At 40.0% G+C, this 56,754-nt stretch carries 63 protein-coding genes, 3 tRNA genes, 1 other RNA gene and 1 riboswitch; of the genes, 28 read left to right on the plus strand and 39 right to left on the minus strand.

Annotated features, from left to right (window positions below; all coding sequences use genetic code 11):
- Together rnpB and rsmI are read right to left on the minus strand one after the other, a co-directional pair.
- Positions 1–343: RNase P RNA component class A (gene rnpB, locus CXF76_RS10425), an RNA gene on the minus strand; the annotation flags it as partial.
- A 41-nt stretch (positions 344–384) separates the two neighbouring features.
- Complete coding sequence (rsmI, locus tag CXF76_RS10430; protein WP_010554279.1) at positions 385–1,242, minus strand: 16S rRNA (cytidine(1402)-2'-O)-methyltransferase; 858 nt, start codon at positions 1,240–1,242, stop codon at positions 385–387.
- Between the two features lie 61 nt (positions 1,243–1,303).
- Here rsmI and CXF76_RS10435 point away from each other — a divergent pair, with 61 nt between their 5' ends.
- Genes CXF76_RS10435 through dolP form a run of 4 tightly spaced genes read left to right on the plus strand, consistent with a single transcriptional unit; the run spans position 1,304 to position 4,757 of the window.
- Positions 1,304–3,181, plus strand: coding sequence for a penicillin-binding protein activator (locus CXF76_RS10435; protein WP_101163626.1), 1,878 nt, complete (start codon positions 1,304–1,306; stop codon positions 3,179–3,181).
- 19 nt (positions 3,182–3,200) lie between these two features.
- A complete protein-coding gene (locus CXF76_RS10440; RefSeq protein WP_101163627.1) occupies positions 3,201–3,572 on the plus strand; it encodes a YraN family protein in 372 nt (123 codons plus the stop codon).
- Between the two features lie 32 nt (positions 3,573–3,604).
- Positions 3,605–4,198: an SIS domain-containing protein gene (locus tag CXF76_RS10445; protein ID WP_002957968.1), complete on the plus strand. Its 594-nt coding sequence runs from the start codon at positions 3,605–3,607 to the stop codon at positions 4,196–4,198.
- Positions 4,191–4,757 carry a division/outer membrane stress-associated lipid-binding lipoprotein gene (dolP, locus tag CXF76_RS10450; protein WP_007582867.1) on the plus strand — a complete coding sequence of 189 codons (567 nt, stop codon included), beginning with the start codon at positions 4,191–4,193 and terminating at the stop codon, positions 4,755–4,757. Before CXF76_RS10445 ends, dolP begins: the two co-directional genes overlap by 8 nt.
- Positions 4,758–4,816: 59 nt before the next feature.
- Here dolP and CXF76_RS10455 read toward each other — a convergent pair whose 3' ends face one another.
- The 8 genes from CXF76_RS10455 to zapE all read right to left on the minus strand — a co-directional run bounded on the left by CXF76_RS10455 (position 4,817) and on the right by zapE (position 11,346).
- Positions 4,817–5,254: a ClpXP protease specificity-enhancing factor gene (locus CXF76_RS10455; RefSeq protein ID WP_007580339.1), complete on the minus strand. Its 438-nt coding sequence runs from the start codon at positions 5,252–5,254 to the stop codon at positions 4,817–4,819.
- A complete protein-coding gene (sspA, locus tag CXF76_RS10460) occupies positions 5,254–5,880 on the minus strand; it encodes a stringent starvation protein SspA (RefSeq protein ID WP_002957965.1) in 627 nt (208 codons plus the stop codon). The genes CXF76_RS10455 and sspA overlap by 1 nt, the downstream gene beginning before the upstream one ends.
- A gap of 80 nt (positions 5,881–5,960) precedes the next feature.
- The gene (locus tag CXF76_RS10465) at positions 5,961–6,710 is read right to left on the minus strand and encodes a cytochrome c1 (protein WP_007580337.1); all 750 of its coding nucleotides are present in this window, start codon (positions 6,708–6,710) and stop codon (positions 5,961–5,963) included.
- Complete coding sequence (locus tag CXF76_RS10470; protein WP_007580335.1) at positions 6,707–7,972, minus strand: cytochrome b; 1,266 nt, start codon at positions 7,970–7,972, stop codon at positions 6,707–6,709. The genes CXF76_RS10465 and CXF76_RS10470 overlap by 4 nt, the downstream gene beginning before the upstream one ends.
- The gene (gene petA, locus CXF76_RS10475; protein WP_007580333.1) at positions 7,972–8,562 is read right to left on the minus strand and encodes a ubiquinol-cytochrome c reductase iron-sulfur subunit; all 591 of its coding nucleotides are present in this window, start codon (positions 8,560–8,562) and stop codon (positions 7,972–7,974) included. Before petA ends, CXF76_RS10470 begins: the two co-directional genes overlap by 1 nt.
- 580 nt (positions 8,563–9,142) lie before the next feature.
- Positions 9,143–9,535 carry a 30S ribosomal protein S9 gene (rpsI, locus tag CXF76_RS10480; RefSeq protein ID WP_024590200.1) on the minus strand — a complete coding sequence of 131 codons (393 nt, stop codon included), beginning with the start codon at positions 9,533–9,535 and terminating at the stop codon, positions 9,143–9,145.
- A gap of 8 nt (positions 9,536–9,543) precedes the next feature.
- Positions 9,544–9,972: a 50S ribosomal protein L13 gene (gene rplM, locus CXF76_RS10485; RefSeq protein ID WP_007378318.1), complete on the minus strand. Its 429-nt coding sequence runs from the start codon at positions 9,970–9,972 to the stop codon at positions 9,544–9,546.
- A gap of 285 nt (positions 9,973–10,257) precedes the next feature.
- A complete protein-coding gene (gene zapE / locus CXF76_RS10490; protein WP_101163628.1) occupies positions 10,258–11,346 on the minus strand; it encodes a cell division protein ZapE in 1,089 nt (362 codons plus the stop codon).
- A gap of 134 nt (positions 11,347–11,480) precedes the next feature.
- Between zapE and CXF76_RS10495 the strand changes: the two genes are divergently transcribed.
- From CXF76_RS10495 to CXF76_RS10505, 3 genes are all read left to right on the plus strand, one after another.
- A complete protein-coding gene (locus tag CXF76_RS10495) occupies positions 11,481–11,924 on the plus strand; it encodes a YhcB family protein (protein ID WP_007580324.1) in 444 nt (147 codons plus the stop codon).
- Positions 11,925–12,055: 131 nt separating this feature from the next.
- A complete protein-coding gene (locus CXF76_RS10500) occupies positions 12,056–13,408 on the plus strand; it encodes a Do family serine endopeptidase (protein WP_010554276.1) in 1,353 nt (450 codons plus the stop codon).
- A 102-nt stretch (positions 13,409–13,510) separates the two neighbouring features.
- Entirely contained in the window at positions 13,511–14,593 is a 1,083-nt protein-coding gene (locus CXF76_RS10505) for a trypsin-like peptidase domain-containing protein (RefSeq protein WP_007580320.1), read from the plus strand.
- A gap of 100 nt (positions 14,594–14,693) precedes the next feature.
- Here the strand turns inward: CXF76_RS10505 and murA are convergent, their stop codons facing one another.
- Genes murA through CXF76_RS10540 form a run of 7 tightly spaced genes read right to left on the minus strand, consistent with a single transcriptional unit; the run spans position 14,694 to position 19,358 of the window.
- Positions 14,694–15,953, minus strand: a complete 1,260-nt coding sequence (gene murA / locus CXF76_RS10510) for a UDP-N-acetylglucosamine 1-carboxyvinyltransferase (RefSeq protein WP_007580318.1) — start codon at positions 15,951–15,953, stop codon at positions 14,694–14,696.
- A gap of 13 nt (positions 15,954–15,966) precedes the next feature.
- Entirely contained in the window at positions 15,967–16,224 is a 258-nt protein-coding gene (locus CXF76_RS10515) for a BolA family protein (protein ID WP_002957953.1), read from the minus strand.
- 5 nt (positions 16,225–16,229) lie between these two features.
- Positions 16,230–16,523: an STAS domain-containing protein gene (locus tag CXF76_RS10520; RefSeq protein ID WP_010554274.1), complete on the minus strand. Its 294-nt coding sequence runs from the start codon at positions 16,521–16,523 to the stop codon at positions 16,230–16,232.
- Positions 16,516–17,196 carry an MlaC/ttg2D family ABC transporter substrate-binding protein gene (locus CXF76_RS10525; RefSeq protein ID WP_101163629.1) on the minus strand — a complete coding sequence of 227 codons (681 nt, stop codon included), beginning with the start codon at positions 17,194–17,196 and terminating at the stop codon, positions 16,516–16,518. Before CXF76_RS10525 ends, CXF76_RS10520 begins: the two co-directional genes overlap by 8 nt.
- Before the next feature lie 5 nt (positions 17,197–17,201).
- A complete protein-coding gene (gene mlaD / locus CXF76_RS10530; RefSeq protein ID WP_002957950.1) occupies positions 17,202–17,750 on the minus strand; it encodes an outer membrane lipid asymmetry maintenance protein MlaD in 549 nt (182 codons plus the stop codon).
- 13 nt (positions 17,751–17,763) lie between these two features.
- Positions 17,764–18,543, minus strand: coding sequence for a lipid asymmetry maintenance ABC transporter permease subunit MlaE (mlaE, locus tag CXF76_RS10535; protein ID WP_002957949.1), 780 nt, complete (start codon positions 18,541–18,543; stop codon positions 17,764–17,766).
- Entirely contained in the window at positions 18,543–19,358 is an 816-nt protein-coding gene (locus CXF76_RS10540; RefSeq protein ID WP_101163663.1) for an ATP-binding cassette domain-containing protein, read from the minus strand. The genes mlaE and CXF76_RS10540 overlap by 1 nt, the downstream gene beginning before the upstream one ends.
- Positions 19,359–19,613: 255 nt before the next feature.
- On the opposite strand from CXF76_RS10540, the gene CXF76_RS10545 reads away from it, so the two are divergent.
- The 13 genes from CXF76_RS10545 (at position 19,614) to CXF76_RS10605 (ending at position 29,532) form a co-directional block, all read left to right on the plus strand.
- On the plus strand, positions 19,614–20,582 hold the full coding sequence (locus CXF76_RS10545; RefSeq protein WP_024607453.1) for a calcium/sodium antiporter: 969 nt from the start codon (positions 19,614–19,616) through the stop codon (positions 20,580–20,582).
- A gap of 3 nt (positions 20,583–20,585) precedes the next feature.
- Positions 20,586–21,557, plus strand: coding sequence for a KpsF/GutQ family sugar-phosphate isomerase (locus CXF76_RS10550; protein ID WP_024607452.1), 972 nt, complete (start codon positions 20,586–20,588; stop codon positions 21,555–21,557).
- Entirely contained in the window at positions 21,558–22,109 is a 552-nt protein-coding gene (kdsC, locus tag CXF76_RS10555; RefSeq protein WP_007580311.1) for a 3-deoxy-manno-octulosonate-8-phosphatase KdsC, read from the plus strand.
- Positions 22,106–22,660, plus strand: coding sequence for an LPS export ABC transporter periplasmic protein LptC (gene lptC / locus CXF76_RS10560; protein ID WP_007580308.1), 555 nt, complete (start codon positions 22,106–22,108; stop codon positions 22,658–22,660). The genes kdsC and lptC overlap by 4 nt, the downstream gene beginning before the upstream one ends.
- Positions 22,650–23,195, plus strand: coding sequence for a lipopolysaccharide transport periplasmic protein LptA (lptA, locus tag CXF76_RS10565; RefSeq protein WP_007580307.1), 546 nt, complete (start codon positions 22,650–22,652; stop codon positions 23,193–23,195). Before lptC ends, lptA begins: the two co-directional genes overlap by 11 nt.
- Positions 23,192–23,917 (plus strand): LPS export ABC transporter ATP-binding protein, encoded by a 726-nt coding sequence (gene lptB / locus CXF76_RS10570; protein WP_007580304.1) that lies wholly within the window; start codon positions 23,192–23,194, stop codon positions 23,915–23,917. The genes lptA and lptB overlap by 4 nt, the downstream gene beginning before the upstream one ends.
- A 69-nt stretch (positions 23,918–23,986) precedes the next feature.
- Complete coding sequence (locus CXF76_RS10575; RefSeq protein WP_007580303.1) at positions 23,987–25,486, plus strand: RNA polymerase factor sigma-54; 1,500 nt, start codon at positions 23,987–23,989, stop codon at positions 25,484–25,486.
- A 25-nt stretch (positions 25,487–25,511) separates the two neighbouring features.
- Positions 25,512–25,799, plus strand: coding sequence for a ribosome hibernation promoting factor (gene hpf, locus CXF76_RS10580; protein WP_007580301.1), 288 nt, complete (start codon positions 25,512–25,514; stop codon positions 25,797–25,799).
- Positions 25,800–25,803: 4 nt separating this feature from the next.
- Positions 25,804–26,256 carry a PTS IIA-like nitrogen regulatory protein PtsN gene (gene ptsN / locus CXF76_RS10585; RefSeq protein ID WP_101163664.1) on the plus strand — a complete coding sequence of 151 codons (453 nt, stop codon included), beginning with the start codon at positions 25,804–25,806 and terminating at the stop codon, positions 26,254–26,256.
- A gap of 18 nt (positions 26,257–26,274) precedes the next feature.
- Positions 26,275–27,120: an RNase adapter RapZ gene (rapZ, locus tag CXF76_RS10590; protein WP_024590189.1), complete on the plus strand. Its 846-nt coding sequence runs from the start codon at positions 26,275–26,277 to the stop codon at positions 27,118–27,120.
- Positions 27,121–27,162: 42 nt separating this feature from the next.
- Positions 27,163–27,435: an HPr family phosphocarrier protein gene (locus CXF76_RS10595; protein WP_002957937.1), complete on the plus strand. Its 273-nt coding sequence runs from the start codon at positions 27,163–27,165 to the stop codon at positions 27,433–27,435.
- A 130-nt stretch (positions 27,436–27,565) separates the two neighbouring features.
- The gene (gene mgtE / locus CXF76_RS10600; RefSeq protein ID WP_010554268.1) at positions 27,566–28,924 is read left to right on the plus strand and encodes a magnesium transporter; all 1,359 of its coding nucleotides are present in this window, start codon (positions 27,566–27,568) and stop codon (positions 28,922–28,924) included.
- A gap of 56 nt (positions 28,925–28,980) precedes the next feature.
- A complete protein-coding gene (locus tag CXF76_RS10605; RefSeq protein ID WP_024590188.1) occupies positions 28,981–29,532 on the plus strand; it encodes a protein disulfide oxidoreductase in 552 nt (183 codons plus the stop codon).
- A gap of 192 nt (positions 29,533–29,724) precedes the next feature.
- Here the strand turns inward: CXF76_RS10605 and CXF76_RS10610 are convergent, their stop codons facing one another.
- Together CXF76_RS10610 and CXF76_RS10615 are read right to left on the minus strand one after the other, a co-directional pair.
- Positions 29,725–31,902: a YgiQ family radical SAM protein gene (locus CXF76_RS10610; protein WP_007580292.1), complete on the minus strand. Its 2,178-nt coding sequence runs from the start codon at positions 31,900–31,902 to the stop codon at positions 29,725–29,727.
- A gap of 130 nt (positions 31,903–32,032) precedes the next feature.
- Entirely contained in the window at positions 32,033–34,222 is a 2,190-nt protein-coding gene (locus CXF76_RS10615; protein ID WP_101163630.1) for a bifunctional diguanylate cyclase/phosphodiesterase, read from the minus strand.
- 111 nt (positions 34,223–34,333) lie between these two features.
- Between CXF76_RS10615 and CXF76_RS10620 the strand changes: the two genes are divergently transcribed.
- Both CXF76_RS10620 and CXF76_RS10625 read left to right on the plus strand, forming a co-directional pair.
- On the plus strand, positions 34,334–34,915 hold the full coding sequence (locus tag CXF76_RS10620; RefSeq protein WP_007580289.1) for an SRPBCC family protein: 582 nt from the start codon (positions 34,334–34,336) through the stop codon (positions 34,913–34,915).
- Complete coding sequence (locus CXF76_RS10625) at positions 34,884–35,771, plus strand: TIGR03899 family protein (protein ID WP_024594005.1); 888 nt, start codon at positions 34,884–34,886, stop codon at positions 35,769–35,771. Before CXF76_RS10620 ends, CXF76_RS10625 begins: the two co-directional genes overlap by 32 nt.
- Before the next feature lie 33 nt (positions 35,772–35,804).
- On the opposite strand, the gene CXF76_RS10630 is transcribed toward CXF76_RS10625, so the two are convergent.
- The 8 genes from CXF76_RS10630 to CXF76_RS10670 all read right to left on the minus strand — a co-directional run bounded on the left by CXF76_RS10630 (position 35,805) and on the right by CXF76_RS10670 (position 41,480).
- Entirely contained in the window at positions 35,805–36,575 is a 771-nt protein-coding gene (locus CXF76_RS10630; protein WP_007580285.1) for a TIGR04219 family outer membrane beta-barrel protein, read from the minus strand.
- Between the two features lie 3 nt (positions 36,576–36,578).
- On the minus strand, positions 36,579–37,565 hold the full coding sequence (locus CXF76_RS10635) for a DUF2333 family protein (RefSeq protein ID WP_007580283.1): 987 nt from the start codon (positions 37,563–37,565) through the stop codon (positions 36,579–36,581).
- An 8-nt stretch (positions 37,566–37,573) separates the two neighbouring features.
- Positions 37,574–38,083 (minus strand): copper chaperone PCu(A)C, encoded by a 510-nt coding sequence (locus tag CXF76_RS10640; RefSeq protein ID WP_024590184.1) that lies wholly within the window; start codon positions 38,081–38,083, stop codon positions 37,574–37,576.
- Between the two features lie 79 nt (positions 38,084–38,162).
- Positions 38,163–38,489 carry a hypothetical protein gene (locus CXF76_RS10645; protein ID WP_010554260.1) on the minus strand — a complete coding sequence of 109 codons (327 nt, stop codon included), beginning with the start codon at positions 38,487–38,489 and terminating at the stop codon, positions 38,163–38,165.
- A gap of 173 nt (positions 38,490–38,662) precedes the next feature.
- Positions 38,663–38,869: a PspC domain-containing protein gene (locus CXF76_RS10650; RefSeq protein ID WP_101163631.1), complete on the minus strand. Its 207-nt coding sequence runs from the start codon at positions 38,867–38,869 to the stop codon at positions 38,663–38,665.
- A 9-nt stretch (positions 38,870–38,878) separates the two neighbouring features.
- Positions 38,879–39,559, minus strand: coding sequence for a PspA/IM30 family protein (locus CXF76_RS10655; RefSeq protein WP_101163632.1), 681 nt, complete (start codon positions 39,557–39,559; stop codon positions 38,879–38,881).
- 244 nt (positions 39,560–39,803) lie between these two features.
- A complete protein-coding gene (gene dusA, locus CXF76_RS10660; RefSeq protein ID WP_024589770.1) occupies positions 39,804–40,736 on the minus strand; it encodes a tRNA dihydrouridine(20/20a) synthase DusA in 933 nt (310 codons plus the stop codon).
- A 123-nt stretch (positions 40,737–40,859) separates the two neighbouring features.
- Positions 40,860–41,480: a MarC family protein gene (locus CXF76_RS10670; RefSeq protein WP_024589771.1), complete on the minus strand. Its 621-nt coding sequence runs from the start codon at positions 41,478–41,480 to the stop codon at positions 40,860–40,862.
- Positions 41,481–41,575: 95 nt separating this feature from the next.
- Between CXF76_RS10670 and CXF76_RS10675 the strand changes: the two genes are divergently transcribed.
- The 3 genes from CXF76_RS10675 to CXF76_RS10685 all read left to right on the plus strand — a co-directional run bounded on the left by CXF76_RS10675 (position 41,576) and on the right by CXF76_RS10685 (position 42,981).
- Positions 41,576–42,013 (plus strand): transcriptional repressor, encoded by a 438-nt coding sequence (locus tag CXF76_RS10675; protein WP_007580267.1) that lies wholly within the window; start codon positions 41,576–41,578, stop codon positions 42,011–42,013.
- A gap of 75 nt (positions 42,014–42,088) precedes the next feature.
- Entirely contained in the window at positions 42,089–42,556 is a 468-nt protein-coding gene (locus CXF76_RS10680) for a chemotaxis protein CheX (RefSeq protein WP_007580265.1), read from the plus strand.
- Positions 42,553–42,981, plus strand: a complete 429-nt coding sequence (locus tag CXF76_RS10685) for a secondary thiamine-phosphate synthase enzyme YjbQ (protein ID WP_024589772.1) — start codon at positions 42,553–42,555, stop codon at positions 42,979–42,981. The genes CXF76_RS10680 and CXF76_RS10685 overlap by 4 nt, the downstream gene beginning before the upstream one ends.
- A 231-nt stretch (positions 42,982–43,212) precedes the next feature.
- On the opposite strand, the gene CXF76_RS10690 is transcribed toward CXF76_RS10685, so the two are convergent.
- From CXF76_RS10690 to orn, 4 genes are all read right to left on the minus strand, one after another.
- Positions 43,213–43,288 (minus strand) — tRNA-Gly (locus CXF76_RS10690).
- A 43-nt stretch (positions 43,289–43,331) separates the two neighbouring features.
- Positions 43,332–43,407, minus strand: a tRNA-Gly gene (locus tag CXF76_RS10695).
- A 96-nt stretch (positions 43,408–43,503) separates the two neighbouring features.
- Positions 43,504–43,579: transfer RNA gene (locus tag CXF76_RS10700), tRNA-Gly, on the minus strand.
- A gap of 261 nt (positions 43,580–43,840) precedes the next feature.
- Complete coding sequence (orn, locus tag CXF76_RS10705) at positions 43,841–44,386, minus strand: oligoribonuclease (RefSeq protein WP_007585019.1); 546 nt, start codon at positions 44,384–44,386, stop codon at positions 43,841–43,843.
- A 121-nt stretch (positions 44,387–44,507) separates the two neighbouring features.
- On the opposite strand from orn, the gene rsgA reads away from it, so the two are divergent.
- Both rsgA and asd read left to right on the plus strand, forming a co-directional pair.
- Positions 44,508–45,566: a small ribosomal subunit biogenesis GTPase RsgA gene (gene rsgA / locus CXF76_RS10710; RefSeq protein ID WP_010554253.1), complete on the plus strand. Its 1,059-nt coding sequence runs from the start codon at positions 44,508–44,510 to the stop codon at positions 45,564–45,566.
- Between the two features lie 15 nt (positions 45,567–45,581).
- Positions 45,582–46,448, plus strand: a complete 867-nt coding sequence (asd, locus tag CXF76_RS10715; RefSeq protein ID WP_024608018.1) for an archaetidylserine decarboxylase — start codon at positions 45,582–45,584, stop codon at positions 46,446–46,448.
- 386 nt (positions 46,449–46,834) lie between these two features.
- Here asd and CXF76_RS10725 read toward each other — a convergent pair whose 3' ends face one another.
- From CXF76_RS10725 to CXF76_RS10760, 8 genes are all read right to left on the minus strand, one after another.
- Positions 46,835–47,584 (minus strand): HesA/MoeB/ThiF family protein, encoded by a 750-nt coding sequence (locus tag CXF76_RS10725; RefSeq protein ID WP_101163634.1) that lies wholly within the window; start codon positions 47,582–47,584, stop codon positions 46,835–46,837.
- 35 nt (positions 47,585–47,619) lie between these two features.
- The gene (thiE, locus tag CXF76_RS10730) at positions 47,620–49,155 is read right to left on the minus strand and encodes a thiamine phosphate synthase (protein WP_101163635.1); all 1,536 of its coding nucleotides are present in this window, start codon (positions 49,153–49,155) and stop codon (positions 47,620–47,622) included.
- Between the two features lie 10 nt (positions 49,156–49,165).
- Positions 49,166–49,957: a thiazole synthase gene (locus CXF76_RS10735; RefSeq protein ID WP_101163636.1), complete on the minus strand. Its 792-nt coding sequence runs from the start codon at positions 49,955–49,957 to the stop codon at positions 49,166–49,168.
- Between the two features lie 5 nt (positions 49,958–49,962).
- Positions 49,963–50,157 carry a sulfur carrier protein ThiS gene (gene thiS / locus CXF76_RS10740; RefSeq protein WP_002960781.1) on the minus strand — a complete coding sequence of 65 codons (195 nt, stop codon included), beginning with the start codon at positions 50,155–50,157 and terminating at the stop codon, positions 49,963–49,965.
- A gap of 7 nt (positions 50,158–50,164) precedes the next feature.
- Entirely contained in the window at positions 50,165–51,175 is a 1,011-nt protein-coding gene (locus CXF76_RS10745) for an FAD-dependent oxidoreductase (protein ID WP_024589779.1), read from the minus strand.
- A gap of 117 nt (positions 51,176–51,292) precedes the next feature.
- Entirely contained in the window at positions 51,293–53,245 is a 1,953-nt protein-coding gene (thiC, locus tag CXF76_RS10750; RefSeq protein WP_101163637.1) for a phosphomethylpyrimidine synthase ThiC, read from the minus strand.
- A gap of 143 nt (positions 53,246–53,388) precedes the next feature.
- Positions 53,389–53,503: riboswitch (TPP riboswitch) on the minus strand.
- Positions 53,504–53,610: 107 nt separating this feature from the next.
- Positions 53,611–54,009, minus strand: a complete 399-nt coding sequence (locus CXF76_RS10755; protein ID WP_306344991.1) for an META domain-containing protein — start codon at positions 54,007–54,009, stop codon at positions 53,611–53,613.
- Positions 54,010–54,135: 126 nt separating this feature from the next.
- Entirely contained in the window at positions 54,136–54,534 is a 399-nt protein-coding gene (locus CXF76_RS10760) for an acyl-CoA thioesterase (protein WP_101163638.1), read from the minus strand.
- A gap of 84 nt (positions 54,535–54,618) precedes the next feature.
- Between CXF76_RS10760 and CXF76_RS10765 the strand changes: the two genes are divergently transcribed.
- A complete protein-coding gene (locus tag CXF76_RS10765; RefSeq protein ID WP_180961370.1) occupies positions 54,619–56,736 on the plus strand; it encodes a TonB-dependent receptor in 2,118 nt (705 codons plus the stop codon).
- The last annotated feature ends 18 nt before the right edge of the window (positions 56,737–56,754 follow it).

The raw sequence follows: 56,754 nt of genomic DNA on the forward strand, positions 1-56,754 counted from the left end.
GGTTTTGTCCTTTCCGAAGAAAGTGATAATCATTCGTCTAGGCCATAAATCGCTCTATGGCTCAAGCAACCTACCCGGTTCCAACGTGGGCCACGCCATAAGGAACCCTATTTGGTCTTGCTCCGAGTGGAGTTTACCTTGCAACCGACTATTACTAGCGGCCCGGTGCGCTCTTACCGCACCCTTTCACCCTTACCAATCCGAAAATTGGCGGTCTCCTCTCTGCTGCACTTGTCGTGGGCTCACGCCCCCCAGCCGTTAGCTGGCACTCTGCCCTATGGAGCCCGGACTTTCCTCCCCCTGATCATTTTCGTCACAGGCAGCGATCATCTTGGCTGACTCGGCGCGCAGTATACATGAGGCTAATACCAAGCGCAGTAAAATTTACTCTTTTTCTTCAATAATTGTTTTGTATAAAGCGTTTTTCTTCATTCCAAAGTATTCAGCAACAACGCCACAGGCTTTTTTCATTGGCATTTCGCTTTCAAGCAGTGCCAGCATTTTGCGCGCTTCAGGCGGAACATCGTCTATTTGCTTTGGTTTGCCCGGAAGCATAAGCACTATTTCGCCGCGCTGCTTGGTAGGATCATCAGTTAAAAACTGTTTAAGCTCACTTACACTACCATTAAAAAATGTTTCAAAGGTTTTGGTTAGCTCTTTAGCAAACACAACTTGCTGCTCATCACCTAGGGCTAGTGCTAAATCATCAAGGCTTGCCATAATACGGTGCGTACTTTCGTACATTATACTGGTGATACCTGAGTTAACAGCTTCGGTGAAAAAGTCTTGGCGAGCTTTGCTTTTGGCTGGCGTAAAACCAATAAACTGAAAGCGGTCGGTTGGTAAACCTGAACAACATACGGCTGTAATTGCAGCACATGCACCTGGAACAGGTGTAACATGAGCACCTTGTTCACGACATAGATTTACAACAGCGTAGCCTGGATCACTAATTAGTGGTGTACCAGCGTCAGATACTAAAGCAATATTTAAACCTTGATTAAGTTGATCAATAATTTGTTGTGCTTTTTGCTTTTCGTTGTGGTCGTGTAATGCAAACGTTTTTGCCTTAATTCCAAAGTGGCTAAGTAGCTTGCCGGTATGGCGAGTGTCTTCAGCAGCTATTAAGTCAACTTGCGATAATGTCGCAATGGCACGGTGACTTAAGTCGTCATAATTGCCAATTGGGGTGGCAACAATGTAAAGAGTGCCAATTTTCTGTGAATTCTCCTCATTTAACATTGAGGTCTCCTGCGTCAGTCAGTAATATAAGCAAATCGCGTTAACGTATTGGGAAATCATTGTGCGACTTAAACTAGTTAGTCTATTAATTATATTGTCAGGGTTATCGGCGTGTAGCACAACCGAAAAACCAACTAAAAACAGCGATAACGTAAGTAACCGCACTAATGCACTGCAAAATCAGGCAACCAGTGCGCAATCTATCTATCAATTGGCGCAAAACCGCCAAGGTGCCGATAAAATACAGTTATTGTATAGCGCCCGTGATGCAGCAATTAGTGAGCAAAACTGGCCTTTATTAGAGATAATTGGGAATGAGCTTGAATTAACCGCAAGTGTTGATCAAATCCAGAACCGCCTTTATATTGCATTTGCACAAAAACAACAGAATAAAAATGATCAAGCTTTGGTTATTTTACAGTCGCTAGACGGACAACTGACTCAACCTGAGCATTTTGCTTGGCATCAGTTTTTAACGGCCAGCATTTACGCATCGCAAAATTTTCCTAAAAAAGCTGCACCCTACTTTTTTAGAGCCTCTGAAACAGCAACAAAAAATAATATAGAAATCCCTCAACTTAATCAAAATTTGTGGGATAACTTAAAGCAACTTTCTTCTTACGCGCTTGAACGCTTTAACCGTGGTTCGGTTATTCAGCAAGGGTGGGCTAACCTAGCGTTATATCATCAAGTATATGCTAGTAGTGGCGTAGAGTTAGATCAAGCGATCAACAATTGGCGCAGACGCTATATTGGGCATCCGGCTTTTACTGTATTACCTGAACAAGATGAAATGCTTACTGAACTTGCTCCTATCAATATAGAGCGCTTAGTTGTGTTATTTCCACAATCGGGCCCTAACGAACGTTTAGGTGATGCCCTTAAAGCTGGCGTATTAGCTGCACTTGATACGCAAAATATCAACGACACTATTTTTATTGATGAAAACCTAAGTACAGAAGAAATTGCAGCGCAACTTGAAGAAATAAAGCCTGACTTTGTAATTGGTCCTCTACTTAAAGCAAATATTGATAAACTTGCCAATGCACAAACTCTTATTGATACTCCGGTACTACATTTAAACACCTTTGATGGTGAGCGAATTTCGCTTCAGCATTATTACTTTGCACTAAACCCTGAGCACGAAGTACAACAAGCCTTAGAACACTTTTTAACTAAGGGCTATCAAAAACCTATGTTGCTTGCACCAAATAACGCAAATGGCCAACGCTTGGTTGATTACTTTAACTTACAGTGGCAACGCTATAGCGAAACCAAGCCGCAAATAGGTTTTTATAACGATAAAAAAGATATGCCTAATACAATTACCAGCTTGTTAGAAGTTGATAAATCAAAAGAGCGCATAAAAACGATTAAAGCACTATTTAAACAGGAAGTAGAAAACGAAACCCGTTCGCGTAGTGATATAGACGTTATTTATATTTTGGGTGATGCAATAGAAACACGCTTAATTAAACCCTACCTCGATGTAAACGTAAGTACATTTGCAGATCGTATTCCACTTTATGCCAGCTCTAAAAGTCATAGTAAACAAATTGACAGTACTGACAAAGGCGACTTAGACGGCCTATACTTCACTGAATTGCCGTGGATGCTCGATTCGCAAATTAAACAACATAACTTACGCCAGCAGTATGATTCGTTATGGCCAGAGCAAGTAGATATTAGCCAGCGCTTATTTGCAATGGCGTACGATGCTGTATCAATATTACATGACATCAGGCAGTTAAGCGTAATGCCAGGCAATCAATATAGTGGTTTAAGCGGTAAGTTATCTGTTAATACTAGCGGCCATATAGAACGCATGCTCGACTGGGCTCAATATACAAACCGTCGCATTAAGCCTGTGCAATTAGAAACACAACGCCCTGTACCTTTGTTTATGCAATCAGCGGGTGACATACAAACTATCAATTAAACTTAATTAAGGGGGCGGCATGTCGTGGTTTAAAGAGCTGTGGCACAATAGTCGCGAAAAAGGCCAGTATTATGAGCTTGAAGCGCAAAAATACTTAGTTACTCAAGGGCTAACACCCATTGAGCGTAATTATTACTGCCCCTTTGGTGAGCTTGATGTCATTATGAAAGAAGGCGGTACCCTTGTATTCGTTGAGGTTAAGTTTCGCAAAAATAATGCTCGTGGCGGTGCCAACTATGCGCTTAGTCCACAAAAACAAGCTCGATTAAAACGTAGTATTTATCATTACTTAGCAGCTAAAAATTTAACTAACCAAGCTCTAAGAATTGATTATGTAGCCATTACAGGAGAAGCATCTCCTAATATTAATTGGCTTAAAAATGTATTTTAAACGCAAATACAAAGATAAATTATTGGTAGGCTATGCAAGACACAATTAAAGAAATTTTTACAGAAAGCATTCAAGTTCAAATCGCTGCTGGTGAAGTGCTACCTAGTGCGCTTGAGTCAGCTGCATTTACTATTGCACAAAGTCTGATCAACGGAAATAAACTCATTTGCTGCGGTACTGCAAATTGCCACATGCTCGCTCAGCATATGGCGGGTGTGTTGGTTAATCATTATGAAACCGAACGTCCCTGCTTACCTGCAATTGCTCTATCGCAAGAAAACGTTAATCTGGGGCAAAGTACTCAAGTAGACGATCACGATACATTTGCTCGCCAAGTCCGCGCTTTTGCCCAACAAGGTGATTTATTGCTTGTACTGGCTATAAACGGTAACGAAAAGCATGTTATTTCTGCCGTGGAAGCTGCACTAACTAAAGATATGAAGGTCATAGTTATGGTTGGTGATGATGGTGGCGAGTTGGTAGGCCTACTTGGCCCTAACGATGTTGAAATTAGATCGCCATCTAAACGCCCTAGCCGCATTATCGAATCTCATTTAGTTAACTTACATTGTTTAAGCGAACTTGTTGATTTAACGCTTTTCCCTCAGGATGAAAATTATGTTTAAACGCTCTCTTATTGTTTTAGGTACTGTTGTATTACTGCAAGGCTGCGCAGCCGCTGTTGTTGCAGGTACAGCCAGTGCAGTAACTGCAGCGAACGACCGCCGTACTATTGGCTCTCAAATTGACGATAACAATATTGAAATAAAAGCCAGTATTGCACTTAGCGAAGTAGAACGTCTTGAAAAGTTTGCCAATATAAGCGCTGTAAGCGTTAACGGTATTGTTTTACTTGTTGGCCAAGTATCTAACGAAGAAATGAGAAACGAAGCGCAGCGCACCATTGAGGGCGTTTCAGGTATTCGTAAAATACATAACCAAATTCGTATTGGCTCAAATACTGGCATTACTACACAAACTCACGACTCTTGGCTAACTTCTAAAGTCAAAGCCCAGCTACTAACAGCAAAAGACATTAGCAGTAATAACATTAAAGTAGTGACAGAAAATGCTGAAGTTTTTTTAATGGGCTTAGTATCTGACTCTGAGTCAACTCAAGCTGTAAATATTGCCCGCAATGTTTCTGGCGTAGAGCGTGTAATTAAAGTATTTGAATACTTGTAAACACAAAATACAGACATAAAAAAACCGCTTATTCAGCGGTTTTTTTTGGCATTTACTTATTATTTAATAACGCGTAAATGAGAGCCTTTTTTCTTCTCAGGCTTTTCTGGTGGTGTTTCATCAATAAACTCAGCTGATGAATCAACACTTTCAAGCTCTGGCACAAAATCGTCTTCGTCCTCTAAAAACTCATCTGCGGTAAAGACTGTTCCTTCGCCATTTTCACGCGCGTATATTGCAAGCACAGCACCTAGAGGTACATACACTTGCATTGGCTGACCACCAAAGCGCGCACTGAAGCTAAGTTGGGTTAAGTCTAACGAAAACTGTGTGACCGCTGATGGACTTATGTTTAAAACAATTTGTCCGTCTTGAACAAATTGTGTTGGCACTTGTACATTTGCAAATCCAGCGTCTACCACTAAATGCGGTGTACACTCGTTATCGACTATCCAATCAAAAAAAGCACGTAATAAATAAGGACGATTAGGCGTCATTATAAACGGATCTCACGCTCAGCTTCAGTTAAAGAGGCTTGGAATGACTCACGTTCAAATAAACGGATCATGTACTCTTTAAGCTCTTTAGAACCTGCACCATTAAGCTCAATACCAAACTCTGGTAAACGCCATAATAGTGGAGCTAAATAACAGTCTACTAAGCTAAACTCTTCACTCATAAAGTAAGGTGCTTCGCTAAAAATAGGTGCTACAGCAAGCAATGCTTCTGTTAGCTCTTTACGAGCTTGAGCAGCGTCTGACGTGTTGTTACTGATTTTGTCAGCTAGGCTGTACCAATCAGTATCAATACGATGCATCATTAAGCGGCTACGACCACGCATTACCGGGTAAACAGGCATTAGTGGAGGATGAGGAAAACGTTCATCAAGGTATTCCATGATGATGTTTGCCTGGTATAAACCAAGCTCACGGTCAATCAGTGTTGGCACTGTACCGTAAGGGTTAATTTCGTGAAGTGCTTCTGGCAAGTTATCTTTTTCAGCCAAATGAATATCTACACTTACACCTTTTTCCGCAAGTACAATACGTACTTGGTGGCTATACATACAGTTAGCACCAGAAAAAAGGGTCATTACAGGGCGCTTATTGGCAGCTACGGCCATGCCTATACCTCCATTAAATAACTAAAACAGCAAAAGGGGCTTAAGCCCCTATTGCAAAATTACCTTTAAAAATGTTCAACCTAATGAACATCTCTCCAGTATTCTTTCTTAAGCATAAATGCCAAGATAAACAGGATAATTAAAAATCCTATTACCTTAATACCTAGCGCTTCCGATTCAAGACGTGAAGGTTCACCCACGTACTCAAGGAAATTTGTTAAATCACGAGCCGCTTGGTCGTATTCATCTATGCTTAATTCGCCCGTACCATCTGTTTCAGTAGCAATAACTTTAGTCACAGTGTGACCATGCTCTTGTACTTCTTTAGTGATAGGTGTTGGTAAACCTTGTAGTTCTTGAAGAACGTGAGGCATACCTACCGATGGGAAAACAATGTTGTTAACCCCAAACGGACGAGATTCATCTTTATAAAACGATTTTAAGTACGTGTAAATATAATCTGGTGATTTTACACGAGCAATTAGAGTTAAATCCGGCGGAGCCGCACCAAACCATTTTGCTGCATCGTCTTTTGTAATCGCGTTAGTAATATGACTACCTACTTTAGAGCCGTCAAAAATCAACTGCTCTAAACCAACCTCTGTTGGGATACCGATATCACGAAAAGTACGTTCATAACGTTGATACTGCATTTGGTGACAACCAAGACAGTAGTTCATGAACAACTTTGCACCGCGTTGTAAAGATGGTTGATCAGTAAGGTCGTTGTTCGCTTCCATTAAAGGAACCGATGGACCCGCTGCCATAACCATGTTCGGCAACAAGTTTACTGATAAAGCAAATAAACCAATAATAAGCTTCTTCATCATTTCGTTAACCTCTCTGGCAATGGCTTAGTTTTTTCGTTCTTACTGTATACAAACAACAGTACGAAGAACATAAAGTAAGTCACAGTACAGATTTGAGAAATAATCGTTTTCATATCAGTTTGTGGAGTTGCACCCACCCAACCTAGAAGAACGAAAGTTACAACAAAACCTGCAATGTTCCATTTATGGAAACCACAACGGTAACGAACCGATTTAACTCTACCACGGTCTACCCAAGGTAGTAACGCAAGTACCACAATCGATGCACCCATCGCCGCAACACCGATTAACTTATCAGGGATTGCACGTAAGATTGCATAGAATGGCGTAAAGTACCAAACCGGGAAAATATGCTCAGGTGTTTTAAGTGGGTTAGCTGCCTCGAAGTTTGGACCTTCTAAAAAGAAGCCATTCATCGCTGGCATAAAGAACACAACCCAACAGAACAATATTAAGAAACCAACCACACCCACAATATCTTTAACTGTGTAGTAAGGGTGGAATGGTATCGCATCAACAATATCTTTCTTGTCAGTGTAATACTCATGAAATTTAAATTTAGGCTTATCTTCTTCAGCTACTGAGCCTTTCTTACGTTTAATCTCAATACCTTCAGGGTTATTTGAACCCACTTCATGTAGAGCAACAATGTGTAAGAAAACTAAGATTACGATAACCAATGGTAGTGCAATTACATGTAATGCAAAGAAGCGGTTAAGCGTTGCACCTGATATTACATAGTCACCACGGATCCAAAGTGTTAAGTCATCACCAATAACCGGAATAGCCCCGAATAAGGAGATGATTACCTGTGCACCCCAGAACGACATTTGCCCCCATGGTAATAAATACCCCATGAATGCTTCAGCCATTAGCGCTAAGAAAATAAACATACCAAATAACCACAGTAACTCACGTGGTTTTTGATAAGAACCGTAGATCATGCCACGGAACATATGCATATATACAACGATGAAAAACGCTGATGCACCGGTTGAGTGCAAGTAACGTAATAACCAGCCATATTCTACATCACGCATGATGTATTCTACTGAAGCGAATGCGCCTTCAGAAGACGGAACAAAGTTCATCGTTAACCAAATACCTGTTAGGATTTGGTTTACTAGTACCAACATGGCTAATGAGCCAAAAAAGTACCAGAAGTTAAAGTTTTTAGGTGCTGGATACTGTGCAATATGCATGTTCCAAACACGTGTCATTGGGATACGGTCGTCTATCCAACCAATAATCTTACCAAACATTAGGCTGCCCCTTTTTCTTCGCCCACTAAAATAGTGGTCTCATCAAGAAAAGTATAAGGTGGTATCTCTAAGTTTAATGGAGCAGGTACCGATTGAAATACACGGCCAGCCATATCAAATTTAGAACCATGACATGGGCAATAGAAGCCATCATCGGTTCCTTCAACTTTCTCACTAAAGTTACCTTGGAAAAAGCCAGGTGAACACCCTAAATGCGTACAAATACCTACAGCCAGAAAGATTTCTGGACGTAATGAACGGTAATCATTTGTTGATGATTCTAATTGTTGTGGCTCTTGCGAATGCGGATCACGAAGTTGACCTTCATGTTCTTTCATTTGCTCAAGCATTTTTGGGGTCCGTGATACAACCCATACAGGTTTACCACGCCACTCGACACGTATTAATTGTCCCGGTTCAAGTTTGCTGATATCTACTTCTACAGGCGCACCCGCAGATTTAGCTCGCTCACTTGGATTCCAAGACGCAATAAAAGGAACAGCAGCCCCAGCCGCACCAACACCACCTACAACAGAGGTAGCTATGGTTAAAAAGCGACGTCGGCCATTGTCTACAGGCGCATTGCTCATCCACTTATCTCCACTATGATTCTCAACACTTGCTATATTGAGAACATCAGTTACAGCAGGTTAATTATTCGAATTTTTAAAATAGAAGCGATCATAATTAAAACCCTTGATTAAAACAAGGTTATTCAAAGCCCTATGCTCGAATAAAACTAACTTGATCAAAATTTGATTAAGTAGGTTCGAGAATAAAGCCGAACGACTATAATAACGCTTCTGTAAAAACAATATACTGACCAAGATCAACACCACTAAGAGGAAACAGTAAAAACTGTACATAGTGCGGTTAAACTCACTCATTTTACTTCAATGCCAATTGTAGCAAAAAATTCCACCAATTAACTGATGGATTTAAACTAATTACGATAATTATTTAACTTTTTTGCAGCTATCTGAGTGTTTTTTAACTTTCGTTTGATTAATACGCAGTTATTAATCAATTTGATCATCATTAATTACTGCAATCACCCAGTATCACCGTCGATATAAATAACTTTATATTAAGTTGCAAATGTAAACATTTTGATTTGAAAACAAAAAACCCAGCATAAGCTGGGTTTTTGAATTCTTGATAACGTATAGATTAACGTTTTGAGAACTGTGGACGCTTACGCGCTTTCTTAAGACCCACTTTCTTACGTTCAACTTTACGTGCATCACGTGTAACAAAACCTGCTTTACGAAGTTGTGAACGTAATGATTCGTCAAACTCCATAAGTGCACGAGTGATACCATGACGGATAGCACCAGCTTGACCAGTTGTACCACCACCAGAAACGGTGATGTAAAGGTCAAATTTTTCAGTCATATCAACTAGCTCAAGAGCTTGATGAACAACCATGCGTGCTGTTTCGCGACCAAAATACTCTTCTAGAGAGCGTTTGTTGATTACGATGTTACCAGTGCCTGGGCGTAAGAATACGCGAGCACTTGAACTTTTACGACGACCTGTACCGTAGTATTGATTTGCCATGATGGTGCTCCTTAAATGTCTAGAACCTGAGGCTGTTGTGCAGCATGGTTGTGCTCAGTACCTGTGTAAACTTTAAGTTTACGGTACATAGCGCGGCCTAAAGGACCACGTGGCAACATGCCCTTAACAGCCTTCTCGATGATCATTTCAGGCTTTGCAGCTTGAAGTTTATCAAAAGTAGTAGACTTAAGACCACCTGGAAAACCAGAGTGTGAATAGTACACTTTGTTTTTGAATTTGTTACCAGTTACAGTAACTTTTTCAGCGTTGATAACGATGATATAATCACCAGTATCTACGTGCGGTGTATATTCAACTTTATGCTTACCGCGTAGGCGATGAGCGATTTCAGTAGCGATGCGACCTAAAGTTTTACCTTCAGCGTCAACTACGTACCAGTCACGTTTTACTGTTTCTGGTTTAGCAACAAACGTTTTCATTTATAAAAATCCAATGTTTTTCAATTAAAACCACAAGTAGTTAATATTAACTACTGCTCTAAGTTTGCTATAACCCCTTCGAGTTTTAGACTTTTGCGCCGCTCACAAGTGGCTAGACTATATGAGGGCATAGAACGCAACGTGGCAGACGCGGGAGTATACCAGCACTTAAAACACATTGCTACTCGCCGGTTGTTTTTTCCACAAGAAATTTTAGAAATAAGAAGTACTATATATGCACCTCTTATTTTTAATGGCTAACCTATTACACTTTTACCTACTAATTTAAACCAAATGCTCTCTAGCTAAATACTCTAGAGACTGCATTTCTTGCAAACGGCTTATACAGCGCTTAAATTCAAAGTTTAAATTACCTTGGGTATAAAGTTCGGTAATAGGTTTTTCAGCCGATATAATTAAAGTTACATGGCGCTCGTAAAATTCATCCACTAAAGCAATAAAGCGTCTAGCGGCATCATCATTAGTTTGCCCAAGCTGTTTTACGTTAGAAATAATCACCGTATTATATAAGCGACTAATCTCCATGTAATCAACCTGACTACGCGCTGTTTCGCATAATTCACTAAACTCAAACATCACCACGCATTTAGCTACTTTTCGCGTTTTGATTAAACGACCTTCTATCTCTATCGGCTCATCTAATTGTCCAGGCTCTGACGATAGCTTATCGAAGTATTCAAATAAGTTTTTATCCGCTTCTTTATCTAACGGACTATGAAAAATTTCGGCTTGCTCTAAAGTGCGTAACCGGTAATCAATACCTGAGTCTACATTAACTATTTCTGTATTGAGCTTAACCAGTTCTATAGCAGGGACAAAGCGGGCACGCTGCAAGCCATTTCTGTAAAGCTCATCAGGCACTATATTAGATGTAGCAACAAGTACTATACCCCGTGCAAATAGCGCTTCCATTAAGCCACCTAGCAACATAGCATCGGTAATGTCTTGAACAAAAAACTCATCAAAACAAATTATGTCTGTTTCAGCTTTGAAAGTGTCAGCTATTTTTTCTAATGGATTAGCCGTATTGTTTAGTTTTTTAAGCTCATTATGCACTCGGTGCATAAATCGATGAAAGTGCACGCGCATTTTACGTTTGCCCGGTAGTGATTCGTAAAAAGTGTCAACTAAATAAGTTTTACCACGCCCTACTCCACCCCAAAAGTACAAACCTTTTATAGGCGCAGGTTCATTTTTACTAAATAACTTAGCAAAAAAACCTTTTTGTTTTGGCTTTGCCTGAGTTAGGTCATCGTATAGACGTTGTAAATGGCGCACAGCATTTTCTTGTGCTGCGTCGTGTACAAAGTCATCTCGCTTTAAGTCTTGTTGGTATGTTTGCCAAGGAGTCATATCTATTTACAGTTAAAACACAGTTTAATTTGCAAAGCATATTAACACGCATCATAACTCGGGGTATATTACACTTAGTATGATTTATAATTGAATCGGCATTCGTTAGTTATTTTCCCAAAGGGGTAGTTTTTATGGGCACAGTTATGTGGGTAGGTTTAATTGTTATTGCTGCTGTTGTAGCATTTTTTATTGGCGCATTTGTTACTAAAAAACAATTCAAACAAGATGAATTAAAAGAGCAGGCAGAGCAAGCTGAAAATGCGTTAGAGCAGTATCGTCAAGATGTAGCTGATCATTTAGCGAATACTGGCAAGCTCGTAAATAAAATGAAAGAAAACTATGATCAACTGCTTAGTCACGTTGAAGAAACAAACCAACTTCTTCTAGAAGATAGAAATAAAGCACCAGCAGAACCTTATTTTTCTAAAGAAACAACAGAACAACTACAAGCGTCTTTAAAAGAACGTCGTTCAGATCGTTCTTCAGCCGCAGCGCAACCAGCTGATTATGTATCGGGTGAATCTGGTTTATTTGCTGGTCAAAATAAAGTTTCAGAACATTCTAAAGTATCTTGATGAACTTTTTTTAGACCCCATAGTCTTTAGATATAACAGCTTTGTTGTTTTATCTTAATAAACCAAAAAGGGCTGCTTTTAAAGTAGCCCTTTTTGTTTTTGCTTTATCTTAAGTGGAGTTACCCCTGACTATGAAAATGAAATTATCACTTATCAGCGCAGCTATTTTATCTACAAGCTTATTAATGAGCCCTGTAGCGTCTTATGCAAAAATGCCAATTGCAGTAAATGGTCAACAACTACCCACTCTTGCCCCCATGCTAGAGAAAATATCTCCTGGTGTTGTAAGTATCCAAGTTTCAGGCTCTAAAGAAGTACGCCGCCGCGCAGATCCTCTCGAATATTTTTTTGGACAGCAACAGCCTCGCAGTCAAAAACGCCAATTTAGTGGATTAGGTTCTGGGGTCATTATTGATGCTGATGAGGGCTATGTAGTGACTAATAACCACGTAATCCAAGACGCCGAAAAAATGGTAGTTACTCTCGAAGATGGCCGTGAATTTGAAGCAACTAAAATTGGTACTGACACAGAATCAGACATCGCTCTTTTACAAATAGACGCTGATGACTTAACCGAAATCAAACTCGCTAACTCAGATAATTTACGAGTGGGCGACTTTGCGGTTGCTATTGGTAACCCATTTGGCCTTAGCCACACAGTTACATCAGGTATTGTTAGTGCCCTTGGTCGAAGTGGTTTAAACATTGAGGGCTACGAAGATTTCATTCAAACCGACGCAGCTATTAACCAGGGTAATTCTGGCGGTGCCTTAGTTAACCTCAATGGTGAGTTGATTGGTATTAATACCGCTATTTTAGGTGCTTCTGGCGGCAACGTGGGTATTGGTTTTGCGATTCCATCTAATATGATGAAAAATCTAGTCGATCAAATTATTGAACATGGTGAAGTGCGTCGAGGCTCGTTAGGCATTTCTGGTCGTCCACTTGATGCTGGACTTGCAAAAGCACAGCAACTTGATGTCAAACAAGGTGCTTATGTAATGCAAGTAATGGACGACACTGCCGCCAGTAAGGCTGGAATTGAAGCTGGTGACGTTATTGTTAGCATAAACGGTGGCGACATTAGCGGCTTCCATGAACTACGCAGCAAAATTGCTACGCTAGGTGAAGGCCGTGAGATAAAACTAGGCATTTACCGCGATGGTAAAATTAAAACAGTGAAAGTAACTCTTGATGGTGCATCAGGTGTTACAGCGACCGGTGAAGAGCTGCATCCTGCATTCCAAGGCGCGACACTTGAAAATGTACAAAAAAACAGTAATAAAGGTGTTGAGGTTACTTCTGTAGATCCTCGCTCACCGTCTGCCCGTGTTGGCCTTGAAGAAGGCGATATTATTATGCAAGTGAATCGTCAACGAGTTGAAACGATTCGCGACATGAATAAAATCATCGACAGTACAAAAGGTAATATAGTACTTGGCGTGCAACGTGGTCGTGAGTCTATATTTATTTTAATTCAGTAATAAATAGCACTATTAATGTAATAAAAATAACAGTGGCACTTGCCGCTGTTATTTTTTTTATGTCATCATAAAGAGATTGCTCACTTACATAATAAGAAAATCGTGCTGAAACTAATAAAATTTATTCTTCCCCCTTTATTTGCAGGCCTAAGTATTGCTTTTTTAGTGGTTTTTTTCAGCCCTAATATGCGAGCGGCCTTACTGCCAAATGTTCCCCTACCAAGCGCAATGAGTTCGAGTCACTTGAGTTTTTCTGATGCAGTTAAACGAGCAGCGCCTTCTGTGGTTACTATTTTTTCAGAAAGTATTTCCAAAGAACCTCGTTATAAAAGAAAAAACACGGTACAAGAGCTAGGCTCTGGCGTCATCATGTCGCAAGACGGTTATATTCTTACCAACTACCATGTTGTTAATAATGCAGATCAAATTATGGTTATTCTAACCGATGGCAGACGCTTTTTTGATGTACAGCTAATTGGTTTTGATACTATTACTGATCTAGCCTTACTTAAAATAAACGCAGATCACCTCCCGGTAATTCCTGTAAATGATAGCTATGTATCCAGTGTAGGCGATGTTGTACTTGCCATAGGTAACCCGCTTAATTTAGGCCAAACAATCACGCAAGGCATTATTAGCGCAACGGGTAAGCAAAAAATTACAGACAGTCCGTACAATAACTTATTGCAAATGGATGCGGCTATTAATGTGGGCAACTCTGGCGGCGCATTAGTTAACTCCAATGGTGATTTAGTCGGCATTACTTCTGCGCAGTTTAAAACGCGTGAGAACTTGAATATTCAAGGAATATTCTTTGCGGTTCCTTACTCACTTGCTAAAAAAGTAATGGGTAAGCTCATTCGTCATGGTCGTGTTGTGCGCGGCTATTTAGGCTTTGAAGGCACAGCAGTAGATAGTACCGGCAAGGAAGTAAACGACAGCCTAACCCCAGTTACTGGCATGCGTATTACTAATTTAGACCCTTTGGGACCAGCATGGCAAGCGGGTATTGAAGAGCAAGATATTGTTATTAAAATTGCAGGGCTTTCGGTAGCAAATCCACAAAAAGTGCTGGAAGAAATAGGTAATACAGAACCAGGTAAAGAAATAGAATTTGAGCTTTACCGGAATGGTAAAATAGAAAAAATCATGGTGGTGGTAGCTGAGCTTGAAACAAAGCTTTAATAAAAAATAATACCAACTTTCATAAATCGTCAATAAAAAGGTCGGATAGCAATTTGCGTATCCGACCTTTTTAAAATAGCTTAGCTAGTTAAATATCTACTTAACTACTTCGACGTTTAATATTTGCACCCAACGCACTTAGCTTATCTTCAATGCGCTGATAGCCTCTATCAACGTGATAAATACGGTCAACAACCGTTTCACCCTGTGCCACTATACCCGTTAAGATTAAGCTAGCTGAAGCGCGTAGGTCGGTTGCCATCACTTGCGCGCCCGTTAGGCTCTCAGTCTCACCACAAATTGCGGTATGCCCTTCTAAACGAATATTAGCGCCCATACGCTGCAACTCAGGTACATGCATAAAACGGTTTTCAAAAATCGTTTCTGTAATAGTCGCACTACCATTCGCTACTACATTTAATGCTGTAAACTGAGCTTGCATATCCGTAGGGAAACCTGGGTGTGGAGCTGTTTTAATATTTACGGCTCTCAGTTCTCGGCCGCGCATATCAAGATAAATACTGTCGTTATGTACTTCTAAGTGTGCATTTGTTGCACGTAGCTTTTCAATCACAGGCTCAAGAGAATGAAAGTCAGTGTTTTTACAAAGTACTTCACCGCCTGCCATTGCTGCAGCGACTAAAAATGTACCTGTTTCTATTCTATCGGGTAAAATGCTGTGCTCACATCCTGCTAAACGCTCAACGCCTTCAACTTCAATGCGGCTAGTGCCTGCACCCGTAATTTTAGCGCCCATAGCAATTAAGCAGTTAGCTAAATCAATTATTTCGGGCTCACGTGCAGCATTATCAAGTATGGTTTTACCATCAGCGAGGGCAGCTGCCATCAATAGGTTTTCGGTAGCGCCTACGCTTACCATTTCCATAAAGATTTCAGCGCCTTTTAAGCGACCGTTTACCTTGGCATTAATATAACCATTTTCAACGTTTATTTGTGCGCCCATGCGCTCCAAACCTTGAATATGTATATCAACAGGGCGAGCACCAATAGCACACCCACCAGGTAAAGACACTTGAGCTTCACCAAAACGAGCAACTAAAGGGCCTAATGCAAGTACAGAGGCACGCATTTGCTTAACTAAGTCGTATGGCGCTAATGTTTTATTAACCGTTGCGCCGTCAATCACTAGCGTATCGCCGTGCCAATTAACATCAGCGCCTAGAGTTTTTAATAAGGCTTCTGTGGTCACTATATCGCGAAGGCGCGGTACATTAGTAAATGTACTTTTTCCATCAGCTAATAATGAAGCAAACAAAATAGGAAGTGCGGCATTTTTAGCGCCAGAAATAGTCACTTCACCAGCAAGTGAAGTACCACCTTGAATTACAAATTGATCCATTAAGAGGCCCTATTTATTGCGGTAAAATAAATTTTTGTTCACGCTTCCACTCTACAGGAGTAAATGCACGAATAGATACTGCGTGAATTGTGCCATCTGAAATTGTATTCATTAATGGGCCATAAACTAGCTGCTGCTTTTTAACTCGGCTTAAACCGTCAAAGCATTCACCTACTGCAACAACTTCATAATGACTACCATTGGCTTTTACATGTACTTCAGCTAATTGAAGTTCTTCGCGTAATAATGTTTCGACTTGGCTAGTTTCCATAACTCTCACTCAAATAGGGTTGTAACCTGACCCAATTGCATTAAATTTTGCAATTGCTCAGGTAGGTTTTGCAATTCAAGGCGAATGCCTTGCTGCTTTAATTCTGCAAAAGAGTGAATTAACCAAGCTAAGCCCGCTGTGTCAACCCTAGATACACCACTTAGGTCGAAATAGATGATTTTATGCTTGGTTAATAGCTTGTTGTTCAGAAGCTGTTCATCGCCAATTGAATTTCGAGTAAGCTCACCGTTTACTCGAAAATGTTGTCCATCAACTTGGCTTATTGCCAATTTAGTCATTCGAGTTACTGCCTCTAAACTGAACTGGTAGCTGACTCTTTTGCTCTAAAAGGTTACTTACATTATCAATACCTTGCTGACGCAAAATACCTTGTAGCTCACTTTGTTTTGCATCTAGTAAACTAATACCTTCAGCAATCATATCGTACGCGCGCCATTCACCGTCACGGTCTTCGCGTACTTTAAAATCGATTCTGATATCAGGTTTACCATCTTCAATAATTTTAGTTTTAACGACAACGACATCTTTGCCTTTAAATGCTTGTTCTGCACCAAACTCAACTTTTTGGTTTGTATATTGAGTGAATACACCTGCATAAGTAGCAACTAAATACTCTCTAAAAACACCAATAAAGCGTTGAATTTCTTTAATTGCTTTGGCTTTTTCAGCTTCGTCGGTAATTGCACGTACTTTAGATACTTCACTACCTAGTACGCGAAGTGCTGCATATTTGTAGTCGATATAAGGCATTAATTCTTCTTCAACGATTACGCGAAGATGCTCTTGATTTTTAACAATTAATGGCTGATCTTTTTTAATACGTGCAAATGTATTATCGGCAACTTGGCGTACCATTTTATTTGGATCAACCAATTTAACATCTGCTGCACTTACGCTTTGAGTTAGCGTCATTGTGCCAATTGCTACAATAGCTAAAAACTTTTTCAACATAATAATTACTCACTACCTTGGTTGAATAAAAACTGCCCGATTAATTCTTCAAGTACAATGGCAGACTTAGTATCAGTAATTGAATCGCCATCACCTAGTGCTTTACTTTCCACACCAAACAAATCGTCAATTGCTTCATCTTGCTTGTTCTCAGTCACTGTTTCGCCTAAACAACGTTGCTTAGCCGAATCTGGAGAAATTACAGGGTGAATACCTAAGTACTGCTCGCCTAAAATACCCGAGGTTAAAATAGAGATTGAACTCGTGTCTGAAAAACGACATAAGTACTGTGCATCAATAGTCATATTAACGACTGGTAAAAATTCTTGTGGGTGAACATAAATTGATTCAACACGACCAATTACAACACCACCTACTTTTACCGGTGCACGCGCTTTTAACGAGCCAATGTTTTCAAACTTGGCATTAAGCGTATATGTTTCGCCAGAGCCACTAATACCTGAATTGGCAACTTTAAGTGCGAGCATCGCAAAAGCTAAAATGCCAAGCGCTACAAAAAAACCAACTAAAATTTCTAATTTCCGTGAATTCATTATCTATACCCTATTAGCTGGTAAACATTACCGCTGTCAAAATAAAGTCAAAACCTAAAACTGCTAATGACGAATGAACAACCGTTTCGGTGGTTGCTTTGCTGATCCCTTCTGAGGTCGGCACACAGTCATATCCTTTATAAAGCGCAATCCAGGTCACCACTATGGCAAATACAAAACTCTTAATAATACCGTTTAGTATGTCTTGCTGAAACGACACTTGTGATTGCATGATTGACCAAAAACTACCTGTATCAACCCCCAGCCAATCTACACCCACTAAATGAGCGCCTATGATTGCTACGGCTGAAAATATCAATGCAAGCAATGGCATGCTTATAAAACCCGCCCAAAAGCGCGGTGCAATAATACGTTTTAGCGGATCGATTGCCATCATTTCAAGTGATGAAAGTTGCTCTGTTGCTTTCATTAAGCCAATTTCAGCAGTCAATGCGCTACCTGCGCGTCCTGCAAACAGTAATGCAGTAACAACCGGGCCCAGTTCTCGCAATAAACTCAGTGCCACTAACGGCCCTAAACTATCCTCAGCGCCATAACCAACTAATACGGTGTAACCTTGTAGAGCCAACACCATGCCGATAAACAAACCCGACACCATAATAATCAGCAACGATTGCGAACCGACCATATAAAGTTGGCGAACAAGTAACGGTGTGCCTTTTTTAAAATTAGGAACATGCGCAAGCGCACTAAATAGCATATAAGCCGAACGGCCAAGAGCCGCAAAACGTCCTAGCGTTTTATGCCCTAGCTTTTGAAATAAATCCAACATTATGCTTTTTCTCCAAGCAGTTCATCTGCATAAGCTTGAGCCGGAAAATGAAATGGTACTGGACCATCCGACAAGCCTTTTAAAAACTGTTGAACTAAAGGAGATTCATGATTGCGCATTTCATCAGGAGTACCACAACCAATTACACCTTGATCGGCGATAATTATAACGTGTTCGGCAATACTCATTACCTCTGTCACATCGTGTGTAACAATTAAAGACGATAAACCCAATACTTCGTTAAGCGACTTAATTAGCTTAACCAATACGCCCATCGAAATAGGATCTTGTCCTGCAAATGGTTCATCGTACATGATTAGCTCTGGATCAAGTGCTATAGCGCGCGCAAGTGCAGCACGTCTTGCCATACCGCCCGATAACTCAGAGGGCATTAAATCTTTAGCGCCACGTAGCCCAACCGCTTGCAATTTCATTAATACAACTAATCGGATAAGGTCTTCACTTAGCTTTGTGTGCTCTCTTATAGGAAACGCAATATTGTCAAATACCGACATATCAGTAAACAGCGCACCACTTTGAAAAAGCATGCTCATTTTAGTACGTGCTTCGTATAACTCTTTACGAGACATTTTAGGAATGCTGCCACCTTCAAATAAAATATCACCTGAATCTGGTTTAAGCTGACCACCAATTAAACGCAACATAGTGGTTTTGCCAATTCCGCTTGGCCCCATGATCGCAGTAATTTTACCTTTAGGAACGCTAAAACTCATATTTTTATATATAGTTCTATTGCCTCTCGAAAAGCTAACATCCTTGACTTCTACTATTGATTGCGACAAGTCGCTCTCCATAAAAATGTTCACTAGTGCACCTATTTTAAAGCTTTTTTGTCAAAGATGGAAAAAACAATTCGTAAGATTTTGTAATACACCCATGAAAAGGATTATAAGACTCGCTCAAAACAGCTTAACCCCGGCTTAAATTTTTAAATTAGCTGTTTAAAAGCAGCATTGTTACGTAGTTGACCTTACTCTTTTATTTATACTTTCATCTTGGCTTTTGTTACTATTCGCGCCATCCGTATTTTGTATAACTGGCTTAACACAATGGTTACCTCGTTTGTTATTTTAATTCTTGGTTTTGCAGCTCTTGTTTGGAGTGCAGACAGGTTTGTTTATGGCGCTGCGGCTCTTGCTAAAAACTTTGGTGTACCTACACTTATTGTTGGTTTAACCGTGGTAGCTATGGGCTCTTCAGCACCCGAAATGATGGTTTCAGCCTCTGCCGCTCTGGCTAACAAAACCGACACAGCGGTTGGCAATGCTGTTGGCTCTAATATTACAAACATTTTACTTGTGTTAGGTATCACTGCTCTATTTCGCCCTCTTTCAGTTTCATCAAGTACATTAAAACGTGAAATGCCATTAGTGATGCTCGTATCTTTAGCTACTTGGTATGTGTTCTCAGATAACTACTTTTCATTTAATGAAGGTGTTGCACTTTTGGTTGGCTTTATCGTATTCATCGGTGGGTTAATTATTGTATCTATGCGTGCAAAAAACCAAGATGATCCATTTGTGTCAGAAGCCTGCGACGATGTACCAAACGATGTACCTACGAAAAAAGCGGTATTTTGGTTAGTTGTCGGCATGATACTCCTACCTGTTAGTTCTCATTTTTTAATAGGTTCGGCTGTCGATATTGCTAAATACTTCGGCTTAAGCGACTTAGTCATTGGCTTAACAATTATTGCTATCGGTACTAGTTTGCCTGAACTTGCCGCTTCGGTTGCAGGTGTACTTAAAAATGAAGATGATTTAGCACTAGGTAATATTGTTGGCTCAAACATATTTAATATTCTAGCGGTATTACCACTTGCCGGTATTATTAACCCTTCAGCCATTGATCCATCATTAGTAAGCCGAGACGTATTAATTATGATTGGCGCAACACTTGCTCTTATTATTATGTCATTGAACTTTAGAGGTACCCAACGTATCAATAGAGTAGAAGGCGGCTTATTGCTAATAGCGTTTTTGGGTTACCAAGGGTATATTTTTAGTCAAGTAGGGTAAATGATGGCAACGCTAAATTTTATTGAACAAGGCCTTCGCGTTTTAGATGTTGAGCGCCAAGCACTTAGTGATATTGCACAATATGTAGATGAAAATTTTCATAACGCGTGCCAATTAATGTACGACTGCGAAGGCCGTATTATTGTCATTGGTATGGGTAAATCAGGTCATATTGGCAATAAAATAGCGGCAACCCTTGCAAGCACTGGCAGTCCAGCATTTTTTGTTCACCCTGGTGAAGCAAGTCATGGTGATTTAGGGATGATCACTAAAAATGACGTGGTTATGCTTATTTCTAATTCAGGGGAGACCAGCGAAGTTTTAAATATCATTCCGGTTTTAAAACGACTTGGTGCCAAAATGATATCGATGACTGGCAATACGCAATCAACCATGGCGACCCTTGCTAATGTACATGTGTGTATTAAAGTAGAAAAAGAAGCCTGTTCATTGGGTCTAGCTCCTACATCAAGTACCACTGCAACGCTTGCGATGGGCGATGCCATGGCAGTTGCATTATTAGAAGCTCGCGGGTTTACAGCTGATGACTTCGCGCTATCTCACCCAGGTGGTAGTTTAGGCAAGCGCTTATTACTTACTTTAAAAGATGTTATGCACAGCGGCGCAAATACACCTATTATTAGCGTTTCACAAACAGTTAAAGACGCCCTTATTGAAATGTCTGCTAAAGGTTTAGGTATGACAGCCATTGTTGATGAAAATCAGCAGCTCGTGGGATTATTTACCGATGGCGATTTGCGTCGTATTTTAGAACAAAGAATTGATATTCATACAACACAAATAGATGTTGTTATGACTAAGTCATGTACTACGGCTACACAAGATATTTTAGCCGCTGAAGCGCTTAATATTATGGAACACAAACGTATAAATGGCTTAATCGTCGTCAATGAGAAAAACCAACCTATTGGCGCATTAAACATGCAAGACCTATTAAAAGCAGGAGTATTATAAATGCAATTTGAAGAACTCTATCAACCGCTGAGCGATGATGCAAAAGCACGCGCTAAAAAAGTAAAGCTACTTATATGCGATATTGATGGTGTATTTTCTGATGGCCGTATTTATCTTGGTAATCAAGGTGAAGAGCTAAAAGCATTTAATACAAAAGATGGTTTTGGCATTAAAGCGCTTATAAACAGTGGCTTTGAAGTGGCTGTAATTACTGGTCGTCATTCACAAATAGTGCAACAACGTATGAGCAGCTTAACCGTACAGCATATTTATCAAGGCCAAGAAAATAAGCTCATTGCCTATCAAGAATTAAAAGACAAACTCAACCTTAGCGATGAACAAATTGCTTATATCGGTGATGATGGTCCTGACATGCCCGTTATGGAATTAGTCGGCTTTGCTGTTGCAGTAAATGATGCCCATCCACTTATTAAACGTTTATCACACTATGTAACGCAAATGCCTGGCGGCTTTGGTGCAGTAAGAGAGCTCACCGACTTACTTATGCTTGAAAATGGTAAAGCATTGACTACACAAGGCACTAGTTCATGAATGCAGCGCGCATAATATTAAGCGTTTTATTCATTAGCTGTATGGTTTGGCTTTGGTACCCTTATTTTACACAAACAAATATTGTGCCTCAGACTGAGCCTGAAGTTATTGCCAAGCCTGATTACATAGCCATAGAACTCAAACAAACAGCCTATGACGAACAAGGTAAAATTAGCCACAAAGTCACTGCGGCTAAAATGGAGCTATATCAACAATTAGGTTTTACGTTTTTTGAAAAACCTATTTTTACTTTATATAACGAAAAGCAAACGTGGCAAATAAATGCAGACGAAGCAACATTATACGAAGACAAACAATTAATTTTAGAAGGCAATGTGGTTGCCAAAAACTTAACCGATAACGCCATGATAGACAAAATCAATGCTGATAATATTCAGGTAGATATAAAGCTATTAACAATGCGTTCGGAGCAACCCGTTATCATCACTGGACCCAATTTAAAAATCACTGGTAAAGGCCTAGAAGCCGACTTAAAAACCGAAGTGATAAAACTAATTAACCATACGCGAACCATATATTATGACCAATAAAATATTAAAATCACTTATTATTCCTACACTTATACTAGCATTTAATAGTAGTGCTGCAGAGCAAAACACGCAACCGACTGCAAATCAAATTTCAATAAGCGCCGATAAGCAAGAAGGTCAATTAAAAGCTAATGTCGGAATTTTTGAGAAAAACGTTGAAATTATTCACGGTAACCGCCGTATCACAGCCGACCGCTTAGAAGTACATAAACGCGATGAACTTGGTGATAATAAACAATTATTAATTGCTACAGGTAGCCCTGCGCACTTTGAAGAAAAGCAATCAGATGGCACGACTATGAGCGCCAGTGCTGACGAAGTACGTTATGATGTATCTAAGCGTTTTTTAACGCTTGTTGGTAATGCACAAGTATCGCAAGCGGGACAAAAAATAAATGCTAAAAGCATTACCTACGATATAGAGCAGCAGCTAATCAGTGCCGAAAAAGATGAAAACTCAACTGACCGCGTTCACACAATTTTAGTGCCAATCGAGACTAAAAAAAGTAAAAAAAGCGACAAAGGTCAACCATGAGCACATTAAAAGCAGAGCTATTAGCAAAGAGCTATAAAGGCCGTGAAGTTGTAAAAAACGTCGGCCTTGAAGTCAAAGCTGGCAGTATTGTTGGCTTACTTGGCCCTAACGGCGCAGGTAAAACCACCACGTTTTATATGATAGTAGGACTTGTACCTAGCGACAAAGGTAAAATATCGATAGACGATAACGATATTACTCTTTTACCTATGCATAGTCGTGCTAGATTAGGCATTGGCTACTTACCGCAAGAGTCTTCAATATTCAGAAAGCTGACTGTTTATCAAAACTTAATGGCCATTTTAGAAACGCGCAAAGAGTTAAATAAACAAGCTAGAGAAGACACTCTCGATAAATTATTAGATGAATTTAGCATACAACACATTCGTGATAGCCAAGGTATGGCGTTGTCGGGTGGCGAACGTCGTCGTGTGGAAATAGCACGTGCGCTGGCAGCAGATCCTAAATTTATATTACTGGATGAACCATTTGCAGGTGTTGACCCGATTTCGGTATTAGATATAAAGAAAATAATAGAACATCTTAAAAATCGTGGGATTGGTGTATTAATTACCGATCATAACGTAAGAGAAACCCTTGATGTTTGTGAAAAAGCCTACATTGTTTCTCATGGGGAGCTGATTGCATCAGGTACTCCAGAACACGTATTAAATGATAAAACAGTACGCGATGTTTACTTAGGCGAGCAATTTAGGCTGTAACATTTACGCCATGTCTTTAAGCATCTGCTAGTATTAATTATAACAACATAAAAGGATTGTTAGAGATACATGAGGCAATCACTACAGCTGCGCATGGGCCAGCAACTTACAATGACTCCACAGTTGCAACAAGCTATTCGTTTGTTGCAACTCAGTACATTGGATCTCCAGCAAGAAATACAAGAAGCTCTCGACAGCAACCCGCTATTAGAGGTTGAAGAAGCAGACTATTCAGAAGACGCTGCTGGTAAAAACGAGCAAAAAGCAGATACAGATGACATAACTGTTAGCGCATCTGCCGATGATGCTCCAAGCGAATACGAACAAGATAGTGGTGAAGCACTTGCAAAAGACACGCTAAGTGACGACATGGCTATGGATGTTAGTTGGGATGAGTACATGAGTGCCGCCCCAGCAGCATCATCGGGTCCGATGCCTGAAGACGAATCAATATACCAAGGCGCCTCTACTGAAACGCTCCATGAGTATTTAATGTGGCAGTTACAACTAACGCCATTTAGCCCTACAGACGAAGCGATTGCTATTGCTATTGTAGAAGCCGTCGATGATTCAGGTATTTTAACACTAAGCTGCGAAGAGATTTTAGAAAGCTTCAATCAAGAAAACGAAGATGATAACGAAGTCGAACTTGATGAAATTGAAGCTGTATTAAAACGCATCCAACTGTTTGATCCTGTTGGTATTGCTGCGCGTAGCCTACAAGAGTGTTTATGTATTCAGCTTAACCAGTTTGATAAAGAAACACCTTACATTAATGAAACAAAAATGATTTTAACCGAGCATATTGATTTATTAGCTGCTCGTGACTATCGTACATTAATGAAGAAAACTAAGCTCAAAGAAGAAGAGCTTAAAGAAGTAATGACATTAATACATACTCTAAGCCCTAAACCTGCAGATACTATTGTAAGAGAAGAATCTGAGTATGTTATTCCTGATGTGTCAGTTAAAAAAATTAAAGGCCGCTGGGTTGTTGAGTTAAACCCAGACAGCATGCCTAAAATTCGTGTTAATAGCCAATACGCGGCAATGTCTCGCACTGTAAAATCCAGTGGTGACAGCCAGTTTATTCGCTCGCATTTACAAGAAGCTAAATGGTTTATTAAAAGCTTAGAAAGTAGAAACGACACGCTATTAAAAGTAACAAATTGTATTGTTAAGCAACAACAAGGCTTTTTTGAACACGGTCCTGAAGCCATGAAACCAATGGTTTTAAATGATGTTGCTGAAATGGTAGAAATGCACGAATCAACAATTTCGCGCGTAACAACCCAAAAGTATATGCACACACCCCGTGGTATATTTGAGCTTAAATACTTTTTCTCAAGCCATGTAAGCACCGAAAACGGTGGTGAATGTTCATCTACAGCAATCCGTGCGCTTATCCGAAAATTAATCGCAGCAGAAAACTCAGCAAAACCATTGAGTGATAGCAAAATAGCGGATATATTGGCTGAGCAAGGAATTAAAGTAGCGAGACGTACAATCGCAAAATACCGCGAATCTCTGGCTATTCCACCGTCAAATCAACGTAAAAGTTTGATTTAAGACGCAAAAAAAGAGGGTAATGCTTATGCAACTAAACTTAACTGGTCGTCACGTAGAATTAACCGATTCACTAAGAGACTATATTAATACCAAATTTGCGAAGCTAGAAAGACACTCTGATCATATTAATAATGTTCATGTCATTCTCGATGTAGAAAAATTAAATCAAAAAGCAGAAGCCACCATACACGTAAGCGGTGCTGAGTTATTTGCCTCTACAGAACATCAAGATATGTATGCCGCCATTGACTCGTTGATCGACAAGCTCGATCGACAAGTAATTAAACACAAAGAGAAGCTTGCTCGACACTAATATGATGAAATTAAGCTCACTTATATGCCAGGACTGCAGCAAAGCTGCGGTCCTTTTTAATAGCAAAAAAAGAATTTTAGAGTTCATTAGCGAACTTGCTCACGACAAACTTCCGTATTTACCGCAACAAGATATTCTTAATGCTTTAATGAGCAGAGAAAAATTGGGTAGTACAGGTATAGGGCGTGGCATTGCCATTCCTCATGGAAGAATGAGCGGTGCAGAAGAGCCTTTGGCTTTAGTACTCGTTAGCGAAACTCCAATAAATTTTGATGCAATCGATAATCGCCCTGTTGATATTTTCGTCGCACTCATCGTACCAGATGGCGATAACCAGCAGCACTTAAAGACTCTAGCAACCATTGCTGATAAACTAAACAACAAAGATTTTTGTAAACAGTTACGCAGTGCAAAATCAGATACTGAGCTTTACCAAGTTATTATCAATCAATCATAGTTTTATAAAGGGTGTTAAATGGAGTTAATTATCATAAGCGGCCGTTCTGGTTCTGGAAAGTCGGTTGCTTTACGCATTGTAGAAGATTTAGGTTATTATTGCGTAGATAATATTCCAGTTAACTTGCTTCCTTCATTAGTTCGCAGTGTGTCTGATAGCTACGATAAAATTGCTGTTAGCATTGATGTACGGAACATCCCTAAACAACAAGATGAATTTAACGATATTCTTGAATACTTGCCAGGCTTTGCAAACCCTACGTTATTTTATTTAGATAGCGACGATCAAACATTGATAAAACGTTTTTCTGAAACTCGTAGATTACACCCACTATCAATTGACTCGTTGCCTCTTGATTTAGCCATCAAAAAAGAAAAAGAATTACTTGATGTATTAATCACCCGCGCCGACTTTATGATAGACACGACTGATTTGAGTGTTCATCAACTCGCTGAATCTATTCGTGAAAAGATTTTAGGTAAAAAAGATAAACAACTGATTGTCACTTTTGAATCGTTTGGTTTTAAACACGGCATACCAAAAGAAGCAGATTACGTATTTGATGCACGCTTTTTACCAAATCCACATTGGGAACCTGAATTAAAACCTTTAAATGGGTTAGATCAACCCGTTAAAGATTATTTGGCCAATCACAGCATAGTGCAAAAATTCACATGGCAAATTCAAACATTTGTACAAACGTGGTTACCGCACTTAGAGCGAAATAACCGCAGTTATTTAACCATTGCCATTGGGTGTACAGGCGGACAACATCGCTCTGTATATTTAGCGCAAACTATCGGTGAAAGTTTTGCAATGACACATCCCAATGTGAAAATTCGCCATCGCGAACAAGAAAAATAATATAGCTGAATAATCACCTGTTCAGCTTAGGTAGAGTAAGTTATGCATTGTGAAGACACTTTTTTAATAAAAAACAAATTAGGATTGCACGCCAGAGCAGCCACCGTGCTTGCCCAATTGGCAGTGCAGTTTGATGCGACAATTACATTATTTCAAGATGACAAAGAAGCCGCAGGCGATAGCGTACTTGCACTAATGTTACTTGAAAGTAGCCAAGGAAAAGAAGTAAAAGTTGTATGCAAAGGCCCCGATTCTGAGCAAGCTTTACATGCTGTTGGAGAATTAATAGCACAACGTTTTAATGAACAAGAATAAACAGTTATAAAAATAATGCTCGCATTACTAATGCCCCAATTAAAACAGATATATAAAATAAATACGGTTAGTGACGCCAGTTAACTCACCTCTCCCCATAAAGTAATATAAAAATTTATAAAGGACGCCAATGCCTGAAGCTTTTGAACAAGATTACCCACTACAGCAACTAAAACAGGTGACTAAGTCACTCAATAGTGGTCAATTTGTTCAAGTTAGGCGCATGCTCGCAAAAACAGCTCCTTGTGATACCGCATTATTACTAGAATCATCACCGCATAAAATTCGCCGACTCCTTTGGCAGTTGGTTGATCCTGATGTGCAAGGTGATGTTCTTGAAGAACTATCAGAAGATGTTCGTTTAGGCATTATTGCCCAAATGGAACCTAAGCACATTGCAGCCGCAACAGAAGATATGGGCCACGATGACTTAGGTGAAGTATTACGTAGTCTGCCGGACACCGTTTATAAAGACGTTGTTAGCGCGATGGACATTCAAGACCGTGAGCGTGCAACACAAGCACTTTCGTATCAAGAGCGTTCTGCTGGCGCGCTAATGAACACCGATACGGTGACCATCCGCCCTGACGTTACGCTTGATGTTGTACTTAGATATATTAGGCTACGCGGCGAGTTACCAGAAGGTACCGATGACTTGTACGTTGTTGATAAGCATAACTGCTTTATAGGCGCTTTATCGCTGAGTACATTATTAACTAACCCGCCAGAAAAAATTGTTCGTGATTTAATGGATGAAGATTGTGAATCCATTCCAATCTCTATGGATGAAAGTGAAGTCGCGCAATTATTTGAACGTCATAATTGGATATCGGCCCCCGTAGTCGATGATAACGATCAGCTCCTTGGCCGTGTCACTATCGATGACATCGTTGACGTAATCCGCGAAGATGCTGAGCATAGTTTATTGGGCTTAGCCGGCCTTGATGATGAAGAAGATACCTTTGCGCCAGTACTAAAAAGCTCTAAAAAACGCTCAGTTTGGTTAGGTGTCAACTTACTAACTGCACTTGCAGCTGCTTTTGTAGCTAGCTTTTTTGAAGGCACTTTAGATGTTTTACCTATTTTAGCTGTACTTAACGGTATTGTCCCTTCTATGGGCGGTGTTGCAGGTAGCCAATCATTAACGCTTGTTATTCGTGGTATTGCGGTAGGTCATATAAATCAAACTAACCAACGCTTTTTAATGATGAAAGAGCTTGCTATTGGCGCGTTAAACGGTGTTTTGTGGTCGTTGTTAATTGCAGGTGTTATTGCCCTATGGCAGTGGGACTTTATGCTTGGTGGCGTACTCGCCTTCGCTATGTTTATGAACTTAGTGGTGGCAGGTGTTGCTGGTGCGAGTATCCCTATTATTCTTAAAAGAATGAATATAGACCCAGCACTTGCAGGGAGTGTGGTGCTAACCACGGTGACAGATATTGTGGGTATATTCGCCTTTTTAGGTACTGCTACTTGGTTGCTGGTTTAAATTAGAAACTTTTGCAAATAACTAAAGTAAAAAACACTTAGGGTAAAGCTGCAACTATGACAACGGATACCAAAAATAAAAAAGACACACCTAAAAAAACGCCAAAACAAAAAGGCCTATCAATATTAAAAAGTGTGTTGATATATGGTCTCATATTTTTCGTAATTTATAACGCTGTAAATTGGTGGCGACAACCTGTTATGCCAGCAAATCCTCAATTACAATTAATAGATTATAAAGGGCAAAACATTGATTTAGCAGCAATGAGCCAAGATAAACCAACACTTGTCTATTTTTGGGGAACTTGGTGCCCTATTTGTAGTATTACCTCCCCTGCCATAAACAAACTCGCGAACGAGAATAACTACCCTGTAGTGAGCATCGCAATAAAATCAGGTTCGGATCAAAAAATACATGAGTATCTAAATGATCATGGCTACAGTTTTATCACTGTCAACGATCAACACGGTGAGATATTTGCCGATTGGCAAGGGCAAGTCACGCCATCTTATATAATCTTAAAAGATAATAAAATGACGCAAGGGCTAACAGGCATTCAGCCGTTATGGTCACTTAAATTACGTTTGTGGTTATCATCAACGTTTTAAGAAAAAACTAACTGCAAGTATATAGGCACTAAATATGTGCTATCTCAAGAGGGGTTTCTAAAAGCTCGCTCTTTATCACCTACAATAATATAGATAATAAAGAGCAAGGTTTACTTAATTTACGTATTAAAAAGGTTTTAAAAAACCTTAGCGTAATTAAACTAATCTACTAGTTGTTATTAGATTGAATCACTAACGTGTACTTTGACGATTACCGCCTACTTTTGGTTTAGTGTTTGCCTTTTTAAATTGGCTAAAACCGGTATGTCGCGTTAGTGCAGGACGTCCGCCTTTACTGCCACCTTTACCTGCTTTTTCATCACGCCCTTCTTCAGGCACTAAACAGTTAGGCCCTTTACCAATTAAATTAGCTTTACCCATTTTACGCAGTGCTTCACGTATCATCGGCCAACCTGCTGCATCATGGTAGCGTAAAATAGCTTTATGTAATCTACGTTGGCGAGCACCTTTAGGTACTGGAACAACTTCTGTATTGTTTTTTATATTACGTAAAGAGTTCATTTCTGTGTGGTAAATAGTCGTCGCATTAGCCATCGGTGATGGGTAAAAATTTTGTACCTGATCAAGCTTAAAGTCGTTTGATTTAAGCCATAAAGCCATGTTTACCATGTCTTCATCTTTTGTCCCTGGGTGAGCAGATATAAAGTAAGGAATTAAATACTGCTTTTTACCGGCTTCTTTAGAGTACTTATCAAATAATTCTTTAAATTGATCGTACGCCCCCATACCTGGTTTCATCATTTTTGATAATGGACCATCCTCTGTATGCTCTGGCGCTATTTTTAAGTAGCCACCTACATGATGCGTTACTAATTCTTTAACGTAACGCGGGTCGCGTACAGCTAAGTCGTAACGAACTCCAGAAGCAATCAATACCTTTTTGATACCCTTAACTTCACGTGCTTTTTTATATAAGTCTATTGTTGGCGTATGATCTGTATCCATATGCTTACAAATTTCAGGATACACACATGATAAACGTCTACAGGTACTTTCTGCCTTTTTGCTCGTACAACGCAGTTTATACATATTTGCCGTTGGACCACCTAAATCAGAAATAACACCAGTAAAACCGGGTACTTTATCTCTAATCTGTTCAATTTCTTCAATAATTGATTCTTGCGAACGGCTTTGAATAATACGCCCTTCATGCTCCGTAATTGAGCAAAACGAACACCCACCAAAACAACCGCGCATAATATTAACTGACGTTTTTATCATGTCGTAAGCAGGAATTTTAGAGTCGCCGTAACTTGGGTGAGGAATACGCTGATACGGTAAACCAAACACAGCATCCATCTCATGTGTTTCTAATGGGTATGCTGGCGGGTTTACCCAAATAGAACGATCGCCGTGTCGCTGAAACAGTGCTCTTGCACAACCAGGATTTGTTTCTTGATGTAGAATACGCGAAGCGTGGGCGTATAGAGGTTTGTTAACACTTACTTGCTCATAAGCAGGTAACTTAACGTAAGTTTTTTCCCATGGCTTAGGTCGCGCAGGCTGAACCATAATCGGTTTTGCAGCTTCTGCCTTTAAGTCTATACCCGCTTGTTTAAATTCAGATTTACTACAGCCAACATCATCAGCGCCGTATGGATTTGGAATAGGGTCGATTTTACCAATTTTATCTATAGCGGTGGAGTCACTTCCACGCCAGCCTGGTAAAGGTTCTTTTCTGATAACAGCCGTGCCGCGAATATCTTGAATAGTATCCATTGTTTCGCCTGCGGCAATACGATGTGCAACTTCAACTAACGGACGCTCTGCGTTACCGTAAATTAAAATATCAGCTTTTGCATCAAACAAAATACTACGACGTACTTTTTCTTGCCAATAGTCGTAATGAGCTATACGACGAAGACTCGCTTCAATACCGCCAATAACAATTGGGATACCTTTGTATGCTTCACGGCATTTTTGCGAGTAAATCATTACGGCGCGATCTGGACGTTTACCACCTACGTTATCTGGCGTGTAAGCATCATCGTGGCGCATACGCTTTTCAGCTGTATAGCGATTGATCATCGAATCCATGTTACCAGCCGTTACACCAAAAAATAAATTCGGTCTGCCTAGTTCCATAAATGCATCTTTAGAGTCCCATGCTGGCTGGGCAATAATACCCACTCTAAAGCCTTGCGCTTCAAGTACACGGCCAATTACCGCCATACCAAAACTAGGATGATCGACGTACGCGTCACCACTAATTATTATTATGTCGCAGCTATCCCAGCCAAGTGCATCCATTTCTTCACGTGTAGTTGGTAAAAATGGCGCGGTGCCATAACATTCAGCCCAGTATTTAGGGTATGAAAATAAGGCGCGCTTAGCTTTGAGTGTGCTCATAATTGTGGCCGTAGAATAACAAAAGGCGCGAATTATACCCTACTAAATTGTTTATATATACAAAGTAGTCAAAGCATATCGCGCCTTAAATTCTAAATCGTTCATTAGCTTAAATAATAAGTTAATCTTTTTAGCGTTTATTTATAAATTCTATTAATTCATTTTCAGGCATGGGTTTAGCATACATAAAACCTTGTACTTCATCGCATCCTAAATTTTTTAAGAACTGGGCTTGCTCTTGTGTTTCGACCCCTTCAGCAATTGTTTTTAAGCCCAATTTAGCACCAAGAGATATAACTAAGGCAGCAATAGCGCCAGTGTCGTCATTTGGTAAGTCTTTAATAAATGCACGGTCTATCTTTAACCTATCCAGTGGTAAACTTTGAATGTAACTCAGCGACGAAAAACCAGTACCAAAGTCATCAAGAGCAACTTCCATTCCGAGTTCTTTTAGCTCACTTAGTGTACTAATAACCGTTTCCAGCTCATCCATTACTACGCTCTCGGTGATTTCTAATTCTATGTTTTTTGGCTTAACACCATATTTTAACAATGTATTTTTAACAGTTTGCGCATAACCTTTTACTTTAAACTGTGGAACAGACACATTAACTGCAATACAAATTTCTGTGCCCATATTTCCTAGGCGCTTTTGCTGTTGGCAAGCTTGTTCTAATACCCACTGCCCTATATCAACAATTAAGCCCGCATCCTCTGCAAGTGGCACAAACACAGCCGGCGATATATACACGCCATCACTTGCCGGCCAGCGTAATAATGCCTCACATCCAATTAGCGATAAGTCATCTAGTGCAAGTTGAGGTTGGTACCATACCTCTAATTTATTTCGAGCAAAGTCATGACGTAACTGCCTAATAATCCCTATCCGCCAAGCCATCTTATCTTGCATATCAATATTGTAATAAACGCCTTCTTTATGCTTTGCTTTTTTAGCTTGGTCAAGTGCAATATAAGCAACTTTCAGTGTATCAATACCGCTACTTTGAAAGTCTTGTTGTTGGCATAAGCCCACTCTAAAATCGATAGGGAGTAAATGTTCTTCTGCGTAAAATGAAATACCTAATTGCTCATTCAATTTTTTTAAGTCAAATTCGTCTTGGCGAATAATAAAACCAAAAACATCAGCGCCAATACGTGATAGTAATTTAGCTGTTGGGTAATTTTCTCTTAACCTTTGCACAATGCCAATTAATACTTTATTGCCGACCTCTTGCCCTAAGCCGTTATTAATATCTGCAAAATTAACTACATCAAGTAATACAAATACATGATCGTTCACGTGTGGCTTTTGATAACTCACCACACGCTCAATAAAGTTAGTACGATTTGAAATACCAGTAAGCACATCTTTATAAGCAGCATCTCTTAACTTTACAAATAACCTTATGTTATCAAGTGCTACACTTACATTAGTTAAGAAAATTTCAGCAAATTGTAGCTGTGCTTGTAAGGGAATGTGGTCGCACTCTATATATAAAGCCGCTTTTCGATGCTTACTTTTTAATATAAATGTTGAACTTGAGTCTATGTGTTGGTGCTTTGACAAACCAAAACACGACTCAACTTGTTCAAATACTTTGCTATCAACATTAATTAATTTTTTACCAAAATAGCTTTCGTAATGCCCGCAACCACCTAAGACCTGAATAAAATCATCGCCATCTAACTTACTGCAAACAAGCCCTCTAGGTGAACATTTTAAAATAATACTCATGTGCTTGATGATTTCTTTGCATAATTGCTTAACATCAGTAAGTCCTAAAATAGACTTTGATGCTGAAACAATCGTGTTCATTGCATCACTTTGATATTCAAGCTGACATACCTGCTCGTATGAGCGAATAGCGGTTATAAGCGAAGTTACTAACTTAGAACGAGTCAGCTCTGTTTTCGTTTTATAGTCATTTATGTCGTATTCTCGTATTACTTTTTCTTCTGGTGTAATACCTGCTTGCCCTGTTCTTAAAATAATTCTTACATGTTGATTATTTAATTCGTCACGCACCCTTTTTACAACCTGCAAACCGGCATCGTCAGTTTCCATAACAACGTCTAAAAAAATAACCGAAATATTTTTATTTTTAGCTAGCACTTCTATTGCTTCTGCACCCGAATAAGCATCGTGAAATCGCAAGCCTGCCCCTAAAAACTCAACGCCAGACAAAGCTAATTTTGTTACAGAATGAATCTCAGGTTCGTCATCAACAATTAAAATATCCCAAAACTTAGTCTGCTCAACAACAGCATCGTCTTCAAAATCTTGTTCAAAAAATAAAAAATCGTTTTGATCTGACGACATTCGCTCTCCTAAGTAGCAATCAATAAATTATTTTTGGTTTATAATCTAATTCATACTATAGTCGATTAATAAAAAGTTGTTGTATTTCAACTTGAAAAACTAATAAAAGGTGTGCTTATTAAACCATTAAAAATATTAATCAAATGCGTACTGTTATTACTATTAGTATTGGCACTGGTAGGGCTAATACTGCCTCAAAGTTATAGTGTAAATAAAACAATCGAAATTAATGCCAATCTTAAAGTAATAAAGCCGCTTATCACCGACTTTAGCCAATGGCAAAAATGGTCTCCATGGGAAAAAGTAGACCCCAGCATACGTTTTACTTTGGGCGAACCCAGTTCTGGCCTAGGGGCTCATCAGTCTTGGAAAGGAAAATGGGGGTATGGTGAAATGATCATAACTTCGGTAAGCCAAAATAAAGTCAGCTTCAACATACTTTTAAATGCTGAACATATTATTAGAGGCACTTTTAACCTTAGCGAGCAAAACGGTATAGTTACGTTAATATGTAATATTAAAGGTCAAACAACTGCTCCTTTAATATCTGGTTACACTGCAATTTTAAGCGAGTACGTACTCAGTAATACAGTTTCACTGGGTTTAAATAACCTTCAAACTGTTGCACAGCTTAGTGATCCACAAAGGATAATGCACAGTCATGACAGTCAAAACAGCACAGGCGAGAATTAATCTTGCCAACATCATCGAATCCTTACTTGGTTACCCTATAACAAAAGTAGGTAGTAACGGTGTACTACCCACTAACGAGCAAAGTTACGATATTAAGGGCCAAATTAAGCCGCTTTATCATATTAACAGTGAAAACTCTGTTTTAGCTCGCGCTCAAAAGCGCCAAGATTTATTACTTATTAAACAACAACAAAATATAGAATCAATTTTAGCAATGGCTATGGGGTTTTGCCCTGATGTAGCAAGTAGTAAACAGCCCGATGTTGATTGGGTAGAGCATTTTATAGCTCTGTGTGAAGATACTTCTAATGAATCAATGCAAATTTTATGGGCAAAAATTTTAACAGGAGAAACACTTAATCCTGGTACGTTTTCAATTAAAAGCCTACAAACTTTAAAACATATGACACAGCGAGAAGCAGACTCTTTGCAAAAATGTGTGTCGCTCTCAGGCTATAACGAAAAAGACGACAGCCACTTTATATTACTCGGCTTTTACAAAAAACCGTCCTTGTTTGATTTGCTACGAAAAGGCAATAAAGTATCTCTAAATTTAGGAAAAACGGGTATTAGCTTTCCTGATATTTTAACGCTCATGGATCTTAATTTACTGTATAGAAAAGAAATTGAATCTGCAGTGCTTAAAGCGGGGCAAGAACTTACCCTTTCATTTTTATCGCAAAAAGTAACGTTAAAAGCAAAGAGTAGTGATTTGGTATTAAGCTATTACAAATTTACTCAAACAGGTGATGAGCTATCTAAACTCATTAATTTCCCTGTCAATAAGGTCTATAAGCAGTTGATTAATAATGCGCTAGAGGGAGAGTTTGATTTAGCGTGGCACGCAATAAAATAATATGCCACGCTTTGTTTAATTAGAAAATACGAATTAAAAATGAACCTGAATACCCGCAAATGGGCCAGATGCATCAATATCAGTAGTAATATCATCTACATCATCAAGTTCTAATACCATAGAGCGGTAACCTGCTTTAACAGCAACATCTACTGCTAGGTTATCAATAAGTTCCCACGCTACGCCTACTTGATAATCTTGTACTTTACTGTCGTCAATAGCCAAAAAGCTACCTTCAAAAAATACACTTAAACCAGTAAATGGTAAGCCAGCTTCGGCACGGCCGTATGCAAGAGGAACAAAACCAGAGAAGTCTTTGGTTTCGGTAAAGTTAGTACCACCATTTTGGGTAGTGCCACTTACAACAATATCACCGTCAAACTGTTTAGCATTTAAACCTAGGTCTATTGAAATTAAGTCATTATCAAAAATTTCATAATAAAAAATATAATCAATATGCGTTAAATCACTTACCGTATTTACAGTAGAACCAACAACATAATCAGAACCATTGAAGCTAAATGTATCTGTAAGCAGCGCAGAACCATTTAACTCAAGCTCTGTATACTTTAATTTGATATTTGGTACTAACGGCACTGGGTGCTCAAGCGCCGCGTAATAACTTACAAAAGTCTCATCTTCAAAATTAAAATCTTGAGATGCATTATTTTTGTAAGAAAATTGGCCATCGTTATCTGACTTCCATCCATCAACACCTACGTATAAACCTAGTAAAGTGTCAGCTTGCGCTGCCGGTGCTAAACATGCCATTGAAAGGGCTGCTGCTAAACAATACTTTTTCATTTTTTATCCTTGAGCTAGTAGTTCGCTAAGTTCGATTAAAGCCGCATTGGCTCTAGAAATATAATTTGCCATAACTAAAGAGTGGTTAGCAACATAGCCAAAACCATTCCCGTTTAAAATAAGTGGGCTCCACACTGTTTCTTGGGTTGCCTCAAGCTCACGTATAATTTGTTGAACGCTTACACGCGCATTTTTCTTTTCAAGTACATCAGCAAAGTCGTACTCTATCGCTTGTAAAAAATGTAGTAATGCCCAAGTAGCACCGCGCGACTCGTAAAATACATCGTCAATTTCTAACCACGGTGTTCTTACTTGCTGCTGCAGTGGAGCAAGAGTTGCTTGTTTATTAGATGAATTACCCGCTAAATCGGTGTTCACTTTTTCTTGGCCTACACTGGCACTTAAACGCTGACTTAAGCTACCTAAACGTTTTTCAGCTTCTTTAAGCCAACTACGTAAGTTATCTGCTCGTGCATAAAATTGGCTATCGCGCTCATGCTCGTTAGCAATTTGTCCACGATATACCATTAAATAATCAATACCTTTTTGATACTCACCTTCAGCACTTGGCCATGCCCATGCTTCAGAGCTTATATTAAACTGTGGCTGCGCCTTTTTAAGTGCTTCATGTTCCGTTGATTGTGATTGCGAACGGCTAAAATCTTTTCGCATAGAAAGCGATAAATCACGTACCATTTCTAGTGCGCCATATTCCCACGCTGGCATATCATCCATAATAATACTTGGTGGTATTACATCATTTGATAAGTAGCCACCGGGTTTATCTAGTAAGGTATTTGCTACTGTAATTAATGTAGAAGTAGTTACATAACCCGTAACTATTTTTTCATTACGAAGCTGCGCTTGCTCTTTGGCGTTTGCAACAACATCAAAACGTGAAGGCTCAGTGCTCCAATAAACAGCAATTGCGTAAAATATGATAAGCAGTAAAACAACTATTCCTGCTATTTTTCCTTTGTGTTGCGACATGTGTACTCCTAGTGATGAGCGTGTTGAGTAGATGGTTTTGACTGCGTAGCTTGCGCTTCAAGCGACACGACTTGAGCATTAGTGAACAAGCGATTACCGTCACTAAAATATAGCGTGAGTTTGCGTTCTTGCCCTACTTTTAATGGCTCTTGTGGTTCAAATACCATTAAATGATAACCGCCAGGTTGAAAACTGACACTTTCGTGCGCTTTAATTTCAACTGATTCAACTTGTTGCATTTTCATCATGCCGTCTACATGTGAATGCTCGTGTATTTCAACACGCCCTAAGCCATCAATAGTTGCCTTAGTTAAAGTTGCTGCGGCTCCACTGTGATTTATTAGCGTTAAATAACCTACAGTTGAAGTACTGCCAGGTAAAAACTCTCTAATTTGCGCGTTAGTTACTTCGAGCACAGCCACATCAGAACCATGATCGTGCCCTGAGTGCGCCGCCAACGATGACGAAAAAAAACTAAATATTAATGCAGAAGCCATCGAAAAACATAGTTTCGTCATCATTCTTATCCTTATGAGAACTTTAAATTACAGGCTAAATTTAACATAGTTAACCTATAATAGTCAGTCAAATTAAGGATTAAGAGGCTACTTTTTTGTTATCGGCAACAAGCCAGCACAACACTGCAACAAATAGTAACGGCCATGCAATCATTATAGATCCGAATAAAAGCGCTAAAACAGTCCCTGCTAATGCCACTACACCCGCACCAACTAATCCCATAGTAATTAAAGCCACTACAGCAACTACAGCAACAATTGCGGCCAAAGCACCTACAAGCTCGAGCCCAGCCCAGCTAATATCAGCAATCCATAACGGCAACTGCCAAGAATCAATCTGCACAAACGTAATTAAATCAGTAAACAGTAATAAATAGATAATTACACATACTGCCAAAGCTTTCATAGTAACTCTCCTTATACCAACCGGTTTATATATGAGGTCTATTTAACGATAAGAAAATTGCGCTATAACTAGGCAAAAAATTTTTATATCTAGTTGTTCTAAATAAAAATTTTTAACAACGTTATAGAGTGATTTAATTCGTTAAATTGTTCAAATATTTATGCCGGTTGGTATTAATACTCTTTATTTTCAAGGCAGCAATGCGCTATAAAATAACCAAGTGCAACTGCAAACGGAAAACTCAAAAACAACAAAATAGTAACTACGCGTGTTGCCCATACAGGAAAGTCCAATCTATGGGCTAAACCACTACAAACACCCGATATTTTTTTATTTAGAGTATCTTTATACCAACCTCGTTGACGATTAAAGCTGTTCATAGCAATCTCCTAAGCAGTTTGTTTTAAATTAGTATTTAAGTTCGCTTTTAAGCGAGCCAGTTCAGCATCAATTTTTTCATTTTTAACTAACGACTCAATTTGGGCACTCGTAGAGCTTGCTGTATCAGTCAGCTCATAAGCCTCTACTTGAGCTTCAATACCTTCAACACGCTGCTCTATTTGTTCAAAACGAGACAACGCATGAGCTACTTTATCGCTTTGTAGTTGCGTACTGATTCGCCCTCTAGCAATAGCAACATTATGACGTTGCATTAACTGAGCTTGCTTAGTTTTAGCCATAGCCATTTTTTGCTGCAGACGCTCACAATCAACCTTAATTTTTGCAATAGACTCTTGCAGTGTTTCTAGTTGAGCTTGCTTATTTTCAATGCTTTCGTTAACGCGCTGCTTTTCAAGTAAGGCAGACTTAGCAAGGTCATCACTGCCCTTCTCAACCGCACGTTCTGCTTTAATTTGCCAAGCTGCTAATTCTGTTTTTTTAGTATCAATTTGGCGATTAATTATTTTCTCTTCACACAATAAAGCGGCTGCTGTACTACGGCACTCATTCAACGCATCTTGCATCTCGGTAAGCATTAAGTTTAAAAGTTTTTCTGGGTCTTCAGCTTTATCAAGCATAGCGACAATGTTTGATTGAATTACATCATTTACGCGGTTAAATATTCCCATGGTATTCTCCAGTTGATTTTTAATTAATTTCAACAAGGAGATTCCAAGAGTTGTGCCAAGTTCATAAAAATAAAAATAAAACATTTAAAATCATAGTGATAAACAACAAGCACTCTAGTTTTTAGTGACTTCCAGCTGAACAACATAGAGTGTAATTGGCCAATAAATTATGATTTTGACTAATTTTTAGGATCAAAAAAACCACTCGAAAGTGGCTTAAGTTTAGAATTTTAAAAGCTTAGCTTTATTCTGGTACAAAGCTTAATGCTTTATCCATTACCGATAAATCAGCTTGCTTACCATGACCACTTTCAGAGAGGTGGCGTCTAAAACCGCGTGCACCAGGCTGCCCCTGAAAAATACCGAGCATGTGACGTGCAATATGCCAAAAATTAGCACCCAAACGCATTTCTTCTTCAATGTAGCTGTACATTGAGCGCACTACGTCGTGGCGTGATTGTGTGTTTGCAGCATCACCATAAATTTTCTCATCAACGTCATTGAGCATAAATGGGTTACTGTAAGCTTCACGCCCAATCATTACACCATCGATATGTTGTAGATGTTCTAGGCTCTGCTCAATTGTTTTAACGCCGCCATTTAGGCTTAAGTCTAGCTGCGGATAATCTTTTTTAAGTTGATAAACACGTGGGTAATCAAGCGGTGGGACTTCACGATTTTCTTTCGGGCTTAAACCATTGAGCCATGCTTTACGAGCATGAATAATAAAATCATCACACCCTACTTTATGAGACGCTTCAATAAGCGCACATAAAAACTCATACGAATCTTGCTCATCAATACCAATACGCGTTTTAACAGTTACAGGAATACTTACTTCGCTTTTCATTGCTGCAACACACTCAGCAACTAATTGAGGCTCAGCCATTAAGCATGCGCCAAATCGACCATTTTGAACTCTGTCTGACGGGCAACCTACATTTAAATTTATTTCGTCATAGCCACGCTCACCTGCCAGTTTTGCACATTGCGCAAGCGCTTTAGGATCAGAGCCACCAAGTTGCAGTGCAACTGGGCCTTCGTGTTTATTAAAATGTAAGTAGTCGCCTCGACCAAATAAAATAGCCCCTGTGGTTATCATTTCAGTATAAAGCACAGTATGTTTAGTCATTTTGCGATGAAAAGTACGACAATGGCGATCAGTCCAATCAAGCATTGGTGCCACAGAAAAGCGTCTATCCAAAGTACATTTATTCAAAGCAAACCTCAGGGTATTAAAGTTATTAAGCACAGCTTAAAAGGCGCTGCATTTTACACAAAAGCCTGGCAGGCATCAATGTTAAGAGAACACCTGCAAGCCAAAATAATGGGCTATGCCATTTAAAATATTAGTAACGGCAACCGAGCTTAAAATAAGCCCCATAATTCTACTTATTATACTTGCGCCACTGTCACCAATTAATTTATGTACATGCGTTGCAAGTAGTAACAAAACCAGTACAACTGCTAATACAGCAAGCATCATTGAAGACGTTAGTAACTGCTCAACCCAGGTATACTCTTCATTACGAGTCATTAATACGGCGCCTAACATAGCGCCAGGGCTCGCGATAGACGGAATCGCAAGCGGAAAAATAGCGGTTTCAGTGCTGTCGCGTACACTTTTAATTTCGGCTTCTGGTTTACTTTCACCAAATATCATTGAAAGTGCAAAAATAAGTAATATGATACCGCCGGCTATTTGAAAAGCCGAAAGTGGAATTTCAATTGCGTTAAGTAATTGCTCACCTGCGAGTACAAAAAATAAAAGCACTAATGCAGATACGCCTACCGCTTTAAATATAACTTTACGTTTAAACTTCTCATCATCACCACGTGTGACTGCAATAAATACAGGTACAGTGCCAATGGGGTCAATAACCGCAAAAAAGAAAATAAATATAGCCAATAGTTCGTGCATTACTGGGTTTCCTAGGTAAAAAGCGCTTAATAAAAACGCTGCAACTACAACACAGTATGTTAGTATATCACGGTAGCATAAGGATAAGAGTAATGATGAATATAGAATCACTCGTAAGTAAAGCAAAACAAGTTTGTGACAACCGTGGTGCGCGTTTTACGCCTATCCGCGAGAAAGTATTTCGTCTATTAGCCAGTGCACAAGGTGGTGTTGGTGCATACGATTTGCTTGAGCAATTAAAAGTAACTGAAACAGGTGCTAAACCTGCAACTATTTATCGTGCATTAGACTTTTTAGCTGAACTAGGTTTTATTCATAAAATTGAAAGCACAAATGCATTTATGCTGTGCCATCATTTTGATCATATTCACCCGGTACAATTATTAATTTGCGATACATGTGGCTTTGTTAAAGAATTACACTCGAGTGTAATTTCGCATGAGCTTAATAATCTAGCTGCCGAAGGTGGCTTTGTCGTATCAGGGCAAACAATAGAAGCACATGGTAAATGTGAATCTTGCAGAGCATCATAATCCTTCAAAGTTATCCTTAGTGACTATACTCAAACTATATAGTCATTTCACAGAACAAATTTAAGAGTAGCCACTATGAATGTAGAATTCATCAATCCTTTTTTATCTTCTTTAATTAATGTTTTAAGCACTATGGCTCAAACTCAATTGAAGCCGGGTAAACCTCGCATTAAAACTGATGAGATAGCCTGTGGTGATGTATCAGGTTTGATTGGTATGGTTGGCCCGCAAACGCGTGGATCATTTTCAATTACATTTGATGAAGGATTAGCATTAACCATCATGGAGCGTATGCTTGGCGAACGCCCTGATACCATAGATGAAGAAGTTACCGATATGGTTGGCGAAATAACCAACATGGTAACTGGTGGTGCTAAAAATTTACTTGGCGAGAAAGGTTTCGACTTTGATATGGCAACGCCTATTGTGGTATCGGGTAAAGGTCATACAATTACTCATAAAAGCCAAGGTAAAAAAATCATCATGCCATTTAGTTGTGATGCTGGTAATGCAAACATTGAAGTTAGCTTCGATAAACTATGAGTTGGCAGCAAAAGCAAATTACATTAAAACCTCGCCCGCGAGGTTTTCATATAATTGATGACGAAATATTATCTCAACTTCCTGAACTGGCGAGTTACAAAATAGGCTTGTTACATTTATTTATTCAGCATACCTCAGCGAGCCTTACAATAAACGAAAATGCAGATCCCACTGTTCGTATGGACATGGAAAGCCATTTCAATAAATTCGTTCCTGAGCGTCAACCTTATTATCGCCACGATTATGAAGGTGACGACGACATGCCTGCACACATAAAAACCAGTACGTTAGGCTGTGAGCTAAGTATTCCTATTTCAAATGGTTATTTAGCGTTAGGTACATGGCAAGGCATTTATTTAGGTGAACATCGTGATTCTGGTGGCTCTAGACGAGTTATAGCAACTATTCAAGGGGAGCTATTTTAATAAAAGCTCTCGGTTTCAAAGTATTAACTCTTCCTACCTCACTCATATCTCATAACTTCAAAGTACGACACCTTTCTTGTAGGCGCTGAGCTCGCGCGAAGCGATAGCTTCTAACAACCAAAACTTCAATGCTGAATATTGCACATAGAATAAAGTAGATAAGAGAGATTTTAAATTATAATTTTATTTATGATTTTTAATACAGAAAATTTTGAAAGGATATAAAAAGATTGGAGCGGTACACGAGGCTCGAACTCGTGACCTCGACCTTGGCAAGGTCGCGCTCTACCAACTGAGCTAGTACCGCATTATATTTTCATTCAACACTACAATTTCTTTTGGTTAGAAATTGGAGCGGTACACGAGGCTCGAACTCGTGACCTCGACCTTGGCAAGGTCGCGCTCTACCAACTGAGCTAGTACCGCATTTTTCAGTTATTTTATTGATGCGCAATAAATTGCGTTCAACATCCTAGCAACTGAGCTAGCTTTTATTCACTTCAATTTCTTTTGGTTAGAAATTGGAGCGGTACACGAGGCTCGAACTCGTGACCTCGACCTTGGCAAGGTCGCGCTCTACCAACTGAGCTAGTACCGCATTTTTTATTTCTTCAGTTATTTTACGTTGGTGCGCGACAGGTCGCGTTCAACATTCTAGCAACTGAGCTAGTACCGCATTTTTTATTTCTTCAGTTATTTTACGTTGGTGCGCGACAGGTCGCGTTCAACATTCTAGCAACTGAGCTAGTACCGCATTTATTGATGGTAATTCAATCACTCAAACGCACTAACCCCGCGTGGGTTATCGTCTTGAGCGGGGCAGGATTCTACAATAATACAGTCTGTTTGCAAGTGTTTTTTACAAATTAAAGAAATTTTCTCTATAGACTTTTAATTCCATAATCGAATCTTTAATGTCATCCAAAGCAAGGTGTGAGCCTTTTTTGTTCACTTTTGCAAGCACTTCTGGTTTCCAGCGACGTGCTAATTCTTTAATAGTACTCACATCAAGATTTCTGTAATGAAAGAAGTCTTCAAGCTCGCGCATATATTTATTCATAAAGCGGCGGTCTTGACCAATTGAATTACCACACATTGGCGAAGTGCCTGCTGGTACCCACTGCTTTAAAAACGCTAAAGTTTGCTCTACAGCATAGGCTTCATCAAAGGTACTTGCTTTGCAGCGTGCTGTTAAACCCGACTTACCATGTTGAGTAGTACACCACTCGTCCATGCCATTTAGTAATTCATCACTTTGATGAATAGCTATAGTTGGCCCTTCGGCTAATATATTCAGGTCTGCGTCAGTGACAACCGTCGCAATTTCGAGTATTTTATCGGTCTCTGGTTCGAGCCCTGTCATTTCAAGATCGAGCCAAATTAAATTTGATTTATTAATAGTCATAATTACCTAAGCGGTGCTTTCCTTTAGATCCAACGCATTTCGATATATCATATTAGCATCAACCGTCGAGCTAAAGCTTTTTTTAGGAAAAGCGACATTTAACTAAGGTTATAGGCCTCCAGTGGCAAAACAAAAAAAATTAAGTAAAGGCCAATCGCGTCAGATCAAGGCCAATCACCAAAAGCGCATTAATAGCGCAGACTCAAGACCGGCTAAAAAAGGGGCGCAAGAATGGCAAACCGATAACTTAGGTCAGGTCGAGAGCGCAATTGTGATCAGTCGTTTTGGCCAACACGCCGATGTCGAAACTGAAAATGGCGATGTACTTCGCTGTAATATACGCCGTACTGTGTCTAATTTAGTATGTGGTGATGAAGTATTATTTCGCCGTGCCAAAGTAAGTGAAGGTGATTTAGCCGGTGTAATTGAAGCCACGCAAGAGCGTCGCTCGCAACTTACCCGCCCTGATTTTTACGACGGTGTTAAAGTTATTGCAGCCAACATTGACCAAATACTCATGGTATCGGCGGTATTACCCGAATTTACACCCAGTATTATCGACCGTTATTTAATAGCCTGTGAAGATATGGGCATTGAGCCAATTTTAGTGCTCAATAAAACCGATTTAATTGACGAAGCAGGCCTTAACGAAATACAAAAAGTTCTCGATATCTATCGTAAACTTGATTACCAAGTACTCCTTGTTAGTAATATATCAGGCGATGGTATCGATAAATTAAAAGAAGTACTTGTTGATAAAAATAATATTTTTGTTGGCCAAAGTGGTGTGGGTAAATCAACCCTCGTTAATACTGTATTGCCTAACGCTGAAATATTAACTAAAGAAGTATCTGAAAACAGCGGCTTAGGCCAGCACACAACAACTGTTTCACGCCTTCACCATTTACCAAGTGGCGGTAACCTAATCGACTCGCCAGGTATTCGTGAGTTTGGTTTGTGGCATTTAGATGTTGAGCGTGTAACGTGGTGCTTTAAAGAGTTTAGAGAATTTATAGGCGGGTGCCGCTTTAGAGACTGTAAACATTTAAACGATCCGGGTTGCATCGTTAAAGAAGCAGTAGCCGATGGAAGAATTTCTCAATTGCGCTTTGACAGCTACCACCGAATTTTAGAAACAATGGCCGATGGCCGTGCAGGCGCCCGTGCGCCTCGCGTATAATTTAGGAAAAATACTGTGAGTTTAGACAAATTTAAAATCGCAATGCAGTACGCAATGCCAAAACATTTTATTTCACGCGTAGTCGGAAAATTAGCTGCTGCAAAAGCGGGTGCTTTAACAACGACTTTAATTAAACTATTTATTAAGCAATATAAAGTAGATATGAGCGAAGCCCAATACCCAGATCCGGCTCATTATAAAAGCTTTAATGAATTTTTTACTCGCCCTTTAAAAGACGGCATGCGCCCAATGGTAGAAGATAGCAATATCATCATTCATCCAGTGGATGGCGCAATCAGCCAGCTAGGCGATATTGTTGACGGACAGCTAATACAAGCTAAAGGACACGATTACAGCTTACAAGCGCTACTAGGCGGCTCACAAGATGATACAACACCTTTTTTAGGCGGTAAGTTTGCCACTATTTATTTAGCGCCTAAAGATTACCACCGTATTCATATGCCAGTTGATGGCACACTAAGCAAAATGATTTATGTGCCAGGTGATTTATTTTCAGTAAATCCACTTACAGCGCAAAACGTGCCTAACTTGTTTGCACGTAACGAACGTGTGGTAGCAATTTTTGAAACTGAGATTGGTCCGCTTGCTATGGTACTTGTTGGTGCAACAATTGTAGCCAGCATAGAAACTATTTGGGCAGGTACTGTAACGCCACCAGCAGGTAGCGATGTATTTAGTTGGAAATACCCAACCACTGGCGATAACGCTATCACGCTTAAAAAGGGTGAAGAGATGGGTCGCTTTAAATTAGGCTCTACTGTGGTACTAGCATGGGGTGCTGATAAAGCTGAAATACTGGACGATCAACTACCAGAAGTGGTTACTCGCTTAGGTACTGCGTTTGCAAAAATTAACGACTAAAATCAATCGTTAATTAGAAATCAAAAAACCGCGTTATTTAAACGCGGTTTTTTATTTTTGTAGGCGTAAAGCCTGCTTACGCGAAAAGGGCCGCTTTTAATATTTATAACTGATACTTTACTTACTTATTGGCTTCTCTAAAGCGAAGCGCCCTCTTAACCTCTTTGTGAATAAATCACTTAAGATCTTATTGCACAAAGAGAAGCAAAAGAGAAGACACCTGGCATAGAAATTACGAGTTTTGCTCGTCACGCCAGCAAGCTGTGCATCAACAAGCTTGGTGCAGAAGTTTGATATGTTGTAGGCGTGAAGCTTGCTCACGCGAAAAGCGCAGCTTTTAATTCTTTAACGCCACATTTAATAACAGGCACAAGCCCCTCAAAAACCTATTTTCCACACTCTTTACACTCTAAATCTTTAATCACTTTAAAGTGCTGTTGTTTTAAAGTAAGCGCATCAAACGTTATAAATACACTGCCACTTAAATGACCTAATAATAAGTTGAGCGTAAGTTGCGCCTGCATAGAGCCAATTACACCAAGTAGCGGGCTAATCACTCCTGCGTTACTGCAATTTATAACCGGTGTAGCTTCGCTTTGTGGAAAAACACAGCCATAGCACGGGCTATCACTTTGCCTAAAATTAAAGCCCATTAACTGCCCTTTGGTTGCCAATGCAGCACCCGAAATTAACGGTGTTTTATTGCTAATACAATAACGATTAACGCTATAGCGAGTACTAAAGTTATCAGAGCAATCAAGTACAATGTCAGCACCTTTTAGTATGTTAGCTGCATTATTCTCATCTAACTTTTGGCAATGCGTTACTATTTCTATTTGATTATTCAGGCTCGCTAATACTTTACCCGCTGCAGTGACCTTGTTTTGCCCTAAGTGATTTATTTTATAAAGCACTTGGCGCTGTAAATTTGAAAGCTCAACCTCATCATCGTCAATTAAAATAAGCGTTCCAACACCCGCAGCGGCTAAATATAAAAGTGCTGGGCTACCTAAACCACCAGCCCCCACTACAGCAACCGTTGAGGATTTAAGCGTTAACTGCCCTTCAAGCCCAACTTCTTTAAGCAATAAATGGCGGCTGTAACGCAGGGTTTCTTTATCGCTTAGCTCATTCACGTTTACCGGCCTTGTTAGTATTGCCCTTGTTAGTATTAATTTGCACTGCTTATGGCTACTTGCAGAGCGCTTATAGCCTCTACGTAATTATCAGCTTCGGTAATCGCACGCACTACGGCAACACTGCCTACGCCGGTATTCGCTACCTGCTTTGCACGGCTTAAGTCAATACCGCCTATTGCCACTGTTGGATAGCTTTGCATAAGCGGTACAAATTTAATCAGCTTTTCAAGGCCTTGTATTTGCCCTGTCATATCTTTTGTTGTGGTTGGGTAAATAGCACCAAATGCCATATAACTAGGGCGATAATTATGCGCACGTAGCATTTCATAAAAACCATGAGTAGAAAGCCCAAGCCTTAACCCAGCGTCTTTAATTGCCGCTAAATTAGCAATCTCTAAATCCTCTTGCCCTAAATGCACACCATACGCACCATGTTTAATAGCCAGCTGCCAGTAATCGTTTATAAATACCTGTGCGTTGTATTGCTTGCCCAGCTCAACAGCTTGCTTAATGAGCCCATCAAGCTCGTCTTGTGTTTTATTTTTAACGCGTAACTGCGCTGTTTTAATGCCTTGTTGTAGACACTTTTCTAACCAATCGGTGCTATCAACAACCGCATATAAGCCCAGCGATTTACTTTCACAAGGTGCAAAGTCAGCCGCCATATTAAAATCAAGCGGCACATCAAAATCTAGTTCATCACCCAGCCAACTACCAGGCTCAATAACTTGTGGGTAGTCAGCTAAATTAGTGGGGAACGAGGTCTGAGCAACCGGTCCAATCCCCTCGCCGTATCGAACAGACTGTTTTAGCCCTTGGTTTATATATGCCTTAGCTAAAATAAAGGCATCTTTTAATGGGTAGTCTTTAGCTAAACACGCAGCAATTACCGAAGCCATGCTACACCCAGTGCCGTGGTTATGCGGTGTTTGTATTTTTTGATTGCCTAACCAGTATTCTTCACCATTTTGCGTACTACTATCAATACAATAATCAATGCAGTAGCCACTTGGGTAATCCCAATGCCCGCCTTTAATAACAACGGCTTTTGCACCCCAGCTTAATAGCTTATTAGCCGCTTCTTTTATTGCAGCCGGGCCAATTAAATACACACCGGTTAATAACTGTGTTTCGTGGGTGTTTGGGGTTATTACATCCACCAGCGGCAGTAAACATTCTTTTATTGCGCTGACGGTGTCCTCTTCTGTTAGTAAGTCACCGCTTGAGGCAATAGCGACAGGGTCATATACAATAACGGGGGGCACAGGCCACTTAGCTTTATAGTGACTTATATGTTCGCTGATCAACTGAATTTGCTGCACATTGGCTAACATGCCAATTTTTATCACTTTGGCTTTCATGTCTTTTTCAAGTGCAAGTAACTGCGATTCAATAATATCGGTAGACACTGCATTAATAGCCTCTACACCTAAACTATTTTGTGCAGTAAGCGCCGTAATCGCCGTGCAGCCATGTACACCAAAACTTTGCATTGCTTTTATATCAGCTTGAATGCCTGCACCGCCGCCAGAGTCAGAGCCGGCAATTGTCCACACTACGTTATTCATATTCTTTCCTTCACTGCTGATGCCAAAATGGCATACCCATTGTTGGGGTTGATGGGGCTGCAACGTCTTTTTCCGGCATCGCTTTTGCTTTGTATGCAAAGCGCCCCGCTTCAACTGCGGCTTTAAATGCGCGGCTCATAGTAATTGGGCAACCCGCCCCTGCAATGGCTGAATTTAATAATACCGCATCATACCCCATTTCGAGTGCTTGGCAGGCATGCGATGGCAAACCTAAACCGGCATCTACTATTAATGTGGTATCGGGTAAGCGCTCTCGAATAGTTTTTAAATTATAGCTATTTAACAATCCCTTACCGGTGCCTATTGGTGCCCCCCATGGCATAAGCACCTCACACCCTAGCTCATTTAAGCGCTGGCAAAGTACTAAGTCATCGGTGCAATAAGGCAATACTTTAAAGCCATCATTAATTAATATTTTTGTGGCTTCAAGTAGCGCAAAAGGGTCTGGCTGTAAATTGTAATCATCGCCAATCAGCTCTAGCTTAATCCAGTCGGTGGCAAATACCTCTCGGCACATTTTTGCAAGCGTTATCGCTTCTTTAACACTGTGGCACCCTGCGGTATTAGGGAGTATTTTTAAGCCTGTATTTTTTATTAACTGCCAAAAGTCATCACCGGCTGCTGCACTTTGTTGGCGCCTAAGCGACACGGTTACAATTTCAGCCCCAGAGGCGACTATCGATTGGGTCATAATGTCGGGCGACGGATAAAGCGCAGAGCCGATTAATAAGCGGCTATTTATTTGCTCTCCATAAATAGTTAAACAGTCTTTAGTTTGCATGAGCTTTATCCACCTTGAATGGGTGACAGCAACTCAACACTGTCGCCTTCATTAAGTACATAGTTACTGTGCCGACTTTGTGGAATAAATTCGCCATTAACAGCCACAGCAAAAGGCGCGACTGCACCAAAACTTTGAAGTACCTCAACGAGTGCTTTGCTATTAACATTAAGTAGCTCGCCATTAATTGTAATATTCATTCTACTCTCACTCTATTCGTGAAACTGCTTGCGCCACTAATGCCGGCGCCAACATATAACCATGTCGATACAAACCGTTAATGCTAATTACATTACCAACTTGTGATACTTCTGGGCGGTTATCGCTAAATGCGGGGCGTAATCCGGTTTGAATACTAAGTAGTCGTGCTTCGGCAAACCCGCTGTGTACGGTATAAGCCGCTGAAAGTAACTCAAGAGTTGAGCGCACTGTTGCGGCACCATTGTCTTGTGACTCTATTTCGGTCGCACCAATTACATATTCACTGTTAGGTTTAGGCGCTATATAAATTGGATAACGCGGGTGCATTAAGCGCACGGGCCTGATTAAACTTACCTCTGGTGCGTATAACCTTGCTACTTCGCCGCGCACACCTCTAAGCGGTTTATCATCTTGAGTATTTTTAGCACCAAGCCCACGGCAATCAATAATGTAATCGAATGGTCGATTGTTTATTTTATTGTCGCTAATGGTTACGCGCTGATTAAATACAAATTTTACTTTGCGTTTGTTGAGCTGTGCAAAGCTGGCTTTATAAAATGCTTGGTTATCTATTTGCCCTTCACAAGGTAAAAATAAGCCTTGGTTAAAACGCCCAGCAAGTTCAGGTTCAAGCATTGTAATTTGTTGGGCATTTATATGCTCGGCAGTGTGATCAGCTAGCGGTTTTATACGCTGTGCAAAGCTTTGTAAATCGCCTTTGTCCTGCTGATGCGCAATGACCAAAGTGCCTTGCTGCTGAAAAAAAACCTCACTTTCAAGTTCTGCAATAATGCTGGGCCAGCGCTTCATTGAATCAAGACCCATTAAAGCTAAATCAGCCTCACATAACACCGACTCAGCAAGCGGGGCAAGCATTGCTGCAGCGACTTTACCGGCGCTATTTTGAGTATGTTCGTCGTCGGCTTCAAACACAGTAACATGGTGCAACTTACTTAGCTCAAGGGCAGCTAAGCGCCCTGCTAAACCAAAACCCACCACAGCAATGTTATAAAACATAAAACCTCCAAAGCAGTTATTAGTAGGTGCGAATTTACTTCGCACTTCTTCAACTTTTAAAGAAGCGAGGTATAAAACCTCACCTACGTCTGCATCTAACTTCTAGCGATAATTACTTTATACCGCTTTATGGTAAATCTCTGAGCCTGTTTGCTTAAACTCAGCTGACTTAGCTTTCATTTCGGCTTCTACATCAACCATTTTTATTTCAATAGCGTCGCCAGCATTATTAGGATCAATACCACGTGTTTCTAAATCTTTAGCGTAATCGCGTACTTCTTGGCTAATTTTCATAGAGCAAAATTTAGGACCACACATAGAGCAAAAGTGAGCCACTTTGCCTGATTCTTGCGGCAGGGTTTCGTCGTGATACTCGCGAGCTCGGTCTGGATCTAAACCAATATTAAATTGGTCATGCCATCTAAACTCAAAGCGTGCTTTTGATAAGGCGTTATCGCGCTCTTGCGCGCCAGGATGCCCTTTTGCTAAATCGGCGGCATGCGCTGCAATTTTGTAGGTAATTAAGCCTTCTTTAACATCTTCTTTATTTGGCAGACCTAAATGCTCTTTAGGTGTTACATAGCAAAGCATTGCACAGCCGTACCATGCTATTTGAGCCGCCCCAATACCAGAAGTAATATGGTCGTACCCTGGTGCAATATCGGTCGTTAGCGGACCTAATGTATAAAATGGCGCTTCGTCGCAGTGTTTTAATTGCTCGTCCATATTGGCTTTAATCATGTGCATTGGCACATGTCCTGGACCTTCAATAAATACCTGCACGTCGTGCTTCCACGCAATTTTAGTCAGTTCACCTAATGTGCGCAGCTCACTAAACTGTGCTTCATCGTTGGCATCAGCAATCGAACCCGGGCGAAGTCCATCACCGAGTGAAAAACACACATCGTATTGTTTTAAAATTTCACAAATGTCTTCAAAGTGTGTGTATAAAAAGTTTTCTTTATGATGCGCTAAACACCATTTAGCCATAATTGAGCCACCACGCGACACAATACCGGTTACACGTTTAGCGGTCATTGGTACGTAACGAAGCAGTACACCAGCATGAATAGTAAAGTAATCAACACCCTGCTCGGCTTGTTCAATAAGCGTATCGCGGAAAATTTCCCACGTTAAATCTTCAGCCACACCATTTACTTTTTCAAGCGCTTGATAAATCGGTACTGTGCCAATAGGTACAGGCGAGTTACGTACAACCCATTCGCGCGTTTCGTGAATGTAACGGCCCGTTGATAAGTCCATCACGGTGTCTGCACCCCAGCGGGTAGACCACACCATTTTTTCTACTTCTTCTTCAATAGATGAGCTGACCGATGAGTTACCAATATTGGCATTAACTTTTACTAAAAAGTTACGACCTACAATCATAGGCTCTGTTTCTGGATGGTTTATATTATTTGGTAAAATAGCGCGTCCACGGGCTATTTCGTCGCGTACAAATCCTGGAGTGATAAATTCAGGAATACTCGCACCAAACGACTCGCCTTTATGCTGCGCGGCTAGTAATTCTTTACGAATTTCTGCACGCCCCATATTTTCGCGAACGGCTACGTATTCCATTTCAGGAGTAATAATCCCTTGGCGTGCGTAGTGCATTTGCGTTACGTTTTTGCCCGCGATACCACGGCGAATTTTTGGAAGGTGATCAAAGCGAATATGATCCAGCCCTTCATCTGCCATGCGTTGCTGCGAGAACTGCGACGTAACAGATTCAAGAACTTCGGTGTCACCACGGCTTTCAATCCATTGTTCACGAAATTTTGGTAAGCCTTTGCGTACATCTAGTTCAAAATTAGGATCGGTATACGGGCCCGACGTATCGTAAACACGTAGCGGATCATTTGACTCATAAACAGGGTTTTCATCTGTGCCACCAATAAACGTATCACTTAACGTAATTTCACGCATACCAACACGCACACCAGGTTGAGTGCCTTCAACGTATACTTTATGAGAATTTGGAAACGGTTGACCCGTTAAGTTATAAATATATTCAGACGCGGCAGCACGAGTTTCTCGGCGTGACGCTTTATTTGTAGTATTTGACATGACTTGCCTCATTGCTTAAGGGTTGTCTTGTCAGATATTCCGAGGAATAGAGAAAGATCGTAAAGTAGCGTACATACTACTTTGCAGCCTAAAATAAACAAAATCACTTTATTGTGCGCATAAAAAAAGACGCACAAGCGTCCCATTTTAGGCAGCTTGTTCCCTACGCAGGTATTAACCTGATCAGGTTCACGGATCCCGCTTTCGCGATCTCAGCCAAAAACTAATTACTTAGCTTTGGCACTCCGACAAGTATTGATATATAAATTCTGTTCGTTAATTTGAAGGTGTTACCCAACAAATCTGCGCTGAGTGTACGTCAGTTAAAAACTGCCCGCAAGGGGCTGTTTTTCAAAAACTTAAAATTATTTAGGGATAAACACAAATGTTTGCTCGCCTTGCATGACTAATTGCTGGCCTTGCATTTTAAGCTCGGCACCTTGCTTTAAGGCTTGTAATAACTGCTGCTCAAACTCATCAAGGTCTTCGCCGCACGACTTGCGCGTCATTCCTAATTTACTTACGGTAAGGTTACTTTCTTCAAGCGAGCCTTCACCAAAAAATTTGTTACAGCCAGCAAAACCGTTTACTTGCAGTGCTTCAATAAAGCTCATTGATGCATTAAACGAAGGTGGAATTGCTAAACCATCAACACGTGATAATTGCCATTGGGTGTATTTAAGCTGCTCACTGGTAACCGTCCCTGTTGATGCGCAACCAACACATAAACCGACTATAAGCATCGGTATTGCTGCTAATTTCATGCTACTACTAACTAATTGTCTAATTAATGTAATTGTAACAATATTTATGCCCTTTATCCGTTAAAAATGCATGTTTTAAATGTAAATTTTTGTTCTATGATAGTTCAAAAGTTATGCGATTAAGTACTAAGTTGCAGTTTTAAATACGTTATCTATTTGCTCTGGTAAAAACGGTCTACCTTTTTCATTAACAGACGTTCCTATAACCAGTGCATTGAGCATTACTTTTTCATCGCTTTTACGTATAACCGTTTGCTTAAACGCAAATTTTAAACGACTAATACGCTGCGGCTCCACAGCCACATAAAATTCATCACCTGGTAATAGTGAATGTTTATAGTCCATTTCGCTGCGCATCACGACTAGGTTAATTTTATCTTTCGCTAATTGAGCAAAATCAATACCGTGTGCGTACAAGAATTCATGGCGAGCATGCTCTAAATAATTAAAATAAACACTGTTATTTACGATACCTTGTAAGTCACATTCGTAATCACGTACTTTGAAGTCAACTTTAAAGGTCATATTAGTAATCCTGATTATTTAACGTATAATTGCCGCGTTTATAGCACATGTGTTTAAATAATTGCTACCATACGAGTCCCTAAAATGGAGTTAAGTAACCCAATGAACTTACGTTTGTCTTTAATTACTGCCGCACTTTTACCGCTGCTTGGTGCACCAATTGCAGCTAACGCTGATGATAGCGACCTAGAAAGAATTGTTGTAACCGGCGATTTTCAGCGCGAAAGCATTCAAACTTTAAGCGCGAGTGCGAGCTTATTCAGCGAAGATGAAATTAATCAACGTGGTGCAAGTTACTTAGACGAAATGTTAGGCAGTACCGCCAATGTAAATTTTGCATCTGGTGCGTCGCGCGGTCGTTATATTCAAATTCGTGGCGTGGGACTTCGTTCACAATTTGTAGATCCTATTAATCCATCTGTAGGCTTAGTAATTGATGGTATTAACTATTCTGGCCTTGGTGGCAGCTCATTATTATTTGATATAGACCAAGTAGAAATTTACCGTGGTCCACAAGGTACACGCTTTGGCGCAGACGGTATGGCCGGTATGATCCAAATGGGTTCAGCTAAAGCCACGAGCGATCCAAGTTTAAAATTACAAGTAGGTGCCGGCACATACAACACCCGCGAAGCAGGCATTGCAGCAAGCACAGGCTTAACAGATGACACTAGCGCACGCGTTAGCTACTTTCGCAGAAAGTCAGACGGTTACGTAGATAACTTGTACTTAAATGACGAAACACAAAATCAAGACGAACAAGTAGCCCGCTTTAAAATAAACAGTCAGCTTACAAAGCATTTAAATACTGAGTTAAACCTTCACTATATTGACATAAACAATGGTTACGATGCGTTTACGCTTGATAACAGCCGTAATAGTGTTGCCGATGAACCAGGCCAAGATAATCAAGAAAGCTACGCTATAGGTGTCAAGAATACTTACACGGGTTTTGACGCTTTTGATGTAAATCTAAACCTATCGGCTATTGATACCGAATTACTTTACAGCTTTGACGAAGACTGGGTATGTAACGATACAAGTGAGCCAAAGTTATGTGCTGCTGGCTTACATCCAGATGGATACAGCTCAACTGATTTATACAGCCGCGATCGCGACGATCAGTCTGTAGATTTACAGTTTAATTCTAAAACGGGTAACTGGGTTGCGGGTATTTATTACCAAAACCGTGACGTTGATTTAGAGCGCCAATACACATGGTTAGCAAGCCCGTTTTCTTCAACTTACGAAACGAGTAACGTTGCAGTATATGGTCAAGTAGCGACTCCAATTGGCCCTAAAACAACATTAATTACAGGTTTACGTGTAGAGCAATACCAAGGCGACTACACCGATAGCAATGGCTTTATACAAGACACCGACGACGTAATGGTTGGCGGTAAAATAGCACTTGAATATCAAGTGATTGATCGCACTATGATCTACACCAGCATTACGCGTGGCTACAAAGCTGGCGGTATTAACTCAGAAGCGCTTGCTAAAGCCAAAGATGAAGGCTTAAACCTAAGCGCTGATTTTTTCCAGCAACACACCAGTTTCGACCCTGAATATTTATGGAGTGGCGAATTTGGTGTTAAAGGCTCATCGCTTGATGACAAATTTACGCTTCGCTTAGCTGCATTTTACATGCACCGCGACGATATTCAGTTAAAAGCATGGCAAGTAGAAGGTCAGCAATTTACCGGTTATGTTGATAACGCAAGTTCTGGTAGCAACTACGGATTAGAAGTTGAAGGTAGTTACCAACTAACTGATAATCTATTTTTAACGGGTAGTGCTGGTTACTTAAACACTGAAATAGATGACTTTGTAACGCAGTCTGGCTTAAACCAAGACGGTCGTGAGCAAGCACAGTCACCTAAATACCAGTATGCGTTTACTGCTCGCTATAACTTTACAAGTGAGCTTTACGGTATGATTGGTGTTGAAGGTAAGGACGACTACTACTTCTCAGATAGTCATAACTCACAGGCACCAAGCAGCAACTTAGTTAACTTAAGCTTTGGCTACGAAGCAGACATGTGGGCAGTTCGCGCATGGGCTCGTAACGTGTTTGACGAAACAGTCCCTACACGTGGTTTTGAGTTTGGTAATGACCCACAAGATGGTTACGCAACGCATACCTATACACAATTAGGTGAGCCTCGTGTAGCAGGTGTTACGTTTACGCTTAATCTTTAAGGCACAGCCGTTGGCTTT

It is taken from the genome of Pseudoalteromonas sp. 78C3, assembly GCF_002836695.1.
GTDB lineage: Bacteria > Pseudomonadota > Gammaproteobacteria > Enterobacterales > Alteromonadaceae > Pseudoalteromonas > Pseudoalteromonas arctica.

Excerpts from the sequence above, each read along its gene's own strand:
- rsmI (WP_010554279.1), bottom strand. The coding sequence starts at position 1,242 with ATGTTAAATGAGGAGAATTCACAGAAAATTGGCACTCTTTACATTGTT.
- CXF76_RS10440 (WP_101163627.1), top strand. The coding sequence starts at position 3,201 with ATGTCGTGGTTTAAAGAGCTGTGGCACAATAGTCGCGAAAAAGGCCAG.
- CXF76_RS10445 (WP_002957968.1), top strand. The coding sequence starts at position 3,605 with ATGCAAGACACAATTAAAGAAATTTTTACAGAAAGCATTCAAGTTCAA.
- dolP (WP_007582867.1), top strand. The coding sequence starts at position 4,191 with ATGTTTAAACGCTCTCTTATTGTTTTAGGTACTGTTGTATTACTGCAA.
- CXF76_RS10455 (WP_007580339.1), bottom strand. The coding sequence starts at position 5,254 with ATGACGCCTAATCGTCCTTATTTATTACGTGCTTTTTTTGATTGGATA.
- sspA (WP_002957965.1), bottom strand. The coding sequence starts at position 5,880 with ATGGCCGTAGCTGCCAATAAGCGCCCTGTAATGACCCTTTTTTCTGGT.
- CXF76_RS10465 (WP_007580337.1), bottom strand. The coding sequence starts at position 6,710 with ATGATGAAGAAGCTTATTATTGGTTTATTTGCTTTATCAGTAAACTTG.
- CXF76_RS10470 (WP_007580335.1), bottom strand. The coding sequence starts at position 7,972 with ATGTTTGGTAAGATTATTGGTTGGATAGACGACCGTATCCCAATGACA.
- petA (WP_007580333.1), bottom strand. The coding sequence starts at position 8,562 with ATGAGCAATGCGCCTGTAGACAATGGCCGACGTCGCTTTTTAACCATA.
- rplM (WP_007378318.1), bottom strand. The coding sequence starts at position 9,972 with ATGAAAACGTTTGTTGCTAAACCAGAAACAGTAAAACGTGACTGGTAC.
- zapE (WP_101163628.1), bottom strand. The coding sequence starts at position 11,346 with ATGACTCCTTGGCAAACATACCAACAAGACTTAAAGCGAGATGACTTT.
- CXF76_RS10495 (WP_007580324.1), top strand. The coding sequence starts at position 11,481 with ATGGGCACAGTTATGTGGGTAGGTTTAATTGTTATTGCTGCTGTTGTA.
- CXF76_RS10500 (WP_010554276.1), top strand. The coding sequence starts at position 12,056 with ATGAAAATGAAATTATCACTTATCAGCGCAGCTATTTTATCTACAAGC.
- murA (WP_007580318.1), bottom strand. The coding sequence starts at position 15,953 with ATGGATCAATTTGTAATTCAAGGTGGTACTTCACTTGCTGGTGAAGTG.
- CXF76_RS10515 (WP_002957953.1), bottom strand. The coding sequence starts at position 16,224 with ATGGAAACTAGCCAAGTCGAAACATTATTACGCGAAGAACTTCAATTA.
- CXF76_RS10520 (WP_010554274.1), bottom strand. The coding sequence starts at position 16,523 with ATGACTAAATTGGCAATAAGCCAAGTTGATGGACAACATTTTCGAGTA.
- CXF76_RS10525 (WP_101163629.1), bottom strand. The coding sequence starts at position 17,196 with ATGTTGAAAAAGTTTTTAGCTATTGTAGCAATTGGCACAATGACGCTA.
- mlaD (WP_002957950.1), bottom strand. The coding sequence starts at position 17,750 with ATGAATTCACGGAAATTAGAAATTTTAGTTGGTTTTTTTGTAGCGCTT.
- mlaE (WP_002957949.1), bottom strand. The coding sequence starts at position 18,543 with ATGTTGGATTTATTTCAAAAGCTAGGGCATAAAACGCTAGGACGTTTT.
- CXF76_RS10540 (WP_101163663.1), bottom strand. The coding sequence starts at position 19,358 with ATGGAGAGCGACTTGTCGCAATCAATAGTAGAAGTCAAGGATGTTAGC.
- CXF76_RS10545 (WP_024607453.1), top strand. The coding sequence starts at position 19,614 with ATGGTTACCTCGTTTGTTATTTTAATTCTTGGTTTTGCAGCTCTTGTT.
- CXF76_RS10550 (WP_024607452.1), top strand. The coding sequence starts at position 20,586 with ATGGCAACGCTAAATTTTATTGAACAAGGCCTTCGCGTTTTAGATGTT.
- kdsC (WP_007580311.1), top strand. The coding sequence starts at position 21,558 with ATGCAATTTGAAGAACTCTATCAACCGCTGAGCGATGATGCAAAAGCA.
- lptC (WP_007580308.1), top strand. The coding sequence starts at position 22,106 with ATGAATGCAGCGCGCATAATATTAAGCGTTTTATTCATTAGCTGTATG.
- lptA (WP_007580307.1), top strand. The coding sequence starts at position 22,650 with ATGACCAATAAAATATTAAAATCACTTATTATTCCTACACTTATACTA.
- lptB (WP_007580304.1), top strand. The coding sequence starts at position 23,192 with ATGAGCACATTAAAAGCAGAGCTATTAGCAAAGAGCTATAAAGGCCGT.
- CXF76_RS10575 (WP_007580303.1), top strand. The coding sequence starts at position 23,987 with ATGAGGCAATCACTACAGCTGCGCATGGGCCAGCAACTTACAATGACT.
- hpf (WP_007580301.1), top strand. The coding sequence starts at position 25,512 with ATGCAACTAAACTTAACTGGTCGTCACGTAGAATTAACCGATTCACTA.
- ptsN (WP_101163664.1), top strand. The coding sequence starts at position 25,804 with ATGAAATTAAGCTCACTTATATGCCAGGACTGCAGCAAAGCTGCGGTC.
- rapZ (WP_024590189.1), top strand. The coding sequence starts at position 26,275 with ATGGAGTTAATTATCATAAGCGGCCGTTCTGGTTCTGGAAAGTCGGTT.
- CXF76_RS10595 (WP_002957937.1), top strand. The coding sequence starts at position 27,163 with ATGCATTGTGAAGACACTTTTTTAATAAAAAACAAATTAGGATTGCAC.
- mgtE (WP_010554268.1), top strand. The coding sequence starts at position 27,566 with ATGCCTGAAGCTTTTGAACAAGATTACCCACTACAGCAACTAAAACAG.
- CXF76_RS10605 (WP_024590188.1), top strand. The coding sequence starts at position 28,981 with ATGACAACGGATACCAAAAATAAAAAAGACACACCTAAAAAAACGCCA.
- CXF76_RS10610 (WP_007580292.1), bottom strand. The coding sequence starts at position 31,902 with ATGAGCACACTCAAAGCTAAGCGCGCCTTATTTTCATACCCTAAATAC.
- CXF76_RS10615 (WP_101163630.1), bottom strand. The coding sequence starts at position 34,222 with ATGTCGTCAGATCAAAACGATTTTTTATTTTTTGAACAAGATTTTGAA.
- CXF76_RS10625 (WP_024594005.1), top strand. The coding sequence starts at position 34,884 with ATGACAGTCAAAACAGCACAGGCGAGAATTAATCTTGCCAACATCATC.
- CXF76_RS10630 (WP_007580285.1), bottom strand. The coding sequence starts at position 36,575 with ATGAAAAAGTATTGTTTAGCAGCAGCCCTTTCAATGGCATGTTTAGCA.
- CXF76_RS10635 (WP_007580283.1), bottom strand. The coding sequence starts at position 37,565 with ATGTCGCAACACAAAGGAAAAATAGCAGGAATAGTTGTTTTACTGCTT.
- CXF76_RS10640 (WP_024590184.1), bottom strand. The coding sequence starts at position 38,083 with ATGACGAAACTATGTTTTTCGATGGCTTCTGCATTAATATTTAGTTTT.
- CXF76_RS10645 (WP_010554260.1), bottom strand. The coding sequence starts at position 38,489 with ATGAAAGCTTTGGCAGTATGTGTAATTATCTATTTATTACTGTTTACT.
- CXF76_RS10650 (WP_101163631.1), bottom strand. The coding sequence starts at position 38,869 with ATGAACAGCTTTAATCGTCAACGAGGTTGGTATAAAGATACTCTAAAT.
- CXF76_RS10655 (WP_101163632.1), bottom strand. The coding sequence starts at position 39,559 with ATGGGAATATTTAACCGCGTAAATGATGTAATTCAATCAAACATTGTC.
- dusA (WP_024589770.1), bottom strand. The coding sequence starts at position 40,736 with ATGCTTGATTGGACTGATCGCCATTGTCGTACTTTTCATCGCAAAATG.
- CXF76_RS10670 (WP_024589771.1), bottom strand. The coding sequence starts at position 41,480 with ATGCACGAACTATTGGCTATATTTATTTTCTTTTTTGCGGTTATTGAC.
- CXF76_RS10675 (WP_007580267.1), top strand. The coding sequence starts at position 41,576 with ATGAATATAGAATCACTCGTAAGTAAAGCAAAACAAGTTTGTGACAAC.
- CXF76_RS10680 (WP_007580265.1), top strand. The coding sequence starts at position 42,089 with ATGAATGTAGAATTCATCAATCCTTTTTTATCTTCTTTAATTAATGTT.
- CXF76_RS10685 (WP_024589772.1), top strand. The coding sequence starts at position 42,553 with ATGAGTTGGCAGCAAAAGCAAATTACATTAAAACCTCGCCCGCGAGGT.
- orn (WP_007585019.1), bottom strand. The coding sequence starts at position 44,386 with ATGACTATTAATAAATCAAATTTAATTTGGCTCGATCTTGAAATGACA.
- thiE (WP_101163635.1), bottom strand. The coding sequence starts at position 49,155 with ATGAATAACGTAGTGTGGACAATTGCCGGCTCTGACTCTGGCGGCGGT.
- CXF76_RS10735 (WP_101163636.1), bottom strand. The coding sequence starts at position 49,957 with ATGCAAACTAAAGACTGTTTAACTATTTATGGAGAGCAAATAAATAGC.
- thiS (WP_002960781.1), bottom strand. The coding sequence starts at position 50,157 with ATGAATATTACAATTAATGGCGAGCTACTTAATGTTAATAGCAAAGCA.
- CXF76_RS10745 (WP_024589779.1), bottom strand. The coding sequence starts at position 51,175 with ATGTTTTATAACATTGCTGTGGTGGGTTTTGGTTTAGCAGGGCGCTTA.
- thiC (WP_101163637.1), bottom strand. The coding sequence starts at position 53,245 with ATGTCAAATACTACAAATAAAGCGTCACGCCGAGAAACTCGTGCTGCC.
- CXF76_RS10755 (WP_306344991.1), bottom strand. The coding sequence starts at position 54,009 with ATGAAATTAGCAGCAATACCGATGCTTATAGTCGGTTTATGTGTTGGT.
- CXF76_RS10760 (WP_101163638.1), bottom strand. The coding sequence starts at position 54,534 with ATGACCTTTAAAGTTGACTTCAAAGTACGTGATTACGAATGTGACTTA.
- CXF76_RS10765 (WP_180961370.1), top strand. The coding sequence starts at position 54,619 with ATGGAGTTAAGTAACCCAATGAACTTACGTTTGTCTTTAATTACTGCC.